A 54655-nucleotide genomic window follows, 5' to 3' on the forward strand; every position below is an offset into this window, starting at 1 on the left:
GATTGAGCCCTTCCGGATCACTGGCTGATACAAATTTGCCATTGATCACCGGATGACCAAGCGGTGCCGGCTTACGGCTGAGACTGCTGAAACTCTTTTCAATCTCTTCAGCCGGATACATGATACCGTTCATAACGATGTTGTCCGGTAGCGTTGCACCGGGCACAATCACCACATCGCGGCCATTACGTTTTTCACGTCGTATCGCGCCGGCGTTAGCCAGCGTGCGGATATTCACCCGAACTGTCTTCATTGTTATTTTTCCTCAGCCGCAGGAGGTTTACGCGGCATCACTGACGCTTCGTCATCATCATCTTCATTGCGGTAACGCTGCTCTTCGGTCAGCGGCTCTTTGCCCAGGACCTCACGCAATTCATCCGGCGTGAATACCAGTTCACCCGTTTCCCGCATTTTCTGATTGGTGTCTGCCATCTTGGACACCCGTTCGATCTTTTCCGTCATTGAGGCTTCTGTCAGATCTGACCAGTCCAGATACCAGTCGCGTTCAGCCAGAATGCCAAATCGCTCAAGCCGATTAATCAGCGCCATAATGTTCGGCCGTACTGTATTAGTGCGACGAGACATATTGGTCTGAGACCATTCATTGGCGTCTTCTGTGCTGGCTCGTTCTCCGGACTGTGACCCGATCAGGATCTTAACCGGCATTGCGATCGAAGCCGCAAATGACTGCAGCGCGATCGAGAAGAAGTGCTCAGGGCTTGGCAGGGTAACACCTAAGCTTTTGGCTTCCATGCCCTGTATCATCAGCAGCTGGTCAAAACCCTTTTGCCAGCCTGCCACCTGCTCATTCATCTTATCGGCTATCTCATCTACCGAGACGCCCATTGCCTTTGCCATTTCATCAATGCGGGCTTCAGGCGAGACTTCCAGCACCGGTGCGGATTTGGCATTCTTCCAAAATCCCTCACCGCCCGACCCGCTGACCTTTTCCAAAGTCATCAGGTCATTATAACCGGCCTCCAGCAGCGACCGGCAATCTAATGTCCCGTCCCGTGACCAGATGATGGCCCGATCCGGATGGAGCATAAATTGCCTTGGCTGGCGGATATCATCACCGACACTGGCCTCATTGAACTGAAACATCTTCGGTTCGCCGTAGGTGTCACTGGTTTGATCTGTGTCCCATTCGGACACAGCCAGCTGGCCTTCCCATGCCGGTATGATTTCAACCAGTCCCGCAAGACCGCCCGGTACGCGGTCAACCGGCATATCGAATGTTTTGCCGTCAGCAAACCGCAGGATCAGACCGGAATATGATCCGACCAGTGAGCGCCGGTCAGTCTCAGCAATACGCGACCATAAACGCAGATCTTCAAAACGCTGCCGGATCTCTCCTTCAGCTTTTGTTTCCTTGGTATGGGCACCTTGCGTACCGTCACGCTGCTGCTCTTGAAGAAACGGAACATCCTGCCATGTTTTCAGAATGGTCTTATCAACTGCAGCTGCTGCAATACCGTTGCGGGTATACATGGCATAGAGCATGTCGAAAGTGACTTTATCCGGATAGCCGAAGTCCCTGTAGTGATTATGTTTGGCCGCCATAAAATATCCGGGAAACATCACATCAAGGCGTCGTGCTCCAGCATTTGCCATAGCTCGGATTACATTCATCGGTGCCTCTTAGTCAGGAACATGCCGGCGGACGGAGCCTTATCACGTGGTGCGAAGGCCATTACAAATGCATCTGCCTTGTTGGGAGAAGGCACATCGCGTTTCTCAAGATCCTTCTTACTCTCAACCTTTGAACGGCCGGAGTTATCAAAGTCCTTGCGCGGAGTTGAAAGCTCATCGATGAGACCATCCAGATGCTCACAATCACTCGAGATCGCGATCAGATCGTCTTCATCAAAGACCTCTCCTTTGGTCACCGCGTTATAGGTATTGCGAAACCTCTTTGAAACGCTCCACCACGCCTGTGCTTTCAGGTTGGCGTAGAAGTCTTTGTTCTTCGGCGATTTAGGGTCATCAGGATCGACCTGTGCATCAGGATTTAAAACTGCCGCGCCGGCATTAAACCGGAAATACCCGATCCTCACCTCATGCTCAGTATTCAGCGCCTGAAAATGCGCACCGGCAAAGGCTCCGACCCCGATGCTGTCATAATCAATTTCGGCATCGAGTTCTCGTGCCAGGGCATGAACGCGACCGGCAGATTTGAGAAGCTCATCCTCTCTAGCCTTCCATTCATCCACCTGCATGGCCAGAAAACCCTGTGCTGCCACCGTCGCACATTTATCATTGCCGCTATCAGCAACGTCAAAACCAATACGCCTGATGCCCTTAGGCTCAATGCCGAGTTTCTTATGAGCATCAACTGCTGCCAGTATCCATGAGCGGCGGATGATAACCGCCTCGTCATCTTCCAATGGCTCACCCAGATAGATATGCCGGAACTCTTCTTCATCCTCTGCCCGCTTAGCCTCAATGACCTTGAGAATGGTCTGAGACAGAAACGAGTTTTCGTTGAAGTTGATATGCCGTTTAATCGTATCCGGCGGTGTGTTTCGCACAAACCGCTTATAGACAAAATCCGTTGTCAGCCGCGGATTGAAGATGATCCAGAACTGAGAGCCTTCCTTACGAAGCGTCGGCTCCAGAATGTCCCACTGCTCCTGCGTGAGATTATGAGCTTCCTCGATCCAGCATATGTCGATGCTTTCCAGCGACTTAATTTCATCGATATGACGCCACAGACCATAGAACATAAACTCCGCACCGGTCACTTTATGCCGGATGGTGTTCTCAGTGATGACGAACTGATTAGTCAGACCAAAGCGGCTGATCTGAATTTTGAGAAGCGTATAGACACTCTCTGCAATCTTATTCTGAAACTGTCGGGCACACAGAACACGGATATTGCACTGTGTGGCCAGATAGACAGCAAACCCAGCGGCATCCCATGATTTAGAACTTGAACGACCACCATAGAGAACACGGTTGCGTGCCGGCGTCAGCCAGAAATCACGAAGTACCGGATTGAGGGTTGGCGTAGAAGTCTGCAAGTGTCTTAACCTCTATCGGCTTACCATCCTTGCCGGTATGTTCTGTCCTGGTCGGAGCATGACTACCCTGCATCTTATTGGCTTCTGCAATGGCAGAGACAGCCACACGCGGGTCGTCTTTGATATTGGCATCGGCTATGTCTGCAAGCATGCGAAGCCTGTCAGCGGCGCTCCATTCGGCTTTTTCGGCTACTCTGCTCTGAGCATCAGATACCGCTTGCTGCACCATAACATTTGATAACAAGCGTGAGCTTTGTTCCTGTGCAGTCTTCTCACTGTAGCCGGCGCGTATCGCTGCCTGTGTGGCGTTGAGATCAATCAGATATTCTGAGACAAAACGCTCTTGCTTTGCAGTAAGTGTCATTCTGTCGGCCTACCAATATCCGGCGCTTCATCGGTCATGAGTTATCCTGTCACGGTATTTTGCAATGTGTATTTTGTTACACATCATAATTGACAACTAACCTTAAGATGTGTATTTATATACTCACCGAAATAACAGTGAGGGAAGATGCTACGAGACAGTAAGAAGATTGTTAAACGCCTTGAAAATGAAGGGTTCGAATTAGTATCGGTGAAAGGCTCTCACCACAAATTCAGAAAAGGGGACATGACCATCATAGTTCCTCACCCCAAGAAAGACCTTCCGATCGGAACGGCCAAGGCAATAGCGAAACAAGCGGGCTGGGAATAACCGGCCCCCTTATATGTGACAATCAACTGTCTAATAATCTCCCTACAAACAGGAGTACCCTATGAAACACTTCTTTGCATTGGTGCATAAAGATTCCGATAGTGCTTATGGTATTCAGTTTCCTGATCTACCAAGCGTCTTTTCTGCGTCCGATGAGGCCGAAGATATCGTAAAGAACGCGATTGAAGCATTACAGCTTTATGCAGAAGACGAAACCTTACCTGAAGCTTCCAGTCATGCTGACATCGTAGCGCGTGATGATGTGCGCTCTGCATTGAATGACGGCGCATATCTCATCTCTGTGCCATACATCGAAGACGACAGCGCCGTTGTCCGCGTGAATGTCACTTTTGAACGTGGAGTTCTTAAAGCAATCGACAATGTAGCCAAAGACCGCGGCTTAACCCGCTCGTCATTTCTGGCTCAAGCCGCACGTCATGAAATTGAGGTAGGCGTTTAATCGCCTGCCTCAAACATATCATCATACGCCCAATGCACCCGCACATAGTTGCGTAAAGTTAAATAATTACAATGATTTTGAGCGACAACTCTATAAAATAATTATACTTATTGATAAAAATTAAATAATATATTTAATTAAATAAAAGAAGAATCAGGAGCTTTAAAATGACAGAAAAAACTTTTTGCAATGTATTAGAAGAAATGCGCGATAATCATATAAATCATATCCGTAAATTATTAGAATTAAAACAATATGGAATTACTATTGGAGCGCCAGCTTTCGAAGATATTATTAACAGAGAGCAATCAGCAATAGATAATTTACAAAAATCTATTAACTGGCTAAAAGAACAAGGCGCTTGCTGAAGATATTTTAATCTACAAAATCAAAAAGGCAGCCTTTAAGCTGCCTTTCTCATTTCTGATTTCTCATTTCTGATTTCTGATTTCTGATTTCTGATTTCTGATTTCTGATTTGGTTTAACACCCTTACCATTAAGCTCTTCAATGAGGATGTTCGTTACTTGCTTGGTATAAAATTTAAGACTAAGCTATACTTTAAAATTCTCTAATATGGCCAGCTATGCGAAGCATTATTTTAACATTTGGTATACTGCTCTTCTCATCCCAGACTTCCATTGCTCAACAGCATCAAACTGAACAGTCGCTCTATCCACCAGGTACAATAAGCAAAGAAGAGTTTTTATTGCAGTTGGCGGTCACAGTTGCTGCACACGAAGGCTGTGAAAATTTCAAAGGCAATTATCAGTATTACAACGGCTATATAAGCGCTACAGGCCTAGAACCATTCAACGAGCCGATTTTTATTAAACTCTTGGCAGAAAGCCGCCAAGAAATCTCAAATAATAAAGAGACGGCCTGCCTTGAGATAAGAGAAACTGATACGCTTACAAAAGAGCTAAACCCAAGCTTAGCTCCTCTATTCAAATCAAAAAACAATTAACTCCCCCTTACAACAGCAGCGACCATTACAAGACCTGCGGATACCGCCCAGATTAAAATGATCATGCCGGTAAAGTGCCAGAATGATTGAAAGGTGAATTCAAGAAAGGGCATGAGTTATCCTTTCGCCAGTGAGCGAAGTGCAAGTTATTGCTATGGAAGCAAGAGTCAGCTTTGTTCAATGAGAGCAAATTAGCGGAGCATGTATTATGTCTGAATCAAACTTCACTGAACAAACAGAAACTTTTAAAGCAAGCAAGAATTTCAAGGTCGAAAAATTCGATAAATGTAAGATTGAAAAATTTGAAATTCCAGCAGGTACTTATACCGGTTATTCACGTCGTTATAGCGTCGTTGATGACAATAATAACGTCAGTATACTCCCGCCTGAGTTCACAATTCATTTCAGTAAAGAAGACTGCAAAAAAATTCCGAGCCTTAATGGAAAAGAGAATATCGAGTTTGATGTAGCAGCTCCTCTTTCAACTGGAGAACTGGAACTAGTTGGATTCATTGAAACATAACTCTCACCCCCCCCCTCTCTGAGGAGATAGAAATGAGCACCCGCGCCGAACCGTGAGGAACGGCGTGGGCAATTAATTATAACGCTTATTTTAAAGATTATTAAAATTCCTTACCCTAAAAAACAAATTATTATTTTTATTTTTCACGAAATACATTAAACTATTTTCAGGGAGTACAGAGTTTACTTTTTCCGCCAAATTACGGACAATATCAATTTCATTTCTTATAATTATATTCAACAAAGCCTCACCAACATCTGTCAATAAAAAGATAGGTAAGCATGGTGTATTTTCATATTTCAAAATGATGTCTTTATCTTCATAATTTGGCTCAATATCTACAGAAAATGCTATTGCGTAATCATATAAGCCAAAAAACCAAACACGCTCCCCAGAATTTAATGTCATATCAACAAAAAATCGGTGCTGATCGTCAGAGACAACAGTGAGTATGCCTGAACTATGTAATAAAATACGTTCATTATATGTAGTATGTCGTATCAGTGACTTAAACAGTACATTTCCCAGTCCGCCCTCAGCTAGCCCTTCAAATAGCTTCGCTGTTCTACTATCAATTTCATCCACCGCTCTTAACACTTTACGATTAAAAGTCCCTGGCTTACGTATTTCGCCAGCAAGAATACGTCCCCAACGCTGCCGCAAATCATCAGTTGACGCGTCTTCAGCATAGTGTTCAAAACGCTCCAAAAACTCCTCGCCAAGCTCTTCTGGAGCCTCAGCTGTTTCACTCACTTCTGGAGAGATATTACGTAGGTCATCGAGGGCATACGCAATCACCCCGTCTTTATTTAATTGTTTTCTGACATCTTTCTTAAATCTAGCTTCCAGAACTCTATTAGCGATAGCATCATCCGTTTTGATTGCCTCAACAAGCTTCTTCGCTGCGGCCTCCATAACTTCTTTTTCAGTATCTAATTCAATTCTGTTCCGCTGAACTCTACGTTCCGCCGGGAAGCTAATAATCTCCACTAAGCTTCCCCCCAGTCTATCAATTGCTGATATCAAGCGGCTTTTAGCTTTGATGCTACCGCCCGTTTCCGTCAAGTCAAAAGAAACGGCAGTTTCTTTATCCAGATGATCTTCTTTTTCCATAATTCATCCCCCGTCTAAACTTAATTAAACGTGGGATGATTCCTAATTATTTTGCAATGTTAAAGACTTTAGACTTTGGCAGCTTAAATAAGCGCCTCGTGTAGCCAGACCAAAACGTATAAATCAAAAAAGGCAGCCTTTAAGCTGCCTCTCAAATCAGAATTCTCCTATGCTATAAACGATGACATTTATTCATGTTCTCGTCAAGTTCATGAATGAGTCACTCTATGTTCATGCGCATATTTCATAATGCTCAACCAATGCGAGCAGACCACGCTTGAGATAACCTATCATATGCGGCATCTGCATTCCCTCGCCCTCATCCAAAACACAGACCTTTTTGGTAACGGATGTCACTGGTTTTCCAGCGAGATCCACCAGTCCCAAAGCCATCTCAATCTTCATAACGCGGTTTGTTGCAACTCGTGCGGCATCAGGTCTGTCTGCATTACCTAATCCACGTACACGGGCGATATCCATTGCCTTGACGCTCGGGAACGGAATACCTGTCAAAGCATAGTATCGCGCATAATCCCCGGCCATACGCATACCGGCCTCGAATTGCGCTCTGGTGATTTCATCCGGATTAAGCAGATGCAGCCGCCCCAGCACAGATCCTGCTTCCTGAGTGCCGGCAACTTTCGCGGACAACCCCATCTTCATACGGTTTGCAACAGCCACAGATTTCACCTCTTTCTCAGTTTCGACAAGCCTTAGGGCTACAGTTGTTTTCCGGCGTGATTTGCGCCCGTTAGCTTCCCGAGCTACTGCCGGCAGTGACGGCCTGCCACGCTTTGCTCTCAGCTTCTCTGCTTTGCTGTATGCTGTCATGCTATATCCCTTACGCCATCCCCAACGCATCCATATAAATCTGGATCATCGCTTCTTCTTCCTGACGCTCATGTGTCTCTTTCTTACGAGCCCTGATGATTGCGCGAACAGCTTTGGTGTCAAAGCCTGAACCTTTCAGCTCCGCGAACACTTCCTTGATGTCCTCACTGATAGTGCTCTTTTCTTCTTCAAGACGTTCAATACGCTCGATGAAAGCACGTAACTGTCCGGCTGCTATCGCTTGTGCGCTGTCGCCTGTAATGTCGTCACTCATCTTACTGCTCCTACCTGATTGAATAAATTGCGATTAAAATTATCAAGCTGCTACACCGATAATCTGCCAGCCCTTGCCATCATCGGGCTTAAGAAGATGCTCAGGGATGCGGCAACCGTCTTGCCATGGCAAAGCGCCAAGCCGCGGGTTCCAGCGTCGATGCAGCCTTGCTTGCTCAAGGAAAAACTCAAGCTTGCGTTCCTGTTCAGCCTGCGGCAGCGCGAAAACATCAAGCTTGGTCACAGTTGCAGGCTTCGCCAATCCCACACCGGCTTTGATCCGGTTATTGTAGGCATCACGGATTGCGCCGACGAAATATGCCCAGGAATTGGCTGGTTTAGACATTCGGGACGCAACAGCGCGGATTGTCGGTAGAATATCCGCTTTCAGATCAACACCATTGTTGATCAGCTCCAAGATAGTTCCGACAACCAGTGAGCCATGCGGCTGGATTTTACCGTCCGCCGCTTCCGTCAGCTTTTTCGTTAAATCCCTGAGGTCAACATTTTGCTTTTGAGAAAGATCAGCAGCAGCCTCGCGCACATGCGCGTTAGAAGCTTTAGCTTCTTTTGGTTCTGATTCTGAATGGTCGAACCGTGGTGATTTTAACTCTTTGATTTTATTAGGACGAGAACGATTTTCAGCCTGTTTATCCTGAAGTTTTCTCAGAGTTTCGAGCTCGATAATTGCACGTTCATTTGTCAGAAACTCGCCATTCACGATTATCTTGCCCATAGATACAAGAGCGCCGCGCAAGGAATTCCACTTCCGAATTGTGCATCCAAGCAGGCCGGATATGTAACGAGCATCGTCAGGGAGGCTGCCTCCCTGCATGTAAATCAGATCAAGCACCAGTCGATAAGCAGCCTTCGTTTCGAAATCCATGCCGATAGTGCCCTCGATAAAATCGCGTGGATATGCCTTGTAATATGGGAGGCCATTCATGCTTCATACCTCGCTGCGTTTCTGACAGCAGAACAAGCGACATCGATAAAAAGATCAACCTGTGTGACCGGTCCGTTGCGCTGCTTTGCAATGTGAAATTCAAGCTTGTTTTTTACTTCTGCAAGCCTGTCCTGGCGGGCGATTTCCTTATCAACGTCATCATGCTTTTCACGCTCGAGGTAATAAGCCTCGCGGTAAAGAAAGATGATTGTATCGGCATCCTGCTCGATAGCGCCGCTATCACGTAATGCAGACAGCTGAGGGCGCTTATCGGCTTGCTGCTCAACGGCACGATTGAGCTGCGAAAGAAGTACAACAGAGATATCGTACTCGCGCGCCATAGATTTGAGCGCACCGGTCATTTCCGCAATTTCATTTGTGCGGTTGCCGGAATAACGATTACTCGCACGGATAAGTCCAAGGTGATCAATCATCAGGCAATCAAGAGCGTGACCGGCCTTTTCAGAGGCTTCCAGCATCACTTCAAGTTTGACGCGGATATCTGAAATAGAAAGCCCCGACTGTTCTTCAATCAGCAGCGGCAAGCCGTCCATTTCTTTCTGAACGCGCTTCAATGCATAGAGGTCTGGCTGCGATAATCGACCTGTGACTAAATCCTGATAAGGAATACGGATATTGTCGTCATAGGCCAGATCCGACACAGCTCTGGCGGCTAGCTTCTCAGCATCCATCTCAAGCGAAATGAAGCCAACACCATGTCCCTGCTTCGCAAGTTTGCAGGCAACGGACATTGCGACGGAAGTTTTTCCCATAGATGGGCGCGCACCAATCAGCGTCAGATCGCGCTTATGAATGCCGCCGGTCACATGATTGATATCCGACAATCCCCACGACAAGCCAGTGATGCCGGTGCCAGTCGCCATGGCGATTTCAGCTGCAATAATAGCATTCGATGCTGCGTGAGATACAGACACCTGCGACTTTCGCTTGGAACCTCGACGTAGATCTGAAACGATATCGTCAAAAATCACGCCAGCTTTGGTAACAAGCTCAGCCGGATTAGAATTAGGGTCACGGGCAGCGGTACTCAGGCTTTCTGCTTGATCAGCCAGAGCCAGTCGTGCGGCTTGTTCAATAACCTGCTTGGCGCTCTTTTCGATATTGGCAGAGCCAAGCACGGATGAAGTAGCCATGCGAGCCAGATAATTCGATATGCCTAGCCCTGTAGACTGCTCATGAGCTTCTCTGACAGGCTCTGGCAGCAGTTTCACGACAATATCCGGGCGAGCGGAATTAAAACGCTCATGAGCCGAAGCGATGGCCTGATAGATATGCTGATGAACGGGCTCAATGAAATGTCTGGCTTCCAGCATAGATGCCACACGGCCAAAGCCGCCCAGCATCAGCGAGCCAAGAACCTCTTGTTCAATTTCAACGACAAAATCTGACTGGTTCAGTGCAAGCGTCATAGTGCACCCAAGTTCTGCTGAATGATGGGGCTTTCATAACAATAGAAAGCTTTCAGGCATCGTTTGGCTTCAACAGCGTCGGAAAATACACCTGTTCGGTCAGCCTTTGCTTTCGCATCGACATAAGCTTGCCAGAGAATAAACTCATCTGTAGTGACTGACATCAGTACGGGTTTCATGCTGCCTCACTTTCGCGCTCACGGCGGCTGGTGATTTCAGTATCAATCAAAGTCACAACCTGACGGCGATGCTGCAAAATCTGCTCTTGTTGAATGAACCACGCCTCACCGCGAGTCTTCTTGCGGCGGTGAAGCAATATGAAATCGCGTAGTGACTGAATTTCACCTTCCGCAATCGTTCTCATCGTGCGCAGGTTAAGAGTTTCCGTCATACGGCACCCGATAAGTTTGAGAGCCGCCAAACAGATCATCGCCAGCAGGCTGCAAAAGACCACTATCAATCAGCCAGCGGCCAACGATAACCGGTACTGTTCGGCAGTCAGGCAATGTAAAATAGACGTACCCGCCGCCCTTTTCGACGGCGCGAATTTCTTGTGAATGTTCACGCACTAGCGTTGCCCCCCCCTCTAGACGAGAAAGAACCGGCTTGGTGAAGCGGGGCATTTTCAATTCCTCTGTCATTCTCTCAACTCCGGGCAAATCCATTCAGCTGCACCTGCAGCCCAAGTTCTAAAACTGACGGCGATCTTGTGCCGCCGGCTGAATGACAGCCATCGCAGCAATACGGGCGGTTTCGGCGCGATATGCGGCTTGTCTTTTTCTCCCATCGAGGATTGCCTTCATTTCTTCGATTTCTCGGTTTTCAATCCTGCTAGCTTCTTTGTTGAAGACAGCCCTCACTCTGCGGCGCGTCCATGCACCGTTGCGCTTACTCAAATCGGAATACGCCCGTTCCAGCATGGACTTGATCGTTTCGCGAACTCCGCGCTGACCAATGATTTCGTCCAGCAGAGAAGCGGCCATATCGACATCAGTCATCGTCGGCTCCTTGGCTGAAAAATCCACGTTCTTGGATGATATTCCCACGTTCATGGGTGGCTCCTTTGCTACGTTTAACCTTGCGACGGACAAACGAAACAGGAGCAACCAGTGCATGGAGCCAGTGGGAAAGATTGCTCTGCGCATTTTGTACAAAAACAGACATGTGCAGATACACCGCCAAAGGACGGGAATTGATGGCCGAGACGATCAAGCGGGGGCAAAGAGCCGCCTCGGCCTCACCGGCGGGGAAAGTGACCGGTGATATGAAACTGATGAATGGGGTCGCGTGGCTCATGCTGCGCGATCCTTTTTCTTCGATTGACGAGATTTGGCTCTTTCAATTCGCATAAACGTGCGAATTTCATTTTCCGTTTCAGGCCAAACCCTGCCGCCTGCGCGAAGTCTTTCAACCAAACGCCCGTTCTTGGACGCTTTAATTCCAAATCGGAAAGCGCCGGTGCTGGTTTCAGATAGAAAGGTTTCGATTTCATCGAGAAGTTTCTTACTCATAATTACGATATACACGCAATCGCGTGCATACACAATACACGCAACTACGTGCACACGCTTTTTCGTGCATATGATAAAAATGACTCATGGAAGAAAACTGGAAAACTCGCCTTTTAAAGGCTGTAGATGAAGATCCGCGTTCCGACCGAGCGATCAGCTTGGCGGTTGGTCTTGGCGTGAATACAGTTAACGAACTGCGTAATACTGATAAATCGCCCAGCATTGATAAAGTTCTTAAACTTGCAGCGGAGCTTGGCTTAAACCTGGGCTATGTACTGTGGGGTGGCGATCAAGACAAATCGCCTATCCGCGGGGATAAAGAGATACTTCAAACTCTGCATCGGATTGAAGGATTGGATCAGCGCGGCGTGGAAGTTGTGTTCTCCGTGATCGACACAGTCATCAATCGTCAGTCTTCCAAACAAGAACAGTCATCCTCTGATGATCAACTTGAGCTCGCCACTCCCCGCCGTGGGCCAAAGCCATAGATTCAGCTAGCTCCTTAGCTTGGAAATCGACCTTCCTCATAGCCGCCAGTAGACCGCCATTGAGCGTAGCTACGCGTAGCAACTCCAGCTTGTCGGCTTCTTTTCCTTTTTGGATGCGAGCAAACTTAATCATTCACCAACTCCGTGGGCAACCTCTCACAATACGCTAACTGCACTTGCAAGAATCTCGTTTCCCGCAAGCGCTTATCATTCCACAAAATTAGAACATATCAAGAACAAATTGACATAAGCGAACAGATTTTTAATGGATGGTTAAGGATACGCTAGATGTGGTGGTGGGGGATTTTGGAACTATAAATGAAGGGATATAGGGTTGTGGATGAACTGATGGGAATCGGATAAATCTGCTTTAACTGCCTACTGATGGTAAATGAGCGATATGGAAAAAGCGATTGATGCTATATTAAGTGCGATAGGCAACAGGCCATGGCTTGTGGCGATATTTGCCATTTCAGTTCTTTTACTCCATTATGGGCCTGCCTATATAACAGCTATATCGAGTGCTATGTCGCAGAGACGCAGAGATAATGTTGAACTACTCGAAAGAGAAGCTGAACTTAAGGCAAGGCTAATAGCCTTAAAAAAACAGGAGAAGGACAATGCTTGAATGGATCGCAGCTCTGCTGATGATAACCGTCAGCTATAGTCTGCTTCGCTTTGGCCTTTGGCTAATTAAATTTTACAAATATCAACACCAGCAATACGTGGATTCAGTCAAACAGTTTAACACTCAGGCAAACTCCCTGCTTGAGAACGAAAAACTAAGTAGTGGCGATATTGATTTTATCGACGATATGGTATCGACGATTAATAGACATGAAACTGCTATGGTTTTCTTACAAATCTTGATTGATAAAAAGAAGAAAAAACCTGAAAATAAGGTGCGCCCAAATAGGATTAGTGATCATCTAACCAAAGAACATCTAGATCTTCATTATCTCTGGTTTACAGCTGTTACGGCTAAGTCGCCATTTTTTGGGTCATTGATACGTGTGGTTATTGCACAGCAAAACATCCCTAAAACAGTAACGGAAGTATCACATAAAGCCAACACCGTACGCAAAGCTAGCAACAACAAGGTGTACGTCCACGCTTAATGATAACCCCGCTTTGGCGGGGTTTCTTCTATGTCATTCAGGTGTTTTTCTTTTACGTTTTCATCGCGTAACTCCAGCCAGAGATACAGCACCACCCCCAAGACTGATGTGCCAAACGCATATGCCGGCGATGTTATATATTTGATGTTTTAAAGTAGTTAATAGGTAGCAACCATTATCATCACGGTTTCAGTCGCATCTCTCAAATTGCCACCCTCACCCAGCCCGCCCTGCGCGGGCTTTTTGCTGCCCTGATTCTAGCATGGCTGGGGTGTAGAGTAATTTAAAATACACGCTATTGCGTTTATTCTATTGTAATGCACGCAGAAGCGTGTATATTGTATCCATCAACAGCGCGAAGAAGCAAACGCCGATCCGCTAACCGATGGAGAGAAACATGCGATACCCGTTTTGCACCGATCTGAGCGATAAAGCTCTCGGCATGACACTGTTTCAGGATTTTGAATGTGAAGTCGATGTGTCCCTGATCTGGGATAACGGCGAGCCGGTTCTTGAAGTGAACGCGGTCTATGTTGACGGCGCAAACCTGTCCAAAGGCGAAAGCGCATCGCAGTTTCTCGTTCACATGATCGCGGACAAAGCTGAGCGCGACGATGATCTCCTAACACGTCTCATTGAAGATGAAGAAGTTCAGTTTCCGAGGGCTGCGTAATGGATGAGGAACTCATGACACTCGTCTGGAACGCCTATTGGGATGAAGGCAACACCAAACTCGCACTCGAGCGAGTTGTCCAAGTCGTGCGTGATTACGACAAGACCGCCATGGCGTCAGTCCAAGCTTCATCCGTTACGAAACTCTCTCAGCGCAGAAAGGCTGCATAATGGAAGGCATTATTCAGGATCTCTGCGCCCTCGTCTCCATCATCATCTTCGTAACAGTCATGGTCATCTATATCGGAGCTTTGACGTGAATGCGGATTATCAATGGTGGAGCAATCTGCTCGACGGCCGGCAAATGCCTATTCACGAAGGAGAACCTCAGTGTGGGTACTTCAAAATCCGTGACCGGCGCGGTCTAAACAAAGATCTGGCGCCAATCAAGCGCCCGTTCATTGCAGCAGCCATCTGGAAAGAGCCTGACGGCGCTTTCAAAGCAGAGATAGCTGGCCAACCAGTCGAGATCGATCAGGCATGGCCGTATGTCGCTAAATATCCAATCACCTATCACGAATATGCCTACTGGCACGCCAATGAAAAATGGCCGGAGAAAGCAGCATGACACAAGTCACAACTATTCCTGCAGCCAAACAATCACTGATTACCTCTATGGCCTCTCAGTACGGGATGGAGCCTAAGGCTTTCGCAGATACCGTTAAAGCCACTTGCATACCGAACACCGCAAGCAATGAAGAGTTTGCAGCGTTTCTGATGGTGGCCAAGGAATACGGGCTCAATCCGATCACCCGCGAGATTTACGCCTTCCCCAAGAAGGGTGGCGGCGTCCAGCCGATCGTTGGCGTGGATGGCTGGTTCAATCTGATCAACTCACACCCGCAATGTGACGGCATCGATTTTGAGGATGAGTTTGACGACAAGCGTAATCTGATCGCCGTCAAATGCTCCATCTACCGCAAAGACCGCAATCGTCCGACAGTCGTAACCGAATATATGGATGAATGTAAGCGACCAACAGAGCCATGGCAAAAGTGGCCAAAGCGTATGCTTCGTCACAAAGCTGCAATTCAATGTGCTCGTTACGCTTTCGGCTTTGCAGGGATCATTGATCCGGATGAAGCTGAGCGTTCGCCAGAAGTCATTACTCACGCAGTGGTTATGGCTCCGCCACCAACGATGTCGACCGATCATGAAGCCCCAACTGTTCCATTCGATAGCACAGCTTTCCTAACCGAGCTCGAAGAAGCACTCTCTGTGGCCGGCGACATTGAAACACTCGAGGATATCTGGTCGTCACACGACCCGCTATCAGTTCTTGAAGGTGATGATCATGCACAGGACGTCGCTCTTAAAATCAAAGAGCGCTGCCTTGCTGCAATCGATACAGGAGCCGCAGCATGAGCAGATGGACACTCATACTCCATAATGACCTGACGGTTCAAAAGGCCATCAACTGGCTACGCAAAGCACCACGAGGCATGCGTATTGAGTTCAAAATGCCAAAGCGCACCACGCCACAAAATGACCGCATGTGGGCAATGCTAACGGATATCGCGGCAGTCATGCGTAAGCGCGGCACAGATTACACAACTGACGAATGGAAAGTCATTTTCATGCATGCTTGTGGCCGTGAAATGCGGCTACTGCCGACGCTCGATGGCCATGGCTTCATTCCATATGGGCAATCATCATCCGATCTCAGCAAGCAAGAAATGACCGATCTGATTGAATTCATGTCGGCATGGGGTGCTGAGAACAGTGTGGTTTTCAATGATGAAAGGAGAGCAGCATGATACAGACAGTTCCCCTTACCGCTCCTTATGAGTTTCGACGCAGCAAAAAGCTGGCACTTGCTCATATCCGCTCAACAACTGACCTGATGAACGCTCCCGAAGTGCTAGCCAATCGTCAAAAACGATTGAATGATCGGATCTCCGATATTCTGGCTGATGAACTGGCTGCAGCTTTGTCAACCCTCAACTTCAATGAGGTTCAGTCATGAGCAAGCGCATGGAGTTCTCTCGTAAGGACAAGGCAAAGATCATCGCCCGTGCAAACGGCAAGTGTGAAAAATGCACTGCCATACTGAAAACCGGTGAAGGCGAAGTCGATCATATTCTGCCTTGCGCTCTTGGTGGCGAAGCAACAGTTGCCAATGGCCGCCTGCTCTGCCGTGTCTGCCATGTTGAAAAGACGTCCGGAGATATCAAGGCCATTCGCAAGTCAGACCGGCAGCGTGACAAGGCCAGCGGCGCAGTACGACCAAAGTCTGCATTAGCAGGCCGGAAACGACCAAAGACGAGATCTACTAAAACATTGCCACCACGTGCGATGTTTGTACCCGCAGGGGATGCAACCGCAGCACAAGGAGGTCGGGAATGAAATCTATCACTTCAAAGAACATCCCACGCCTTGGCCTCAACCGGTCAGAAGTTGCGCTGGCACTAGGTGTCGCTCCGAATACTGTCGATGCTATGGTCAAAGAAGGCGCACTGCCACAACCTCGTGTCTGGCATTCCCGCAAGTTCTGGCGTGTAACCGAGATTGATGCAGCAATGAACGAATGGCCGACCGCAGAGAGACAGGAGACTGATGCGTCGCAATGGCGTGCATCCACCTGAAACCATGACAAAACTCAACCTGCCTTACATCGAGCGCAATGTCTCACGGCATCATAAAGTTCGCTATTATTACCGCTTTGAAGGAAAGCGCATTGCCCGCCTGCCGGACAATCCTGAAAGCCCGGAGTTTACAACTGAGTACTGGCGCATACGAAACGGCATCGAAGACGGAACCGTCAATCAAAAAGCATATAGCGCATCAGACGCACCACGCCTGGGCACATTCCATCACCTGTGCATCAATTATCTGCAGTCGACCTCTTTCAAGACACTGGATAAAACCACACAGGCCAAACGGCGGGCAATCATTGACAGTATGCTGCTGGAAAAGCTCTCGCCGAACAGCCCCCTTATATTTGCCAATATGCCGGCCAGTGAGCTTGATGTGAGCAATATTGAAGTATTGCGCGACCGCAAGAAAGACACGCCTTTCGCTGCTGATGAGCGTTTGAAAATCCTGCGCCAGATATTTGAAGCAGGAATTCCCAAACTGGTTAAACAAAACCACGCAAAGCTAGTGAAATCATTCAGGAAAAAGACCGAGGGGCACGCTACCCTACATTCAGACGACATCGCCAAATACATCACGAAGCACGGTGTAAAATCAAAGGCTGTATTAGCCTTGACCATCCTTATGTACACCGGTGTTCGCGTCTCTGATCTGGCATTCATGGGACCACGCCACAGACGCGGCGATATCATAAGTCTGCGTGTATTCAAAAACCGTAACCGCAATCCAGTTATATTGGATTTACCGGTGCATCCAATTCTCGATACAGTACTGAATATGCACCCTGCAGATACTGAAACCTATGTAACCACTGACCACGGAAAGCCATTCAGCATTAAAGGTCTTGGCAATCGAATCTCGGACTGGTTCACACAAGCAGGGCTACCGCACTTGACTGCACATAGCGTTCGCAAAGGCTTGGCGACGAACATTGCTGAGAATGAAGCAACAGACCTGATGCTTGAGGGAATGTTTGGATGGAAGGACAGCAAAACATCCAAAATCTATACCAGAAGCGCTCAACGCTCGAAGCTGGCAAGACAGGCCGTTGCGAAGATCGATTGGGGAAGTTTAGACAGCGTTCTGCCACACCCAAATTCGGGTGAGGAGTTCCGCGATAAAAACAAGGAAAAATAAATGAGCTATTTCAGCTACTTATACTGCCACAGTGTGGCAGTTGGAGGCCTCGCCCGAAGAGACAACCGCATTATTAAACAGTTTTATAACTTCCCCTCACCTTTCAACAAGGGTTTTGATAATCTTTATTAATTTAACTTCAACTCCCTCACTTTATAAGGCTAGAAAGAGCAATGAAAACATACTAACAGTATGGAGGAACTAGCCACATAAATGGCTTTTTGTGATCATGAGTTCAGATGCAATATTGATTTCAAGAGAATTATTTTGTTAAATTTTAAGGTCACTATTCTGCTGGCAACATATAATGGAGCCAAGTTTTTAGAAGAGCAACTAACTTCGTTTCTTGAACAAACGCAGCATAATATAGATCTGATTGTCAGCGATGATGGCTCAACAGATGAAACGCTTCCAATACTGCAGAAATGGCAAAAAAACTGGCCAAAGGGGAGTTTTAAGATAATTCAGGGGCCAGGAACGGGATATGCTGACAACTTTCGCCACCTAATTTTATCTCTCAATGACAATCAAGGTTATGTAGCTTTTAGCGATCAGGATGATATTTGGCATACTGATAAACTAGCAAAAGCAATGGAACATTTGAGTCAATTGGACGATGATACCCAGGTAATGTACGGCTCTCGATCTAGATTGGTTGATAGGGAGTCGAAACCGATTGGTTACTCTCCTTTATTCAGAAAAAAACCCAGCTTTGAAAACGCATTGGTACAAAGTATCGCTGGTGGCAACACGATAGTGCTTAATGCAGCAGCTTTCAACTTAGTCAGAGAGAGTGCCCAAAGAACACACTTTTTTAGTCACGACTGGTGGTGCTATCAACTGATTTCTGGGGCGGGTGGAACTGTGCTTTATGATCCTGTGCCAAGTATTGATTATCGTCAGCATGGAAATAATGTTTTTGGACGTAATAATGGTATTCACTCGATTAAGCGTAGATTGAGTGCATTGTTAAATGGTGATTTTTCTAATTGGATAGATATAAATCTAGAATCTTTAGAGAAATGCCAAGATTTATTACTTATTCACAACATTAACTTAGTAAATGAATTCAAAATAGCTCGTAAAGATATTTTAATAAACCGACTATTGTTTTTGTTTCGAAATGACATAAAACGTCAAACGCGTGTCCCAAATATTATATTATATGTGACAGCACTAATCGGCAAATTATGAGTGTTTGTACAGGAGATTGAATTGAAGGGAATAATTCTAGCCGGGGGAAGCGGTACTCGGCTCTATCCTCTCACGCTGGCTGTATCAAAGCAGATACTACCGGTTTATGACAAGCCAATGATTTATTATCCGCTTAGTACTTTAATGCTAGCGGGAATAAGAGAGATCTTGATTATCTCCACGCCTAGAGATCTTCCTGTTTTTAAAGAACTTCTCGGTAACGGCTCAGAGTTTGGTATTGAATTATCTTATGCAGAACAAGCCCAACCAAATGGCTTAGCTGAAGCCTTTATTATTGGTCGTGAGTTCATAGGCAATGACTCTGTTGCGATGATACTCGGTGATAATATCTATTATGGCGTAGATTTACCTAAGCTTTGCAAAGATGCTATTCTTCAGGAATCCGGAGCAACAGTCTTTGCCTATCATGTTGACGATCCTGAACGATACGGCGTAGTCGCTTTTGATGGTAAAACTGGTATTGCCCATTCCATTGAAGAAAAACCAGCATCACCAAAATCAAATTGGGCCGTGACGGGTCTATATTTTTACGACAATGATATTGTAAACATTGCAGCAAGCATTAAGCCTTCTGAACGAGGTGAATTAGAAATTACGACAGTAAATAATATTTACATGGAGCAAGGAAAATTACGCGTACAAAGACTGGGCCGCGGTTATGCATGGCTTGACACAGGTACACACGCCAGCCTCCACGAAGCCTCATCGTTCGTACGCACTATCGAGCATCGACAAGGCATGAAGATTGCTTGCCCAGAAGAGATCGGTTTTGAAATGGGCTGGCTGCAATCTGAAAAGGTTTTAGAACGCGCTGCCAAACTCGGCAAAACTGAATATGCAGAATACCTCAAGCGCCGTGTGGTTCAAGGATCTCTTTAATGTTGGAAGTAAATGAATTAGGACTAGGTGTATTCGAAATTATACCTACACGCTTTGGTGATGACCGTGGGTATTTTACGGAGACCTACAACAAACAAAAATTGGAGCCTTATGGCATCTCTATGGAGTTTGTTCAGGACAACCAGTCTTATTCAGTCCGAAAAGGTGTATTAAGAGGTCTGCACTATCAACTTGAGCCGTACGCTCAGGACAAACTTGTACGTGTTCTTAAAGGACGAGTTTATGATGTTGCTGTGGATATCCGACAAGGGTCTAGCACATTCGGGAAGTGGGTCGCACTTGAGCTAACTGCAGAACAAGGCAATCAGATTCTGATACCTAAGGGCTTCGCTCATGGTTTTGTCACTCTAGAGGAACATACCATTGTAGCCTATAAGGTTAGCGACTATTACTCTCAAGAATGCGATCGTAATATTCGTTACGACGATCCAGATTTAGCTATTAAATGGCCAATACTGGATGTGAATTATCAACTCTCAGACAAAGATACAGCGGCGCCATTTTTGCAGTCTGCTCAGGTATTTGAATAATCGGGATTAGCGGAGCTTAATTATAATGAATATTTTAGTTACCGGTGGAGCAGGATTTATTGGCTCAGCTGTTTGCCGCTTATTAGCACAAAACCCCGAAAATAACGTTATAAACGTAGACAAGCTGACTTATGCTGGCAATTTACAATCGCTACGAGATCTTGAGAAAGCGGCAAATTATAAGCATTATTGCGTAGACATTTGTGATGAAAATAAAATACTTTCTATTTTAAAAGATGAGAACATTGATAAAGTCATGCACTTGGCAGCAGAAAGCCATGTTGATAGATCAATTGATGGTCCCGCAGCCTTTGTTGAAACAAATGTTATCGGTACATTTCGCATGTTGAGTGCGGCATTATCTTACTGGCGCGGACTTCCAGCCGAACAACAAGAAACATTTCGCTTCCATCATATTTCTACCGATGAAGTTTTTGGAGACCTTCCATTTGATGAAGGAATTTTTACGGAAGCTACTCCTTACGCTCCTTCATCACCATACTCCGCCTCAAAAGCAGCGTCAGATCATTTTGTACGAGCTTGGCATGAAACCTACGGTTTGCCAGTGGTACTATCCAACTGTTCAAATAACTATGGGCCGTTTCATTTCCCTGAAAAGCTTATTCCATTGGTTATTCTCAATGCTCTACACGAGCGAGAACTACCAATATATGGCGAAGGAAAGAATGTAAGAGATTGGTTATTTGTGGAGGATCATGCTGAGGCTCTAGCACTCGTTATGTCAAGAGGTGCTATTGGCGAAAGCTACAATATCGGTGGTCGTGAAGAGCGCACAAATCTTTCTGTCGTTGAAACCATTTGCGACATACTGGACAATCAAAGACCCAGGACCAATGGAAAAAATTATCGCGAACTAATCCGCTTTGTAACTGATCGACCAGGGCATGACCGACGCTATGCAATAGATGCTAGCAAAATTGAAGCTGATCTTGGCTGGAAGCCCACTGTAACTTTTGAAACTGGATTAGAAAAAACCATTCTATGGTATCTTGAAAATGAATGGTGGTGGCGACCAATCAGAGAAAAAACATATACCGGGGAACGTTTAGGGCAGGCATAAGATCAATATGAAAATCGCGGTAACAGGCAAAAATGGCCAGGTTGTTCAGAGTCTGCTTGCATTAGCAGATGAAGACCATGAAGTTATTGCTCTAGGACGACCAGATCTCGACCTAGCTATTCCTGAGACTATTTTTTCTGCTTTGGCTGCTGTCAAACCAGACTTCATTATATCTGCAGCAGCTTATACTGCTGTCGACAAGGCTGAAGATGAGCCTGAACTCGCATATACTGTAAACGCAAACGGCGCCGGTGCAGTCTCAGCAGCAGCAGCTAAACTTAATATCCCCATCATACACCTATCAACGGACTACGTTTTTGATGGTCGGAAATTTGGATTATATTCTGAAACCGACCAACCTAACCCCACAACAATTTATGGAGCCAGCAAACTCCAGGGTGAATATCTAGTTCAAAAACATAACTCTAAGCATATAATCCTAAGGACGGCTTGGGTGTATAGCCCTTATGGTAATAATTTTTTGAAAACTATATTAAGGTTAGGTCGTGAACGAGATGAAATCAAAGTGGTTTCAGATCAACATGGCAATCCAACTTCAGCAGAAAATATTGCGGCTACGATTTTAAAAGTTTGCCAATCAGTTAGTAAAGGGAACTTTAAAGATTGGGGTATCTATCATTTAGTTGATGATTTAGAAACCACATGGTTTGAGTGGGCAAGTTATATAATAAAAATTGCGAAATACAAAGCAATCATTCACCCAATTAATAGCACTGACTACCCCTCTAAAGCACAACGCCCTCAAAACTCCAGACTCTCCAATAAAAAATTAAAACAAGCATTCTCTTTAGATATTCAGGATTGGAAATCTTCTACGCGCCTTGTAATTGATCAATTAAAAAATACACAAAACTAAAGAACAACACTTCTGCTAAAAAATTTATACATCATTTATCCAAGGCTCAAAAATAAGAACCTTGGATAAATTTTAGGTGGTCCTATCCAAAATAAGCTGATAAAACTTCACCTGGAGCACCATCCATCCTTACCCGTCCATGCTCAAGCCATATTATTCTATTACAGTTTTTTTCCAACAGTTCCCGAGAATGACTTGCAAGCACCAATATTTTAGTAGAATCTACTAAATCAACCATGCGTTTATTGGCACGCTCTTTAAAGTCTTCATCTCCAGTCGACAACCATTCATCCATAATAAGTATTTCGGGTCGTACAGAAGTTGAAGCTGCAAAGGCCAATCTCAACTGCATACCCGTAGAATACGTCCTAAATGGCACATCAAGAAACTCACCTAACCCTGAAAAATCCGATATTAAATCAATTTTACTGGCAATTTCAGCTGGGTTCAAACCCATCATAGCTGAACGGAGACGTATATTTTCACGGCCTGTTGCATCAGGGTCAATTCCAAGATTGATATTAATCAATGAAACACAATCCCCTTCAATTACTGAGCAACCATGAGTAGGCGTATAAATACCGGAAAGTACTCGTAATAATGTCGTTTTCCCCGAACCATTATGTCCGATCAAACCTATACGATCACCATCCTTGAACGTCATGGACACATCATCAAGCCCTCGCACGATGACCAAACGATCTGTACGTCGCTCAATTTTACCTCCTGTAGCTATACTGAGCACACGATTCTTAAGTGATCGACTTGTCGAGTTATAAATAGGAAATTCGACACTTACATTTTGCAGATGAATTAAACTCATAACCTACAACCAATATGCTACGCGCCAACGGTATTTACCAAAAAATGCAATTGCCGCAATCCAACCTATCACCGCCATAACAGCTGCCACACCCCAATTTAAACCTGTTGGGGATGCCCCCAATAGAGGTGACCTTATCAACTCAATTAAATGATAAAAAGGGTTCCAGTTAATAAAATTCTTCGACACGTGAGGAGGTAAAATCTTTATCATCCACATAATTGGAGTAGCATAAAATAAAACCTGTAATATATTAGCTGTGACTTGTGTCATATCCCGAAAACGAGCACAAACAACAGCGAGAACCAGCATCATCCATGCTAAATTAATGCAAAGCAGTAAAAATCCCGGCAGTATCCAAGCAATATTAAAATTTACTCCACCACCTACAATAATTAAAAGCGCAGGAAATATAACAATATTATGTCCAAATATTATTATATTGCGCCATAATGATCGCATAATATGTATAAATAGCGGCATTTTAACTTGCAGTATCATTCCATCAGAAGAACTAAAAGTAACGCATCCTTCGGTTAATGCGGTTGATATAAAAGTCCAAACAATAATACCCGCACATAAGTACGGCAGAAACTCTTGCATATTAGATTGAAAAATCGTACCAAATATAAGCCCCAAGGCGCCAATAAAGACGGCCATATTAAGAGTAAGCCAAAAGGCCCCCACTCGCGATCGTCTATAGCGCTGAGCAACATCCTGCCAGCCAAAGATTAAAGCCAAGCGATATTTTTCAAAAGCCTCACCAATATCCTTAAGTGCGACTTTAAAGCCACTTTTTGGTTGCGCTAATGACGAGATATTCGCGCCATCTTTATCTAATAATCCCAAGCCCATACTCATATCCATATTATTTTTAACATTGTCTTCACAGCTTGCGCCACTTAACAACACTAATACCGCACCCTACAAAGTTTGCGCAAATATTACTCAATTAGCTTTGCTGCTACAAATATTCAAACGCTCAAGCAGCACCCTAATACCTTCCAGGGCATTTACTGCAGTTACCCCATTTACCACGTGACCTTTTTCATATTGCGCAACTCTTTCAGCTGGCGCTCCAATGTCAAAACATACAAGTGGCACCCCCAAAGCCATTAACTCTTCAGCTACATATGAGAAAGTTTCAGGACAGATCGATGGCAACAAACACACATTAATGTCGTTCTCCTCCAAAATTCGAGGTAAATTTTCAGCTTGATAAGGTCCAGTGATATGAAGATTAGGGCGATTAGGAGCTGCCTCCATAATTCCTACGACAGTAATACGCGCATATTTGTCTTGCTTTTCCATAAGACGCACCAGCTCCGCAACAACCCCACCCCCCTTAGCGTAACTTATGCTACCTACAATTGCGATATTGACATATTTATTATTAGTTAAATTTGGCTTTTGAGTAAATTTAATAGGCAACTTATGAGGACGTACAAAAGTATACTCCTTACAATCTGGGTAAACCTGTAAAAGATGTTTCCGACTATTATCAGAAAAACATAAGATCTCATCAGCACTTGCTACTAAACTTCCCCACACAGAATGCCATTCTGCAATCGTATTTTTCTGCGGATTGTACGCATAAGTATTGTTATTAATGTCGATCCAGCTTTTATCAATATTATCTAGACCGAGGTAAACACCAGACGTATTAAGCAATGTATAAGAAGGATTAAGCATGTAGAAATCATGTAGAGCTAGTATCAAACGAGCTTTTGTATCAGACTTCAACTTCATCATAAGACGCACCATACTTAATGGATTCTTATAGCTAATAATATTATTAAAGAAAATTTCCCCTAAACGAACCACCTTGAACAGATCATAAAGAAAATTATACTCTTTAATTTCATAACGCTGACGGTACTCACCGTAGTAAAAATCCAGAGTTAGCTGCTCTTCTGTTGCGCCATATAGTTGAGGTGCCGTCAAAACAAAAACCGGCTCATTACGAGCCAATCGTTCCTCCACCTGTTTTTGGCGATATGTATTAGCCCCACCGCCGATCTCGTGATCAATAATTAACGTAGGGAGCATGTGACCTTTATTACAATAGGCTAACATAATAGCCATATTACGGGCAGGCTCGAGCGGATCCGCCTCAATAAAAGAGCGGACTTCATTTGGATATTTTGGCCACCGCTTAATTAGTTTTTTATAATTTTCTTCTCTTAAAGCTGCTCGAGTTTCGGTCTCGAAAGATCCTCCATGCTTGTGGTAAACAAATAAATTTTGAACAATAATATTACGGTACCCTCTTGAAAGTGCACGCTGGCACCAATCATTTTCCTCCCCATATCCGAGGCTAAACAACTCATCAAACCCACCGACTTCCTGCCATATATCGCCGTTAACTCCCATACAAAATCCAACACCTGTAGGAGCAACAACCTCAGGCAAATCAGTTCTTAACGCTCTGAAACATGAGTCAAGTTCTTGAAAATCGACACCTGATGGAAGTTCGTTATCGATATTCATTTTTGGAAAACTACATATTGTAGCCGCATTCGAAAATGGAGTAGTTGTCGCGACACTGCGGTCACGACGAATAGGCTCCATTAGTCGCTCCAACCAAAATTCCGGCACCTCAACATCTGTGTTAAGAAGAACAAAATCCCCCTCAACGTATTGAGTGGCTTTATTTACAGTCTTTACAAATCCTAAATTTTTTTCATTTCGCAATAAAATCGCATTTTCATTAACTAAAACCAAGGACTGCAATAGCGGCCATACACGAGGATCAGGACTAGCATCATCAACAACAATTAAGCGATAAGGTGAAGCCGTATTCTTAGTTATACTAGAAATCAATGCCTCTAAATATTCATAGCCGTTATATACAGGTACAACCAAATCAACACATCGATAAAGCGGATCATATATATCATGCTTATTTGAAAAAGCTTTCAACACAATCTCAAGATCAATACCACGCTCTACTAAATTCTTATCAATCAAAGAAAATCTATTAATTTGATGCCATAAAAATTTAAAATCACCACGGATAATACATGTTAACGCTCTACGGACGCGCTGTTTACTTGCAGATCTCCAAAGCCTTTTTAATATAGTTACCTTTGAGATAAATTTGCGCTCTGTCTGCACATCAGGCACATTGATGTTACCATCATTTACTTTGAATTTAGCGCACAAATCATCAAACTCCATTTTAATTAAGAGCAATTCACACTGGAAACCGCACCCTATACACTGGATAATTACCAAACATCTTGAGCATCTAAACCAGACATCAAATCACTCTACCGGTAGTATCTAGACGTCACATTTCAACATACCTTTGATACCCGGTAAGAAACAGCATCAAAACTTAGGTATACACAAAAGGTATTTGCCTTTGAGACATCCCTTGCATAACAACTTGATATACATCCTCTTTCATGAAAATCCCACAGCAAGCCGTGCAGAAAAATACATAAACTAAACACAATAATAAACAGCACACACTCCCGGCTACAGGTTAAAAGAGAGCATCACTTTTACACATCAGCGATGCTGCCCCCCCCCTATAATAAGCCAAGAAATGAAATTTTCTCTATAAGCAAGATTTTATTTTAGTATAAAATTAAATTTTAGATTACAAAAATATAACGCAGCAAAATAAAATTCATTTTATGATTATTTAAATTAAATTGATTTCAGCAATGATAATTCTTTTTTTATTTCCTTTACCAAATAAGATAATCCATCTGCACCAATGTATTTGGGCCTCCACGCAAAAGTTTCATAAGCCTTAGTAATATCAAGAACACTTACCTTCACATCATAATTGCGTGAAGGTCGGCGGTTAATATTGGGACGAACACCAGCCTCATGAGATATGGTATCAACAATATCATTTATACTTAAACCGACACCAGACCCAACATTGAAAACATTATCAATACTCGAAATAATATTTGCCTCCATTATTGCGAATAGTGCTGAAGCGACATCATCAACATGCAAATAATCCCGCACAACAGCCCCGTCGCCCATTAAGGTGATTTCATCACCTAGCAAAATCCTTCTCGCGAAAATAGACGCCACCCCTTGAGCTTTACCATTCAAGTTTGTCGAACCAAAAGGATTTGATATACGAGCTATACGAACATCGAAATTAGAGACCGCCTGCAAAGAGCGTGCGCATACCTCGGCAGAAACCTTTCCTACACCGTACATTGAAATTGGGGCCAGAGGATGATCTTCTGGCGTTGGTACAATCTTCGCCTGCCCATACACCGTCCCCCCAGAAGAAGTAAAAACAGTTCTGATGTCTGCTCTAGAGAGAGCACTAAATAATTCGGCAGTTCCAGCTAAGTTAGTACGGAAATCCATACCAGGTGATTGCTGGGCGCTTGAGGGTATAGAAGACCAAGCCAAATGGAAAACTCCATCTGGCTCCAACGATGTAATATTCGAAATTGTTTCTGTTCGATTATTATCAAACTCCACCCATTCGTAACCATCAGTATCATGAACTCGACGTGATGCGATGATTACCTCATGCCCTAATGACTTAAGCAACTTAGATACCGCCAAACCAATGAAGCCACTACCTCCGGTAACAACATACCTCACAACAATTCTCCTACTTACGCTTAAATATCATCGAGTTACACCTGGTATTCTTGTCGTAATCCATTCAAAATTTTGAGATTCTACAATTAATGGCAACAAACGCTCAATAGCGTGCAGCATTGTACCATCATAGGCAAGAGGCTCTGAAGGGAAGCAAGACGCTGAAAATTCACGATTAAATAGCGGCGCTAATGCAACTGGACGAAAGTAAAACATATTCCCAACAGGGAATTCGATTGCATCTGGTAAATGCAATGTCAAATCAACGTCCTTCAACAAGCCTTTTGCCGAAGATAAATTCTCCGTCCAACCAACGATATTGGGATCTTCAGGAAAGCAAAGACCGAGCCGTGGATTTTCTGCAAACAAACCTAAAATTTTATCAATTGATTTAGTATTACTACCAATGCAATTATCGAACAGAAACCTTACCCAATTATCGATACTCTTTCTATCAGAGACTAGTAAAGATTTTTTGGTATGAACATGCCCCACAACATCATACCTTAGTAAATGTTCTGCACATGCGCTCAACATAGGACCAATATCTCGCCCAGAATTAGGCACCCTAATAAAAGCAATTTCCCCTGAGTAAAGCCCCCTCAATTCACGCTCAATAACATTAAAATCCAAAGAAGAGCTTGAGATGAAAATATCCGGCTGACAATCACTCAAGGCAATTTCATTAATTATAAACCTCAACTGATCTTCATAATGAGCATGAATATGTATCGCAACTTTATGATTTGTCGTGATATTTTTCACTTCTAGCTGTTGCAAGTTTACGACATCTCTTTTCCAAGGCCCCTCTGGACGATTGTGGCGCAACCAGTCTACTGTCGAACTCTTGGCGAGTGTCAGATTATTAGCCTCACGATAAATATGTGGAGAAAAACCACTGAATGGACGACGAACTCCTCCATTAACCCCATGCTTAGCTATCCAATCAAGCCTAATTTGATAGCCAACGGAATCCTTAAGATCAGCCATCTGCCCGGGAGCCTGTAGCGTCTCCTGCTCTATTAATCCTGAATCCATCAATTCGACGATTTCAGCAGCCAACGCCCCCTGTCTTTCTCGCAAAACACCATTAAACTTTAAAAGCCTCTCTACATAAAACTTCATCGAGAAAGTCATATTCGATAGCTTTGATAGATCTTCCTGCATAGATTGCACTAATGCCGGCTTCCTTAACAAATTAACAATAATATCCGCCGCTTTATGGACATCTAAATAAGGAGCAATAAGAGTCTGAAGGCTCTCAAAACCCTCCAAATACTCAGCCAGCCCCGTTGCCTTATCAAAACAGACAACAGGAATACCAACTGACACCGCATCAATAGCGACATTTGGTAAAGGATCCAGTCTCGAGCTTAGAAACATCACATTCGCTAACGAATAAAGGCGCTCCAATTCTCTTGAATCTAGCCCTGCAATAAAACTGAAACAATTATTTAAGGAACTTCTTTCAACTTGGTCTTTTAACCATATAGAATACCCATAGTCAGTATCTGGCATATAACCATTACCAACCCAAACAAAATGCACATTGTCGGTACCAATAGATTTGGCTATCTGGTCACACCCCGCGATGAAAAGATCCACCCCTTTTCTGATCTGTACGTGACCACATCCGATTATAATAAATTTCCCATTTTTCCTTTCAGCATCAATGATATCAAGTAAATAACTATCATTATTGCTGTCGCTCTGTTTAGGAACTATAGATTTACCTTGCGGAATAACACTCGCATGATTTAACGAAAAACCAAGCTTTTTCTCTGCATCACTCAATATTGTCTTGGACGAAAAAACAACATGATCAGAATATAGAACAGAGTTAATCAAGATTTCTTTTGGTATATAGGTGGAAAACTCATGTATAAGAGTAATGACTGGAACTGATAATTTTGCGAATGATGTCGCCACTACTTCAGAGACCACACTATTTGATATTACAAAATCAATATTGTATCGAGAAAGAATCTCTTTAACAGCAAAATTAATTGCCAATATCGAATTGTAATTACCGCTACTTAGATTACCAAAATTAAAAAAGACACAGGATTTTTCAGTAAACTCCTCCTTGAGCCGTCCATCGCTTATGCTTATTGAAATAACATTCCAATTACTTGGTATATTATTTATAATGTTCCAAGCAAGTATAGGAGCACCAGTCTCACTGAGCTCATGGGTGATTACAACTACAGTCGGTAGACTAGCATTGTACTCACGCCCCCCCTTGATTAAAATGTGATCAATATTAAAAACACCCACGCGCCCTTCGTTAACGCCATAAGCAACGAAGTGCGAAAACAAGAATGGTAGATGAGCGACATCTGGGTAAACAGATTTGTAAAACAATGGATCAAATAAGGGGGATGGCTTTAACCCCTTCCTCTCACCATGTTTTTTGTAATGCCTAATCGCCTCAAAACGGGATGAAAATTCTCGACCTGCCTGAATAGAGTAATAGTTTCTATCAAAATACATAGAGGACGCTAGCTGCCAAGTTGTCTGACCGCGGAGCACCCTCTTTAACTGACTAATTAATTTAGACTTCATTACTTTTTCAACTATACGATTAAATGGCATTTTGCTGTCTCATTGTAGCTGTAATCCCTTTGCATCAACAAAGATTCCGCCCCTCATACTCTCCGTAGTCGATGTAATGACATAACGCCCCAGCAGGGTAATCATTCACATCTGGATTTACAGCCAGGTATTTAGTTGCGTTAAAGTGCTCACTAGCCGAAAATCCTGCCTTTTCTCCTACCATGAGATAATTCATTGCCAATTCAAGACGGGTCATGCCTGACAATCCGCATTCCAGCGCATAGTAATTATGATCAAATTTATTCGATAACGTAATTCTAAGAGCTGGTTCAGACCGATAAATATCTTCACTTAATCCATTAATATCATCGCGTTGAGTTCTGTAGGTTTTTGATTTAATGAGATTAGGAACTTGTTGTTCAACTTGCGAGAACAGGGCTGAATTGGATGAAATAGGAAAATGATCTGAACAATTCGCGGCTATAGAAATGATATATTTACATTCCTTTTTATCCAACAATCCTTTCATCACACTTCCATTAGATCCATCCGTGTAAAATACTCCATTAGAATTTTCAACATCATGAAGTAGGTCTACTATAATTGAGCAAGCTGTTATTTTTTGCCCAAACATTCTAACATTGTTGAAATTTACCTCTAAGAGATTTTTAAATTCACCAAATGTTAATTCAGATACGTGGAACTCATTTACATAACCCGCTTTATCTGTGTATATTTCTTTATCTGGAGAAGAAATCATCAAAAAACCATTTGGTCGTAAAACACGCTTTATCTCATCAAGCATAGAAACATGATTTGAAACATGCTCTATCGTTTCGAATGAAATAACCGCGTCAACCGAATTATCCTCCATAGGAATTTCATTTGCGGCTCCAACTAAAAAACTAGCAAGGTTACCGTATCGTTTTTGAGCGTGTAATACTGCTTCCTCCGAAATATCCACCCCTGTTACAGTTTTAGCGGTTTCTGAAAGAATCGCAGAACCAAATCCTTCTCCACTAGCGATGTCTAGAACATCCAAACCATTAACAAGATCTCGTGCCCATGCATAACGATGAATATGCTCCAACCTAATTTCACCAGCAATTTCAGGAACATACCTTTCACCTGTAAATGGCAAAGTCTGCATAACCCCTCCCTTATGAACTCTCAAATGAATTTCATTTTAATTTACTACAATACATGAGGGCTAATCATCAAAGCTACGACCTATTTGATTTGAAGCGCGCCCCATTTTAGTCACTGCGAGAATCCGACAATTCGTTTGCGGACATACACGGGATTTTTCTCAAGGGTGCCTTACATGACGAATTCATGAAATGCTATATGACCCAGTACGTACGTGACCATTTAATTTATAGCCACGATCTATTCAGTAATTTCTACTCTGGCCTTTTCAATCCGTGAAAACAAGCTTCCTTGAAAAACTCGTTGCTAACATTATCGCTGAAACTCTCCAAATTTCTACTTTCCGTTTTTTATCTTGTAAAAAATCTGTATCAATAACCAGACAATACCTAAAGTTGATACACTCAACGAGAGTGCCTTTTCGATATGTGGTAACCACAAAGGGCCAATAACAGCACCGGTAGCAATGGCCGTTGTAGCACGTTCAACAACCTGTTCTCTCATTACCAGCACCCCTGCCGTTTTCCAATTTGGTCATTACCTTCCACCCGTTCTGCAGCTGGCCGATCAGCCTTTGTCAGTGCCACCAGTCCAGCCGGAGAAAGATCATTCTTGCGCCAACCCGCGCAGCTGCTCACAGTCTGCGGACTGCACCCCGCGACGGCGAAGAGACTGAACACAGAAATCATAGTCCGATAGATTGCGCGTTTTCGCATCATCCTTCACCCTCTCCCGCTCTACACGGATATCACTCTGCAGCTGCTGAAATGCGCTGCGTTGCCGCTCTTTGTATTTACCCAGCTGAACAGCACCCGTGAGCGCAACAGCACCCACGGCCAGCACAGCGAGAATTATTTGGAGCCGTCCCAGCATCAGAGCGCCTCAAACAGTTTTTCGACTTTGGATTTCACAGACGGCATGGAATAAATCGCGTAGGCCGCGATACCACCCACCACAACCACGGAAGCCAGCTGCACCCGCCAATCCAGCAATCCAAGAGCTGGGAAAACAGCTGCCGTCAGCCATGTCCAAAAACGTTTTGAGTGAGAAACAGGCTTTGCCTTTTCAGGCTCAGGTAGTTGCGTTTCCGCTTGCGGACTTTCAGAAACCGGCACAGGCAAGCCATTGCCTGCAGTTTTTGCTTTACGCAACACCGCCTCAATGGCTTCTGGCTTCACCAGAGCCTTATTGAGAGCATCTCCATCATAATATGACTGGCCGCGCTTTAGCTGGCCGTGCGCTCCTTTCGTCGCGGTAAGTACCGGAAACGAAGCCCATTCCATTGCCAGCTGTTTGGCAAATTCAGCCGCGGAGATTGTACCGGCCATGAACTCTTCATAGCCACGGCGTTTTAACAGGTGATAGCCGAGCCGGTCTTGTAAATCCGGATCAAACATATGCCGCCCGTTCAGGCGCAGCTCACGCGATAAATCCTGCAGAGTCTTGCGCATGAACTGATAACCACCAGAGGCCGATGATTTGAACCGCTTGGTAAAACTGGCCTGCGCATCAACCAGTTCACCGATTGTCATCGAGGTAATTGGTTTCGGCAGTTTATCTTGATTGTGACCATAGATAACATCATAAGACGCGCGATCAGTCCGCCCGACTTCAGTCTTACGAATGAAGTCAAGCAGGATTGCCGCGCCAGCTGGCACGGTTTTATCCATCTGAATTTTCCTGTGAAATTTACTGTTAAAGCAGCATAAAAATTAGAGGTTAGGCCAGCAACTCTGCTGCCCGCTCTACACCAAACAGATTAGTAGCAACCTGCTGCAGGAGAGGCCAAAGCTCATGATCTGAGCGAAATGTATTGGCTGTGAGAAATACCTGACGAGTGCGGATTGGCTGCGCAGCCATTACATCATTCACCTGAATTGCTTCAGCATCTGTCATGCGCTCCCATAGAGTGACAGAAGGAATGACGATTACAGGCTCCGGCAATGGCTCCGGCACGTAAGGTTCGATTACATTTCCTGCCGCCACCCACTCTGCAATCATGGCACGGTCTCGGTTTGCCATATCGTCAGGAACTGTCATTACTTGACCGCCAATGATTGCGAAGATTGAACCTTGCTCTGTGTATTTTGCACTGTTAATCATTTTAAAAATCCGCATCAAGAAGCATGGTAAACATCCACCAGTTACCAGCATTTCTGTCGAGAATAGCGTCAACGCTGAAAGATACAGGTGAAGCCGCAAACCCACCCGCAGCAATTGCGGCATTCCCACCAGCTTCAGTCGATATTAAGTTTGCAACTCCAGAACCATTGTCTAATTTGATGGTCGGATAAGCTCTCATTGATACTGGAAACTGCCAAAAGCCTCCAATGTAAGCGTTATTGTTTGATCCGCCTACACCTCTAACACTACCGAACCTTTGAAAATATCGCCTGCATAATATATCTTCAATAGCATCAGTTCTTTTACATATAACCCACGGGTCAGAAGCTGCAGCATCCCCAGATACAACGCTCACTTTAGTTGCAGTCGCAGGAACCACTACATGAGTATCACCGCCAACAACCGTCGCCACAATAGGTGATACTTTTGTTTGGCCGCCGAATGAACCGCTACCACCACCTGACCATGTGAGCGTATATTTACCAGCAGGCAGAGCCTCGATGATTTGCTCAATCCCGTTTGTGTGTCCCTTCCAGCGGTCAAAACCATACACAGCATTGGCAGGTTTCTTAACACCACCACGATTATTGATGGTAAAATCGGGATTTATGATCCAGTTATAGGAAGCTTTAGAATCCAGCGCTCCCTGAGTTACATCTGAAATCGGCAAATCGGCCATTGGGATTGCAGCGCCGGTTGCGTCAATCAGCTGATCCTCAGTACCGCCCGCCGGTAGTGTATACTTTTCGCCAATTGCAGTCGCATTTTCGGCTATCGCATCAGTCACGCTCTTGATTGACTTCAGCGTGATTGTGCCGTCCGCCCCCATGACGATGAACTGATCATTCGCTTTCGCAATTGCTGCAAGCTCTGTGAGATTTGCAATATTCTCCAAGGCAGCGAGAGCGGCCAGATTGCCTTTGGTATCATCGGGTCCGAATTCTGATTTCGGTACCAGTTTCATAACACCTGGTCCAACAAAGACCGGTACTGCATCTTCTTCACCAACGAGCGCAGCAAATGCTTCAAGATTACCGGTTGTCAGAAGCTCTCTGACCATTCGAACTGCAGCCTGCATGCGGCTACCATCCGGCTGATAGCGAACCCGCAAGGGTTGCCCGTCACCGGCAGCTGCCACAGGGCAATTATCAAATAACCGACCGCTGTTCTGCCCGGTGATTTCAGCAATAATGAGCACATAGCCTGTTGCGGTGATAATCGCATCACCGGCCTGAATGGCTGCGGTCTGCAATGCCGAGCCTGTTGTGGTGAAGTCAGGTGTTCCGGCAACGAGATTAAGCGTGCCGGTCATCCAGTCGGGACGAATAGCCATTAATCTGCCCCTTCCTTACGCTCTGCAATCAGTTCTTTGTTTTCCGCTTCCAGAACTTGAATGCGTTCTTTCATCATTAGATTTTCTGAAGCCAAAATCAGATTACGCTGACGGATAATGCCAAGCTGAAACGCCGTTTCATGCAGTTCAGCCAGCGGGTGAATTTGTATTGGTGGAGTGATATTGGTCTGTGTTGCAGACATGCGTTCTCCTTCCCGCACAAAGCGGGTGATTGCTGTGAGTGAAGTAAGGAAAGTCAACCGCCTATCGAATTCCAATAGACGTAATAGGTGACATAGCGCGTTGTGCCGGTTTTGTTGTAAATCCTCATTGAAGCCATATCGCTTTGAATACGGGCTTCAAATTGCGATAGAAACGCGACAACACCATCGGACGGTTTAAGCATAATCAGTGCTGGCTGCTGATAGGTGCGTCCGAATGGAATGGACACATTGCTATTTGCTGGCACCTGAACCGAGCCTGTTACATATGGGGCAACAGTGCCGATCCCCTCATGCAGCACAAAGTCAAAAAGATCAGTGCTATCAACGTCTTTTCCGGGTTTGGAAATGCGGAATTTAAAGTTGGCACCACGCTGGAATAGTACCCGCCCCGCCATCAGAACTTCTCACGTAGCTTGACTAAAAAGACGGTATAATTGAACCGGCATTCATATTGAGGCACCCAGCCCCTAAAAGTCAGCTTGTTATGAGAGATGCCAACAACAGGCATAAAGTTGACCAAGCCAATATTCCCGCCAAATGATTGCGTAGCCACAATACCGCTCAGATCAGGCGGGAATTGAAATGGCTCAGCAGAGGAAGATTTAAAGCCCATGAATGCCAGCGGAATAAACGGAAGCTCCTGAAACGGGACTTCAATTTGATGCCGCCATAAACCTTGCGATTCATTGAAACCGAATGACGGAACAGAGCCTTGCGCATGGATTTTCAGCATGTCTTGGACAGATGACATCAGCATCTGACCGCCCTGCTGTACGGTTTTTCCCTGCTTGGCTACCCAGATGCCATGCTGATTACCGTTTTTGCCGATAAGGATATTTTCATCCATGTCATATCCCCATCACCAGATAAATAAAGCTCTCCCGATAATAACCAGCAGGGTTGCGAATTCGCGGGATTGTTATGCGACTATTGGTGACGGTTATTTCGCCCGTGCGCCAATAGTCACTTGGCCGATTGATGAGAGGCTGAGCCCCTAGCAATACCATGCCATGATTGCCCCAATACCGAGGATCAGACAGGCTGATTAGCAACACTGTCGGAACATAATCCAATGGCTGAAAGTTGATAATCTGCGGCGCAGACCAATCCGTTTGCTCATCCCAACGGGTCAAATTCTGCGGCGGTGGATCCATTTTATAACTGGATTGATCAATATGCAGACCAACTTCCACAATCGTGCTGGAGAACAACCAATCACTGTCAAAGAGCTTGTCACCCTCGGCCAATGATGGATTGTCCGCGTCAAATCCCTGTTTTGAAACCACCAGATGATTTTTTGTTAAGTGCAGTCTTGTACTCATCAGTCAGACACCTTCAAAAAACCCTCATCAAGATTAATGACGAATTTGCTGTCAGGTGAGCGGATCAGACCTGAAATGATTTCTTTGATTTTTGCCACCATCAGGGTCAGTTCACCATTAATGAACGTCATTGGCGCCATGCTGTTCACACCATTGGTTACAATCCACTGATCCGAGTTCGTCATGATCCGGCTCAACAATTGGCCGTCGTCGCCTGTGAAGGCTTCCAACCACATCGCAGCCTGTGCAGTCTGCCCCATAGCTTCTACGTAACTACTGAAAGCAATCCGAGACAAAGCACTGCCACTTGTCGCTTCACTGGTAATGCGTATCAGCCCATTAGCGGAGAAGTTGCCGACATCAGCAGTGAGCAGGGTAATTGCTTCAGCCTGAGCTTCAACAGTATCGCCAACTGTATTGATACGCGTTGTCAGTTGGCTAACAGCCTGAGCAATATCCTCATCAACTTTTGCCTCTAGCTTTTCGATACGGGAAGCAATTGCACTGCCGGGACCGATGGAAACGGAAACAAGCCTTGTGTAACCTGCCTTTAGATTGCCCGCAGTGACCGCCGCTTCTTCACGTAGCAGTTTGAACATACCGGCATTGCCAGCTTCCTGCTCAGCTGCCAGCGCACCAATACGATCCAACTCCTCCTGAACATACCGATCTGTCTCTCCCAAACCTTTCAGAACATCGCTGATGTCCTTATTGAGCTGTTCAATATTGATAGCGTAAATATCAAGTGGACCGAAACGGATATCCGCAGTGCGCACCTCAATCCAATCAGACCAGACAAAGGGCGTACTGCCATCATAGGATGAATAACGTGCGCGGACTTCATAGAGCATATTCGGCAAAAGAATGCCTGGAGCAATCAATAGCGCCCCGCGCTCTACATCTTCAGTTCGGCCTTTATAGATTTCAGCCAGCGATGATTTGAGACGCACCTCAAACATAACCGTATCAACGCCGGTCACTTCACCATCCCAGACCAATCGAATGCCACACCGGCGATTATTGCCGTTACTGTCCTGTGCAATATCTGGTGTAACAGCAAAATCGAAGATGGGTGTCGGCAGCGGACGCATTGCACCAACTGCCCCGTCAACCGGCGGGCGATAATCCGAGCCGCTTTCCCAATCATAGTCGGACGGATCAACCTCAGTCATATCGGCCAAAACATCAAGATTGGCACGGTCAACCGAGCCATCAATCCGCATCAGCTTATTGACATAACCGTTGCGCTTGGAAGTCCATGCCCATATAACGCCAGGCACAGCATACGCCCAGAATTTCGGTGGAATGACCAGAGTGTGCCGCCGCGCCCGCTGGCCCTCTTCAAGAGCCGACTTCATAAGCCGCTGCACTTGTTCAGCATATGGCACAAAGTTCAGTTCAACTTTAGCCATCAAGCGCCGGTTGCCGTGCAAGGCTTCCAGATCAGTACGGAACAAGGATGGCGCGGACTTCATCACCCAACCGTCAGTGAAGGACGGATAAGTTGCGGAGACACCATTGATCGTATCCGACAGACCGAAGAACGGGGTGAATGTCTGCTCATCGGTCGAGAGAATATCGTCATCGGTGAAATGAATGACCGGCGCATCGGGGCTGCCCAGAAACATCTGATAGAAACCGCCGACTTCCGCGATACGCCCCTGACAGGACGTGTTCAATGCTTCAAGTGCATTTGCGAGAGGCGCATCAATAGTGATCTCGCCACCAGCCCGATAGGTCGGCTCTAAGCCATTTGCCCCATAAATAGGTGCACGGCACTTATTAATGGCCTTGATCCAGTTGTCAGCTGGAAGGCGCGCAGCAGACATGCCCTGCACACCATAGAACCACTGATTATTCCAGCGGAGGCCACGCAGCAGGTTATATTCCTGTACAGCTGGCAGATGATCGCCATCACCACCCCATGTGGACGGATCAGACCACCGATGCGAACCGTTTCCGCCTGCGGTGCTATCTTTTGACAGATCGTAGAATTTGAAGCCATCCAGCTCGAATTTGAAATTCGGAATACCGGAGAACATCTGCTTACTGACACGCGCCGTCACAATGGCATAGGCCACACCACGACCGACACGGTTCACATCCCATTGGCGGTTCTGATTGGAGCAGGTATTGACCAGAAAACTATCAGCTACAGTCTGGGTACCATCATAGAATTTGACCCAAAGATTATCACCATCGTTGCGATATTCTTTTACCTGCCAACCCCACGACATATCCGGCGTATTGTAATCAAGGGTCACTTTCTGACCGTTGACCCAAACCTCCCGCAGGCCAGCGACCGGCAGATCAGACAGTGCAATAACCTGTGTCAGATAAGCGTTTGGTGTATCGCCGTCATGCCCCCATGTGTTGACCCAGACCAGAGAACCGGCTGTTGACGTTCTCCCGATCAGGAAGGATCGCGGCAGGTCACCACCGGCTTGCAGGCTGCCATTGATGGAAAATACCGGTTCCTGCGGTTTGCCTGCAATGGATTGCGCAAGCAGATTGAGGCCGATACCAACGGCGGCTTTAAGCAAAAAGCTGCCGACCGCCCCTGACAAAAAGGTAGAGGCCATCAGGCCGCCTATCGCAGATGCGATACCGGTAAAAATTGCCATGAATAATCTCTTTGAAAACTAAGCTTCAGAGGACTTTGAGAAAGTGTGTTTCGACCGGTGCATAACCACGTCTCTTATAGAGGCGGGAAACATCATTGGTAGCGAGTGAGGCCATGCCAGCAGCCACGCAGCCCTGCTCTCTTGCCCATGCTTCATAGGCATCAAGCATCTTGCTTGCCCATCTCCCTCGAACACTTGGTGTTATCCACCAAACGGTTTCTTTGGCATAACGGCCAAAACCGAACGGATGCTCAAACCACCCTGCCATCAACAGCCCCGCCGGTTTATCACCTAAAACCAGAAGACCAGCCTGCGGACTTGCATAGTGATAATCAAACAAAGCCGAGGCATGGGCTGCACTGAATGGAGAAGTGAAGCCCGCAGCCTCATGACTTTCACGCAGCAAGCGCAAGCAGGAGATTTTGTCAGAAGTGACGGCATGTCGGATCATCAGAAAATCCCCAAAAATTTGCGTCGCTTCTTCTGTGTCGGCACCTTGCCCTTTTCGGAACCCCAGAACACTTCCCATTCTTCAACCGTGGCCGCATCCTTGTAAAAGGTATCGTTCGGGTCGCGCAGGATTTGTGAGGCATGGCTTCGCGTCTCTGTATTGGAGCGGGTAAATTCCTGTGTGTGGCTGGCGCAGGTCATAGTGACTGCACCATCCTCATTCTCAGACGGCGTTTTCAGTTCAATCTTATCGACAAAGCCAACAAACCGGCACTCAGCCGGAGCGACCATCAAACGTGTTTCCGGATTGAACAGGCCACGATAGACTTCTACCCGCGCCTGACGGCAATCATAATCACGGACAATCCGTTCAACTTCCTCATGCACCTGCGACATGCGGATTGTGACATTCTGCACGGAAAGATTGGCGATGAGCGGAATATCGTCAATGGAAACCAGAGAACCTGTTCCATACCAATCACGTGTTTCAGGTATACCATTATCCGGATTGACCACATCTGCCGTGATATTCCCCACGTCAGACCACAGACCTTCCGTTACCGGAGCACCAGTCTGTCGGTCACGTGCAACAAGCCAGAGAAAGTCACGCGCTACCAACATCCGCTGTTCAAGCGCATGCTGGTTTTCTGCTGAAATATATCGCATTGCTGCACCTTCTTCAGGAACACTCTGGATAACTCTGCGTTATCTTAATAGGAGGTATGAACTCATGGATTTAATTTATTGGGATGAAGCCGTCGTTATTAAAATTTCAGACGGCATCACACATTCAATCGGTAATATTGCTGATGCGGAGAATTTTATGCTTTCCGATTGGCAGCGTTTTGATCTGGATAGTATGGGAGAAGCTATAACAGCCTGCCTTAAGTGTTCACATGATCATGGAAGCACGCAAAGTGCGCGGATTGCATTTAAACATGCAGCAGAAGTATCTGGGATTTTGGCATAAGAATTTCACCTTTTCGATAAAACCTCATAAACACAGCTCTAAAGATTGTTCTTGCGCATAAAACGAACATTTTCTGAGCCATTTGACTTCAAATTTTACCCAGATGTCACTTCCTTAAACAATGAGCCATCATATCAATCGTTGCCTTTGATAGATGCATATATGAGCAGATAAAAATTACAAACTGGCCAGGTATCTCCTGATCTCAGAAAATCTGACTCGATCAAAAACATAACAAACGGTCAATCACTGCAAATAAGACACAATTACATATTATATAATAATTATAACAAGTTATATCACATATTTTCTGTATTATATTAAATCTAACATACAAAATTTGAAGATAAATGAGATGGTTAAGTGATCATTTCATGTTCCGACTTTTCTCATTTACATCTTCATTTTAAATACACTGGGAGGAATATCATGAGTAATATTCTAAAAGCAATTGGAGGGAGACAGCCTCCACATGCAATCATAGAACAGCGTCATTTTCATCAAGATGTTGCTACTGAAAAACAAATTTCAATAGCTCATAAAAGTTCAGCCTCGCAATTAAAGGACGCTACTAAGCTCGGCAGCATTCTGAAAAGAATTGGCGGGGGGCTATCTAGGCATCGCCCCTAAACTATCGGTACCAATAAAAACGGAGCATAATGTGAATAATACAAACCAAGAAGATCTTATGCAAAAAACATTTAAGAATACCTCTCCCTCAGCCTCGGAGTCTAAAGCTACTATTACGCACAAAATCGCAATCGCTATAATCGAGACTGAGTATAAAAAACGAGTAGCCAAAACACTCCGGTTAAAAAATGAACGCCTTGCTCACGAAGCAAGTTTGCTAGCCACTCCAAAAAAACTTACTTCTAAGCGTTCAGTTAAAAAAGTTAAAACGAACTAACGAGCCTCCACCGCCTGAAACGAGATTGTGCCACGCCCTGTGCTCAGCTCTGTAGATGTGGTCAGCGACCCCGGCAGAATGATCATCGGCACCGATGGCTTGATTAGTGTAACCACATTGCCAACAGCTGTACCGGGAGCCAGATGCGGGCGTAGTTCGAAGTGCGTGGTTTTACCTGAAGCATTCGCAACTGCACTTTCTAATACCTGATAAAGTTTTGTTCCGATTTGCACATAATCACCGATTGTTATCGAGAACCAAACCGGCATACCTTGAAGAGCGATAGATTTGTTATCTGCCCCAATACCTTCAATACTCGCTGTAGATACATCGCCAATGCCCGTACCATTCGGATAAGCAATCGGAAAACAACGGCTCATAGGTCTGCCACTAAACTGCTGTAAACTGCCGTCCACCGCTTTTAAACGTGCCCGCCAGATATCAAGCTCATTCGGTTGCAATATTACGGATTGAAAAGAAGCCTTCCACAGTGGCGTGCCCATATCCTTGGCAATCGTCGTACCACCTGCTGTCCGGCTATATTCCTGCCTGTACAACAGATCGAACTCCGTTGACCAACCGGGGAAACCAGCAAGAATATCTAATGGGTAGGTAAGAGCCATAACGAATATGGAACCTTTTCAAAACTGTGACGTTGGTTTTCGATATTTGTGACTGTATGGAGGTAAAGGAACGTGGCAATCACCCGCAAAGAAGAAGAACGTGCGCTAAATGCAGATGAGCTTGCATTGGTGGACAAAACACGCCATCCGGCTCTTCAATCCCTCCCCGACGCTGATCTAACCTCAGTTGTTAAACTGCTCCGTGAGCGGCGCGAAAAAGCTAAAACTCAAGCGCACCAAAGACGACGAGAAATCAGGGGCAAAACTGCACCAAAAGGCAGTGCCGCATCAAAGGCAGATGATGGCTCAAAAACTAAACTAAGCGTTCTGGCAATGGCGATGCGCCGAACCAATGCTGAAGTTGAGCGCCGCCGTCAGATGGCCGCCAAACAAGAACTTGTTGAAAATGCGCAGCACGCTCTCGAGCTAAAGAAACATGCTGAAGCCAACAAAATTCCGTTTAATACACGCCACGCCCATGAAGGAATGCGTAATATTCCCAACAAGCAGGTAAAAAGCCTCATCAACCCTATGGAACGTGGCAGACAGAAAAAAGCAGCTAGCGTTAATCAGGCTAAACGCGATCAGAGACAAGCTACTGCATCATAAATCGGGCTCAGGTTTGGCATTGCCAAGCCTGAGCACCCTATCCCAACTTTACAAATTTGCTTTGAGCTTCCCGAACGGTCTGGATCACCCGCGCTTGCATTTCCTGATTGGTCTTCTTCAGGCCAGCTTCCAATCTTGTTACAGCGGCCTGATCTGCCCCACGTGCATCAATTTGATAAACCGGCGCGAAAGAGAATGCACCGCCACCGCCTGCACCGTCATGCGGAATAATGCGGCCATGAGTGCCGGGAGAGAAAAATTCCTCCCCCTTCTCATTGACGCGATAGAGATTGCCGGGTGTTACACTCCCACCCGCTGCGCGCGCGCCGCCGAACATCATTCCAAACAGACCGCCGAGACCAGAAGACTGAGGCGATATCCCAAACAGGTTTGCCAATGGACCCTGCCCCATAAGCAGAGCTTGCGCCATTTGTCGGAGCAGCCCAGCTAATGCTTCTTTTGCGCTGAATGAACCATCAATGATTGTGTCGATCATATTCATGGAGATATCAGCCAGATCAAGAGCTGCATCAGCATTGCGGCGAAGCTGCTCTTCCACGGCCTCGACCGCCTTTTGCTCCTGATAACGCGCTTCAATCAGTGCTGTGATCTGATTACGCTGAGCATCCGTTGCACTGGCACCGGCTTTACGAAGGGCAATTTCCTTATCTCGTGCCTCATCAGTAAGCCCGACAAGCGCCAACTCCTCTTCGAGTGAGGTAATCAGATCATCAATCGCTTTTTTCTCACGTTCAGCATCGGTAATTTTTGCCAAACGCGATCCGCCGGTCTTTTTCTTTTTATCTTCAGGCAGAATATAAGGCGTAACAGGTGGCAGGATACTATCATCAGGCTGATTAGGGAGCTTTTGCTTATCCTTGTGTGCCTTGATTTGAGCGTCAATTTCAGCGAGCTCTTTTTCAATCTGCTCTTTAGGAGGCAAAAATGCGCCGCGATAATCGCCTGTTTTCATATTTAAGGCACGCTGCTTCTCATCCCGCTGTTTCATAAGAGTATCCAGCGATCGGTTCTCAACTGTATTGAACAAGTCAAGAAAGTAGCGAAGTTGCAAAGCCGCAGAAACAATCGCGGCTTTCAAACTCGTTGATACTGTATTCGTGATATCAACGAAGGCTTTATCAACATCGGCAGCAGCCTGCACCACATCATCGGAGAGAACACGGCCAAGCTCCTCGCCCTCTTTAATGGTTTCGGTGAGCTTATCGCGCCCTTGTTCAATCAGGGACACAAACTGCTCACCACCCTGACCACCCATGATCTCATCAAAAATACGGATACCGGCGGCAGTGTCTTTCAGGCGGCGGGTACGATCGATAATCTCCAGCATAAAATCTGCAGGATCTTTGAGCCGCTGCTTGACCTCCTCCGGAGACATACCAAGCTGAGCAAAAGCTTCTGCACCGGAGCCTTTGCCAGTCTGGGCATATTCATTTGCCCGCAGGTTTAACTCACGAAAGGCATCGGCCATCGCATCAACTTCAATGCGGTTGGTTTCAGCGACATATTTCATCTGCTGGAATGACTTAATAGTCATGCCAGCTCGCTTAGCAGCAGTCTCAATATTGCCGATATCGGCAACAATTTGCTTAACGCCCTGAATGGAAAGGCCAATACCAAGACCTGCCAATGCTCCCTTTACCAAAGACATAGAACGGTTAAGACCAGCAGATAGATCAGAGAATTCCCGTTGCGCATTCTTGGCAGTTGCCTTGGTATCACCGCGTACACGGGTCATGGCATCATGGAAGCCACGGGCATTGGCGCCGATAAACGCCATGATGTCATTACGGGACATGAATTCCCCTATCTGATGGATTTGGTAGGTGGATAATGACGGGCAATCTCTGCCGCCCTTGCCGGTGTGATAATGTCTTTTGAGCGTTTACCGGTACGCCCCTCGATAGCCGACTCCAGCTCCGGCCATGTGGATCGCCAAAAGACTTCCGGCGACCACCCTAATACTCCGGTTGCAAAACTAAGCATTTGCTGGATTTGATTAGTAATTACGAGGGGCTCAGTGCGTTTCCCGATGTGGCCTGCTCAAATGCCTTTTCCAACTGATTGAGATGATCGGTCTCACCGCGCAGTTTCTTGCCATCATTGATATGGCCGGAAAGAGCTTTGGTGATAGCTTTGCGGAATGACTGTTCATCCGCGGCACTCAGCTCTGCGATGGCTTTGTGCGCCAGATCACGCGTTACCTTGTCGCCATCCGGATGCTTGGTCAGGACACGTAGGGCTGCCATCACAGTTTTGGGATGAAAGCCGATCAACCGCGTATAGAGCAGATCCATCGTGTCACAACCAGCCACCTCACAAAGCGTTGCCAACCGGCCAAATTCAACAACCAAGACCAGATCCGTATTGCCGATCCGGCAGGCAGCTTCACCACGGAGAGGATTGGGTAAAGCATCCGTCATGGTGATACTGCCGGAGTAAAGCCAACAGTGCCGGTTGCAGACATTCGCCCCTGACACTGCAGCTCATTGGTCTTATCGCCCGAGAATGTCAGCGAAATCAGGAAGTCAGCTTCGAATGTCCCGACCCCGGGCACCACCACCTGATACGGCGTGACAACCTGATTGACTGCATCACCGATCATGGCCTTGGAGGCAGTGTTGCTGACGAAAGCACCGTCAAGCTGCACATTGATACGCTGGATGCCATACATCAGCTGCAACAAAAGCTTGCTGCCTGGATCAGCACAATTGGGCTTGGTGATGTCGATTTCTTCATTGTTGATTTCCAATGAGCGGGATTCTGTCACACACACCGAGACAAAATCATCCGGCGTCATCAGACGCTTGATCACAAGCTCACGACCTAAAGCCATGGACTTATCTCCTGTTTAAATAAATGGAATAAATGGTTTGCGATCAGGCTTGCAAGTTGGGATAGCCTGCATATGTGCGGTAAATCACATCAAACACCATGCGTCCCGCACCAAGACTCTGCGCCGTACCGGCATCGATAAAATGATCTGTGGCAGACAAAATCATATCGATGACCAATCCGCCCAAATCTGATGGAGGCAATGCGCTCTCGACAGCCGCCGCCAAAAGATCAAACTCTGCAGACGGATCTTTGCGACCTTTAAAATGAATGACCACATTGACGGTAAGCCGATGATTGAGCCGCGTCAGTTCTTGGCGAGTGACATCATCATAGACCACACCATCAGGCGTCGTCTGGTCACTGGTGTAGAGCACTGTGAAGGAGGGCAAATCCTCCTCCGGCACTGCCGTTGAGCGCATTGGTGTAACAATGCCCAGATATTGTGCTGCGACCGGCTGGAGCTGCTCTCTGATCTTATCAAGGATCGTTTGTCGAAGATGCACCATGATTATTCATCCTCATGCAGAAGTAGGCGTTTCATCGCTCGCCCGTCATCAACATGACCAGCCACCACAAAAACCCTACCGATATCCTGCGCATCATCACTACGAATGATTGTGATCGTATCAGACTGACGAACACCATCGAGCGCTGTGCCAGAAGCTGCAAAGCTATAGCTCACCCCTTCCAGCCCCATACCTTCGATGTCGAGCAAATCTGTCTCCCGAACTTTTCGCAAAATACCGGTCAACAGGACAGGACTACCCTTGATAGTGACACTGGCTTCGACGTTGCCGAGACTAGAGACAAAAGCATCGGCCATATCGGAGAAAATGGCAGGACGGCTCATTCGCCGCCCGCCTTTTCCAATGCCGCTTCCGCAGCATTCAGGCGCTCTTCCGCTGCTTCAAAAGCCGCGAGCTGCTCATCACCGGCATCCGGCTCTGCAAGCGCTTCCTTGGTATTGTCATAGACAAGCTGAGCCGCTTCAAGTTCCGCATTCAGCGCATCCAGATCAGTAGTCTTTACCGGCGCGGGAGGTTTTGTCACTTCCTGTAGCTTCGGTAGAGATCGATCCTCCGGCACAGTGCCAAACAAAGCGGCGATTTTATCCGCTTCCTCCTGTGGCAGGGTGACTGCGGTACCAGGCGGCACATCTTTACCAGCAATGGTCAGCGTTACCGCATAGGCCTGCCGCACAGTTTTGACTTTCGCCATAGTTTCATTCCTCTCAAATTAAGTGGTTAGCGAACCATGGCAAAGAGCGATGCAGACGCATCACCTGGTACCGGCAGTGGCGCACTCTGTGTCATCAGGAAGGTTGCCGACGGATCTTCGACATTCCACATTTTCGGGAAGCGAGACAACGGCCTCATCTGCGCTGCCACATCCTGAATGGCACCATGCGCCATAAAGCCCTGGAACTGGCTTGGAGCAACCACACCAACGCCGAAACTTGGCCACAGTTCAAGATTGTTTCCCTGATCATCTTCAAACAGCTGGGTATATTGCCAGAAGTTGAACTGCCCGACAGTGCCAAGATAAATCGCCACCATATCCTCAGAACCGGCAGCAACAGGGCCGAATTGCATTTCACCGCCCATCTGGCGGCGGTTATCCAGAATTTCACGAATTTCAGGATCGCTTTGCAGCAATTCTGCTGCCTCTGCCCCAAGGATCACTTCTGTGGCTGCACCGCCCGATGTGGTGGCAACACGTGTCGCCCATGAGCGGATAGATTTGCGGATGGATACGCCCGCCTCGCCCCAGCGATCCGCACCGGTCAGAGCAAGCGTGTGATTTGCTGGCCGATTATAATCAACAATCTGGGTTTCATAGTCCTCACCGCTGACGATGATCTTGCCCGTGCGCAGTGCCTCTGCCGCCATCACTTCTTCACGGCGCGTCACCTCATCATCCTGATCGGCCAGAATGTCGGTGACAGTCTGCAGGTAGCGATCTTCCGCAGACATATTGCCGTTGAGCGGCTCGCCGGGACGGCGGCGGAAGCCTTCGCCCGGGCGCACTGTGTTTTTCGGCTTTACATAGGCAGGCGTAAATGTTGAGGTCTGCCGGCCACGAATGGCGCGTTCTTTGCCCGGCACCAAAGGCGAGACGAACGGCGCCACATTGCGGCGGCGTTTCAGTTTATCAAAGGCGATTTCTTCCGCATCGGACTGAAAACCGTTCGGGAAGAATGTATCGCGGATAAAGGCTGTTGGCCGGTCGCGGGCTTCAATCACCGTCAACAGCGCGGCTGTGCTAAATAAATCCATTTGAGATTTCCTTAAATGAGCGCCGGATCAGGCGAGATTGTGCAGGAAGAGCGGAGCAGAAGCTTTGCGCCATGCGCTTTCGACACTCGCTGCCGTATGGCCTGCCCCGTAGATCAGTTTGGCCGCATCAAAATTACCGGATGCATAGGCATCCGTGATCACATCACCGGCAGTGGTATCGACATCGATAGCCAGCACCATGCTTGGCACTTCAGAACCATCCGAGGATGCAGAGGCTGAGACCAGGAATTTGCCACTGGCCTCACCCAGCACTGTGCCACGTTTGAGAACACCCTGCCCGCCTGCAATAGGCACAACACGGACAGCAACGGGAAAATCACCGACGAGCAAATCGCCGGGAATATAAGTTTCAGTGCGCATAGCGACACTCCTGAAAAAGTTAAGGGAACAGAATTACCGAGCTTAACGCTGCGGTTTACGTGATGCGGAACGCGCTTTGGCATGGGCAACCAGGCGCTCATCAGCACTACCGGCTTTAGGGGCAGCACCACCATTACCAAGCGCCGGTACACGTCCCTGCATACGGCCAGACAGGCTGGAAACTGCACGGGAAGAGCCGGAAGCCGCCAATGTGGCGACGGCCTGTTTGGCCGACATATTGGTATTGAACGCCAAATGAGCTGCCAGTGACGGGTTCTGTTCCGCTTTAGCCGAGCCTAAGATTGCCGACATGCGACTACGCTCAGCCTTGCGGCCACGGGCATAATCGCCGGGCTTTTCTTCATCATCGGCAACTGGCTCCTCTTCCTCTGCATCCGGATCTGGATCGGTTTCAGCGTCGGGATTTTCCGGATCATCCTCAGCCTCATCCGGCTGCAGATCGTCTTCCAGTTCTTCCGGCTTATCCTCTTCGAGGCGTTTGCGTGTATTGCGGCCACCAACAGCCGCGCGGATAGCGCTTGCAAGCGACATCAGCGTGTTCCTTTTTGATAATGTTGAGAGTTTTTAAAGGGGAGAGATCAGGCACTCATCGCGGCAAGAAATGCCTCGAAGACTTGTTTTGGGCGCCCCACCGCATCGGCAAGACCAAGATCAACTGCCGCCTGCCCACGAAACGTATCCGCTTGCGTGGCAAGTGCGGCCTCTACCGAGAGACGTGAACCACGGTAGCGCGCAACCGTCTCAGCAAATAAAGTGCGCATGGCTTCAAGATCATTGACGGCTTCGGAATATTCTTCCTCGCTCATCGTCTCGAACATGCCAGGGCGGGCTTTTTTTTCACCGGCACGTAGAATGGTAACTGCAAGCCCATGATTTTTTGCCCAGCCGGATGCATCGACATGCATGGTGATGACACCAATCGAGCCGGTATAACCGGTGGTAGGGATCACGATCTGGCGACAGGCTGCTGCAAGGAGATATGCGGCAGAACACGCATGATCGGTGAGAATGGCAATCGTCGGTTTTTCCTGTGAAAGTGCATAAAGCTCCTCGGCACAGGCGAAACATCCGTCCACTTCACCACCGAAACTGTCAAACTCAAAGACAACAGCCCTGATATCATCACGGGCAAGACAATCAGCGATCTGGATATTCAACCCCTCATATGAGGTCATGCCGGAGGTTTTCCCCACCCATGAACCCTTATTGACGAGGGACCCTTCCACCTCAATGACTGCAACATTGCCAACCATTTTGGGGCCACTATAGATTTTCTCGCCCGTCCAACCGTCACGCAGTTCCCGCATATTCTCTGACAGCACACCCATTTCCGGTGTGTCTGCCATCGCAACATTCTGCCCCAGCACACGCGGTCCGAAAGCGCGAGCGATAATATTGGCTTTGGCCTCATGCAGCAACAGCGGCGTATCGAACAAACGCGCCGCAATTTCCGGCATTGCAAATGTCATTTACTCTGATCCTAATTGGTTTCTTCCGGGTCATCTTTCGGTGTCTCACTTCCAAAGCGTGACACCACGCCGGAACTGGCCACTTCACCGGAGGTAACACCATGCTTGGCTGCAAACCGTTGTTCACGGGCACGTTGCAGCATGTCTTCCTTCCAATCGCGCCCCTGTTCGGCGGACTCGGATTCCTGCGTTGAAAGGCCAGTAGCCAAACGAATAGCGGCAGCACGCGCTTCTTTCTCGGGATCAACCCAGCCACGCCCCGAGCCGATCCAAGCCGCTCTTGCCCAACCAATCGGATTGGCCTCAAAGGAAACGGCATGTGCTGGTAGTTTGATACGCCCCTGATCGAACACTTCTTCCAGCCATGCCATATAAATCGGCTGCATAAAGCTATGCGCAAAGCTGGTTTTGCGTGCAGTCAGCCCGCGCCAGATTTCCAGAAGTGCCGCACGCGCACTGGAATAATTGACCTTTGACCAGTCCATGGTCAGCTGCTCATAGGTCAGGCCAATGGATGATGCGATATTGCGCAATGCTGCATTGACGAAAACCTCAAACGCAGCGTTCGGATGTTCGGATTTGGTAAAAACCACATCCTCACCCGGATTGAGGAAGTTGAGCTGCGCACCCTTGAGGCGGATCGGATCAGCTTTATACGCTGCCGCCTGAGCTGAAGCCTGCGCATCAAAAAATGCGTTAATCGACTTGCCACTATCACCGGCACTGAAACTATCAGCCAGCTGATCCATATCCAGCGGCGTTTTGATGAAAGCCGCCATTACCGCATTGAGTGATGCTGCCTGCAGCTCATAATCATTGTAATCAGAGACTTGCTTGAGCTGCTGCAACACTGATGCCCAAGGGCTGACACCGCGTGTCATACCGGCACGACTGGCCTCAAAAGCATGAACAGCTGTCGGCCTGCCCCATTCAGTCTCCCGTTCTACCCGATCCCAGATAAACATATCATGCATCGGTCTGGTGATATCGCCGGGATGTGTGCGTCGCACATGATAAGCCAGTGGCGCGCCATAGGCATCAAGCTCAACACCATCACGCAGAAACTCGCTATCAATCGCCCCTTTCGGATTGGAGATCCGCGCCGGATCAATCACATGCACACAGGTACCATAACCATTGGCTCCCATCCGATATGGCAAAACCGCAAAGGCTTCGCCGTCAGAAAATCGGTGTCGTGCTGCCAGACCCAACAGGCCAGCAACAGACTTGGTACGTTCTGCATCAAACCAGTTACCGGGATCGGTCGCCACATCCGACCATAGCCCCTCGATCTGGTCGCCAATCTCATCGGCCTCATCAGCGCTCAAATTCAGAGTTCTGGCATTTGGTTGACTGGATAAGCGCCATCCGGAACCAATCACTGTATCCACGAGACGGGACACACCAGCCGATGCCCAACCGTTATTGCGCACCGCATCATTGACACGATCAATAACAACATCGCGCGACAATGTGAGTGCAGCTTGTCCGGAATATGTACCAGGTCGCCAACCAGCCATAGACGAATGATCCGAACCGGCAGCGCTATAAGCTGCCGCATTCATCGCATAACGTCTGCGGGCTGCAACACGCACCTCCGGTGGCATTGGAGCGCCGTGAGCGTCCAGAATAACCGTTTCGCTCATAGAAACACCACACGGCGCGAGCGGGTACGTGCTGCACTGGCAATCCCCAGCTGAGTCCGTAGCTCACCAATATAAAGCCGCAACCGCCCTTCATCTGCTGTGGTGAAAGTCACACTTTCTCCCTGATAGCTGAGTTGCACTGATGCTTTACCAACCATGAGTTTATGCAGCGCTGCCTCTGCTTCTGTGAGGCGCGCCAATAAAATGCTTCTGTCTGTCATGTTGTTTCCGATCAGCCGCGGCGACTGGCACGCGCCATCGCACGGGCGATTGCCGCTTTTACCAAGGGCGATTGTTTCTGTTCATCTGCAAGTTTGGCTACCGACACCTGAGGCTGGCGTAAAAGCTGGTCTTCAAGATCCAGCTGTGCCGGTGGCTGCTCTTGTGAAAGACGTTCTGCCAATGCGTCCCATTCATCCTCAGTCCAGTAATTGATCCCTAAGCGCAGGGTCGCGGTCAAAGACTGGTTGAGCATATCCAGCGCCTCATTGCGTTTTCCAGCTGGCAAATCCCATTCATAATAAGGATGGCCAGAACGGCCACGGCGCTGAACACGTATCTCGGATGTTGCCTGTTCAAAGAAGTCATCCCCCAAACCATGCACAAAATCGATATAGCCAGTCTGTTCCGGATCTTCCTTGCGGTATGAACGGTAAAGAGCTGCTTTCATCACCGAAGCATTGAAGTTAAAAAAGCGCCGTGAGTATTTGAGTTGCCTACCTTTTTTGTCTTTCTCTTTTTTAACTTGCGCCAGCATTGGAGCGGCTTCGCGATTATCACCACGCACCATAATCACATCCGTGATCGGATGACACCGCGCCCACTCCCAAACATCTTCGGTATAGGCATTACCATCAATCGCCGTCAGATCGACCTTGCGCCGATTACCCCAACAATCCAGCCATTCACGTTTAACCAGTTGCGACAATGCCTGTTGCACTGCAGGCTCGGAGATATGGCCGGAATGCGCTGTAAAACCCGGTAGATTACGACCGGTATTATCGTCAAATATCCCGCGATCTATCACCACGCGGTAACGGTTCTTGCCATAACCAACCAGCAGCCATTCAACACGATCCCCCTGCACGTCTATGCCAATTGTCAGGATCAGTGCCTTTGGTGGGATAATCCCACGCGGCAGGCCAGTTTGCGCTGCCCTATCGCGCAACACTTCCCAGCCAATAGATTCCCCGTCAGTCTCAAAGGGTTGTCCCAGCCAGTCATTGAAGAATACCTGCTCAGCACCGGCCTTCTTACCTTTATCATCGGGACCACCGCGCTGCACATTGAGATAGGCACGCGCCAGCGCCTCCCAACTTTCCAACGGCGAATAGGCAACCCAGATATGAAATGAGCGATGATAGCGTGCTCGTTCCGGATATTTAGCAATCCATTTGGCACCATTCTCTCTCGCTACCATCCATGCGCGATGATGCTCCTTGATTTCGCCGCCACATTTAACGCAGTAAAAACACGCTTTCTCAGGATGCTCCGGATCAATGTGATCACGCATCTGCTCCCATTCGAGCGGTTGCAACTCCAAACAATGCGGACACGGCACATGGTAACGCTCCTGCGTGCCCTGCTCAAAGTTGGAGCTGATACGGCAGCCCGGCGCAATCAGCGGCGTTGAGATTTTCAGGATCTTCGCCGCGATGAATGCTTTTGACCGGCTCTCTGCCTGACTTTCCGGATCACCTGCCTCATTGTTTTGCCATTTCGACAGATCATCCTGCACCTGCTTACGCGGTGAGATCATCGACAAGCCGGAAGGTGAATTGGCGCCCGCTGCCTGAATAGCCCCGCGCCCGTCTGCACGCTCCTTATAGTGGATGGAATTACCACCCTCGCGGCTTTTCTCAGGAAACAGTGCCGTCAAAGACGTAGTTTCGCGGATCAGCGGCATCAGCTTCTGTTTCGACCAACGAGAGGCATTTTCCTCTGTCGGATGCACATACAGAAAATCGCACGGATCCATATCCATAGTGCCGAGCGTGAAGATATTCGCCAGCACCGTGCCGCCGACCTGTGCCGATTTGGCAATAGTCACAATCCGGCACGGGTCTTCCGGTGAAATAGCTTTCAATATCTCCGAGAAGAACGGAAACAGCGTTTCATTATAGGGACCAGGAAACTGTGTGATACGATCAGAAAAGACAATATTCTGTTTTGCCCAAGCTAGATAATCAACCGGTGGCGGTGGCATCGTCTCCTGTGCCAGAATGGAATATGTCAGCCATGCCGGATTGCAAAGCAGTGTCATGTACCAACCATTCAGTCTGGGTGTTGATCCTCACTTTCAAATAAATCAGGATCAATCACGTTTTCCGGCTCTGAAGCCTGTTGCTCTATGAAACCCTGTGCTGCTCGCTCACGTACTTTGCGGAAAGCTTGCTGCAGGTGATGTAGGATGTCGCGTTGTGGTAGTTCAAACTGGCCGGCCAGATGCGTTGCCATATCAGCCAGCCCGCCCTCCATCACACGGTAAGCCATCGCCACTGATCGCGTGATTTCTGATCTGGCTTCATCCGCCAACATGAACCGGCCAGATGCTAATGCTTCTTCGCGTTTGGCACGCGCTGTCTGCATTTTGGCTTGTTCAAGCTTTTCGCGGGCTATCTGGTCAGCAACCAGATCACTTGGTGTCTGAAACACTTCCGGTGGCCGCTTTTCTGCATTCTGCAGTAAAGGTGCATCCGTTTGTTCGACTGCAGCGCGTGGTACCGGTGAAACAGATATTCGCGTGCCTAGACCATTAATGCCTACACGCTGTGAGACATCAAGGCGCCCGCTCAAGTGGCGCTTGGCGCGTTCCACTACAATACGGGCGCTTCGTCCTTCGCCTTGCAAAGCATCCGGTCCAATCTGGCCGGACGCAATATATTGAGATATTCGTCCGGCAGAGACATTGATCAGCTTGGCAAACTCGCCCTTGCTCATCGTCTGATCTGACTGGATGGCCGTCATAACTTTTCCTGAGAATACAGCCGGATATTTAATCCTCTGAGTTTAGTGCCTGACTTTAGTTCTTTAGCCTTCGACTTTAGGCTTTGATTTCACGCTCAGACTGACCAAGACCCGCGGTGCGAAATACCCGCAGGCAAGGTGCGTCAGGAAGGACCCGAAATGTTAGAAATGATCCATATCGACTGACCAACTATCGGTGGCTTCGCTTGCCGACCTCTTCCGCGAAGTATCGGGCGAAACGTTCTTCTGCCACGCGCTTTACTGTCTCATGGAAGTTAACGGTTTGAACATAGGAGCGCATACGAACAAAGAGCAGCATGGGTTTTATTGAGTTATCCATGGGGTTTCGCTG

General features: G+C 46.9%; 74 protein-coding genes (2 of these 74 cut by a window edge). 26 read left to right on the forward strand and 48 right to left on the reverse strand.

The genetic code is table 11. The annotated features are described in order from the left end of the window. The 4 genes from LDL70_RS07455 to LDL70_RS07470 all read right to left on the reverse strand — a co-directional run. A protein-coding gene (locus tag LDL70_RS07455) for a hypothetical protein (protein ID WP_225688164.1) crosses the window boundary here: on the reverse strand, positions 1–253 show its 5' end (the start). Its footprint begins 860 nt before the window's first position; 253 of the gene's 1113 nt are visible here — the first part of the coding sequence; it begins with the start codon at positions 251–253; its stop codon lies beyond the left edge, outside the window. Positions 254–255: 2 nt separating this feature from the next. Further along, complete coding sequence (locus tag LDL70_RS07460) at positions 256–1563, reverse strand: anti-CBASS protein Acb1 family protein (protein ID WP_225688166.1); 1308 nt, start codon at positions 1561–1563, stop codon at positions 256–258. 65 nt (positions 1564–1628) lie between these two features. After that, a complete protein-coding gene (locus LDL70_RS07465; RefSeq protein ID WP_225688168.1) occupies positions 1629–3023 on the reverse strand; it encodes a PBSX family phage terminase large subunit in 1395 nt (464 codons plus the stop codon). Then, the gene (locus LDL70_RS07470; protein WP_225688170.1) at positions 2983–3387 is read right to left on the reverse strand and encodes a terminase small subunit; all 405 of its coding nucleotides are present in this window, start codon (positions 3385–3387) and stop codon (positions 2983–2985) included. Before LDL70_RS07470 ends, LDL70_RS07465 begins: the two co-directional genes overlap by 41 nt. Positions 3388–3534: 147 nt before the next feature. Here LDL70_RS07470 and LDL70_RS07475 point away from each other — a divergent pair, with 147 nt between their 5' ends. The 5 genes from LDL70_RS07475 to LDL70_RS07495 all read left to right on the forward strand — a co-directional run bounded on the left by LDL70_RS07475 (position 3535) and on the right by LDL70_RS07495 (position 5666). Further along, the gene (locus tag LDL70_RS07475) at positions 3535–3717 is read left to right on the forward strand and encodes a type II toxin-antitoxin system HicA family toxin (protein WP_225688172.1); all 183 of its coding nucleotides are present in this window, start codon (positions 3535–3537) and stop codon (positions 3715–3717) included. A gap of 61 nt (positions 3718–3778) precedes the next feature. Further along, positions 3779–4177: a type II toxin-antitoxin system HicB family antitoxin gene (locus LDL70_RS07480; RefSeq protein WP_225688174.1), complete on the forward strand. Its 399-nt coding sequence runs from the start codon at positions 3779–3781 to the stop codon at positions 4175–4177. Positions 4178–4344: 167 nt separating this feature from the next. Further along, entirely contained in the window at positions 4345–4545 is a 201-nt protein-coding gene (locus LDL70_RS07485; RefSeq protein ID WP_225688176.1) for a hypothetical protein, read from the forward strand. Positions 4546–4762: 217 nt separating this feature from the next. After that, positions 4763–5143 carry a hypothetical protein gene (locus LDL70_RS07490; protein WP_225688178.1) on the forward strand — a complete coding sequence of 127 codons (381 nt, stop codon included), beginning with the start codon at positions 4763–4765 and terminating at the stop codon, positions 5141–5143. Between the two features lie 208 nt (positions 5144–5351). After that, complete coding sequence (locus LDL70_RS07495) at positions 5352–5666, forward strand: hypothetical protein (RefSeq protein WP_225688180.1); 315 nt, start codon at positions 5352–5354, stop codon at positions 5664–5666. A gap of 90 nt (positions 5667–5756) precedes the next feature. Here LDL70_RS07495 and LDL70_RS07500 read toward each other — a convergent pair whose 3' ends face one another. From LDL70_RS07500 to LDL70_RS07550, 11 genes are all read right to left on the reverse strand, one after another. Continuing rightward, on the reverse strand, positions 5757–6779 hold the full coding sequence (locus LDL70_RS07500; protein ID WP_225688182.1) for a DUF2806 domain-containing protein: 1023 nt from the start codon (positions 6777–6779) through the stop codon (positions 5757–5759). A gap of 231 nt (positions 6780–7010) precedes the next feature. Further along, positions 7011–7610: a hypothetical protein gene (locus tag LDL70_RS07505; RefSeq protein ID WP_225688184.1), complete on the reverse strand. Its 600-nt coding sequence runs from the start codon at positions 7608–7610 to the stop codon at positions 7011–7013. A gap of 10 nt (positions 7611–7620) precedes the next feature. Further along, the gene (locus LDL70_RS07510) at positions 7621–7884 is read right to left on the reverse strand and encodes a DUF2312 domain-containing protein (RefSeq protein WP_225688186.1); all 264 of its coding nucleotides are present in this window, start codon (positions 7882–7884) and stop codon (positions 7621–7623) included. A 42-nt stretch (positions 7885–7926) separates the two neighbouring features. Beyond that, entirely contained in the window at positions 7927–8829 is a 903-nt protein-coding gene (locus tag LDL70_RS07515) for a DUF1376 domain-containing protein (RefSeq protein WP_225688188.1), read from the reverse strand. After that, positions 8826–10259: a DnaB-like helicase C-terminal domain-containing protein gene (locus LDL70_RS07520; RefSeq protein WP_225688190.1), complete on the reverse strand. Its 1434-nt coding sequence runs from the start codon at positions 10257–10259 to the stop codon at positions 8826–8828. Before LDL70_RS07520 ends, LDL70_RS07515 begins: the two co-directional genes overlap by 4 nt. Further along, the gene (locus LDL70_RS07525; RefSeq protein ID WP_225688192.1) at positions 10256–10438 is read right to left on the reverse strand and encodes a hypothetical protein; all 183 of its coding nucleotides are present in this window, start codon (positions 10436–10438) and stop codon (positions 10256–10258) included. The genes LDL70_RS07520 and LDL70_RS07525 overlap by 4 nt, the downstream gene beginning before the upstream one ends. Then, on the reverse strand, positions 10435–10650 hold the full coding sequence (locus LDL70_RS07530) for a hypothetical protein (protein ID WP_225688194.1): 216 nt from the start codon (positions 10648–10650) through the stop codon (positions 10435–10437). The genes LDL70_RS07525 and LDL70_RS07530 overlap by 4 nt, the downstream gene beginning before the upstream one ends. Next, positions 10634–10900 (reverse strand): hypothetical protein, encoded by a 267-nt coding sequence (locus tag LDL70_RS07535; RefSeq protein ID WP_225688196.1) that lies wholly within the window; start codon positions 10898–10900, stop codon positions 10634–10636. Before LDL70_RS07535 ends, LDL70_RS07530 begins: the two co-directional genes overlap by 17 nt. Before the next feature lie 48 nt (positions 10901–10948). Further along, positions 10949–11257, reverse strand: coding sequence for a hypothetical protein (locus tag LDL70_RS07540; RefSeq protein ID WP_225688198.1), 309 nt, complete (start codon positions 11255–11257; stop codon positions 10949–10951). Continuing rightward, the gene (locus tag LDL70_RS07545; RefSeq protein ID WP_225688200.1) at positions 11250–11555 is read right to left on the reverse strand and encodes a hypothetical protein; all 306 of its coding nucleotides are present in this window, start codon (positions 11553–11555) and stop codon (positions 11250–11252) included. The genes LDL70_RS07540 and LDL70_RS07545 overlap by 8 nt, the downstream gene beginning before the upstream one ends. Further along, the gene (locus LDL70_RS07550; RefSeq protein WP_225688202.1) at positions 11552–11770 is read right to left on the reverse strand and encodes a hypothetical protein; all 219 of its coding nucleotides are present in this window, start codon (positions 11768–11770) and stop codon (positions 11552–11554) included. The genes LDL70_RS07545 and LDL70_RS07550 overlap by 4 nt, the downstream gene beginning before the upstream one ends. Before the next feature lie 86 nt (positions 11771–11856). Between LDL70_RS07550 and LDL70_RS07555 the strand changes: the two genes are divergently transcribed. From LDL70_RS07555 to rfbD, 17 genes are all read left to right on the forward strand, one after another. Then, positions 11857–12258: a hypothetical protein gene (locus LDL70_RS07555; protein WP_225688204.1), complete on the forward strand. Its 402-nt coding sequence runs from the start codon at positions 11857–11859 to the stop codon at positions 12256–12258. 391 nt (positions 12259–12649) lie between these two features. Next, a complete protein-coding gene (locus tag LDL70_RS07560) occupies positions 12650–12886 on the forward strand; it encodes a hypothetical protein (protein WP_225688206.1) in 237 nt (78 codons plus the stop codon). Continuing rightward, positions 12879–13376 carry a hypothetical protein gene (locus LDL70_RS07565; protein WP_225688208.1) on the forward strand — a complete coding sequence of 166 codons (498 nt, stop codon included), beginning with the start codon at positions 12879–12881 and terminating at the stop codon, positions 13374–13376. Before LDL70_RS07560 ends, LDL70_RS07565 begins: the two co-directional genes overlap by 8 nt. Before the next feature lie 397 nt (positions 13377–13773). Beyond that, a complete protein-coding gene (locus tag LDL70_RS07570) occupies positions 13774–14049 on the forward strand; it encodes a hypothetical protein (protein WP_225688210.1) in 276 nt (91 codons plus the stop codon). Next, positions 14049–14219 carry a hypothetical protein gene (locus tag LDL70_RS07575; protein WP_220159781.1) on the forward strand — a complete coding sequence of 57 codons (171 nt, stop codon included), beginning with the start codon at positions 14049–14051 and terminating at the stop codon, positions 14217–14219. Before LDL70_RS07570 ends, LDL70_RS07575 begins: the two co-directional genes overlap by 1 nt. An 85-nt stretch (positions 14220–14304) precedes the next feature. Further along, the gene (locus tag LDL70_RS07580; protein ID WP_225688212.1) at positions 14305–14616 is read left to right on the forward strand and encodes a hypothetical protein; all 312 of its coding nucleotides are present in this window, start codon (positions 14305–14307) and stop codon (positions 14614–14616) included. Then, positions 14613–15413 carry a RecT family recombinase gene (locus LDL70_RS07585; protein ID WP_225688214.1) on the forward strand — a complete coding sequence of 267 codons (801 nt, stop codon included), beginning with the start codon at positions 14613–14615 and terminating at the stop codon, positions 15411–15413. The genes LDL70_RS07580 and LDL70_RS07585 overlap by 4 nt, the downstream gene beginning before the upstream one ends. Continuing rightward, positions 15410–15805 (forward strand): recombination protein NinB, encoded by a 396-nt coding sequence (locus tag LDL70_RS07590; protein WP_225688216.1) that lies wholly within the window; start codon positions 15410–15412, stop codon positions 15803–15805. Before LDL70_RS07585 ends, LDL70_RS07590 begins: the two co-directional genes overlap by 4 nt. Continuing rightward, entirely contained in the window at positions 15802–16014 is a 213-nt protein-coding gene (locus LDL70_RS07595; RefSeq protein ID WP_225688217.1) for a hypothetical protein, read from the forward strand. Before LDL70_RS07590 ends, LDL70_RS07595 begins: the two co-directional genes overlap by 4 nt. After that, a complete protein-coding gene (locus LDL70_RS07600) occupies positions 16011–16394 on the forward strand; it encodes an HNH endonuclease (protein WP_225688218.1) in 384 nt (127 codons plus the stop codon). Before LDL70_RS07595 ends, LDL70_RS07600 begins: the two co-directional genes overlap by 4 nt. After that, positions 16391–16633, forward strand: a complete 243-nt coding sequence (locus LDL70_RS07605) for an AlpA family transcriptional regulator (protein ID WP_225688219.1) — start codon at positions 16391–16393, stop codon at positions 16631–16633. Before LDL70_RS07600 ends, LDL70_RS07605 begins: the two co-directional genes overlap by 4 nt. Then, a complete protein-coding gene (locus LDL70_RS07610; RefSeq protein ID WP_225688220.1) occupies positions 16605–17780 on the forward strand; it encodes a tyrosine-type recombinase/integrase in 1176 nt (391 codons plus the stop codon). Before LDL70_RS07605 ends, LDL70_RS07610 begins: the two co-directional genes overlap by 29 nt. A 213-nt stretch (positions 17781–17993) precedes the next feature. After that, entirely contained in the window at positions 17994–18974 is a 981-nt protein-coding gene (locus tag LDL70_RS07615) for a glycosyltransferase family 2 protein (protein ID WP_225688221.1), read from the forward strand. Positions 18975–18995: 21 nt separating this feature from the next. Next, positions 18996–19874 carry a glucose-1-phosphate thymidylyltransferase RfbA gene (rfbA, locus tag LDL70_RS07620; protein WP_225688222.1) on the forward strand — a complete coding sequence of 293 codons (879 nt, stop codon included), beginning with the start codon at positions 18996–18998 and terminating at the stop codon, positions 19872–19874. After that, a complete protein-coding gene (rfbC, locus tag LDL70_RS07625) occupies positions 19874–20425 on the forward strand; it encodes a dTDP-4-dehydrorhamnose 3,5-epimerase (RefSeq protein ID WP_225688223.1) in 552 nt (183 codons plus the stop codon). Before rfbA ends, rfbC begins: the two co-directional genes overlap by 1 nt. Positions 20426–20450: 25 nt before the next feature. Beyond that, a complete protein-coding gene (gene rfbB, locus LDL70_RS07630) occupies positions 20451–21506 on the forward strand; it encodes a dTDP-glucose 4,6-dehydratase (protein ID WP_225688224.1) in 1056 nt (351 codons plus the stop codon). Between the two features lie 7 nt (positions 21507–21513). Then, on the forward strand, positions 21514–22383 hold the full coding sequence (gene rfbD, locus LDL70_RS07635) for a dTDP-4-dehydrorhamnose reductase (protein WP_225688225.1): 870 nt from the start codon (positions 21514–21516) through the stop codon (positions 22381–22383). A gap of 82 nt (positions 22384–22465) precedes the next feature. On the opposite strand, the gene LDL70_RS07640 is transcribed toward rfbD, so the two are convergent. The 16 genes from LDL70_RS07640 to LDL70_RS07715 form a co-directional block, all read right to left on the reverse strand. After that, on the reverse strand, positions 22466–23206 hold the full coding sequence (locus LDL70_RS07640) for an ABC transporter ATP-binding protein (protein WP_225688226.1): 741 nt from the start codon (positions 23204–23206) through the stop codon (positions 22466–22468). Between the two features lie 3 nt (positions 23207–23209). After that, positions 23210–24115: an ABC transporter permease gene (locus tag LDL70_RS07645; RefSeq protein ID WP_225688227.1), complete on the reverse strand. Its 906-nt coding sequence runs from the start codon at positions 24113–24115 to the stop codon at positions 23210–23212. A gap of 39 nt (positions 24116–24154) precedes the next feature. Further along, complete coding sequence (locus LDL70_RS07650; protein ID WP_225688228.1) at positions 24155–26386, reverse strand: glycosyltransferase; 2232 nt, start codon at positions 26384–26386, stop codon at positions 24155–24157. Positions 26387–26863: 477 nt separating this feature from the next. After that, a complete protein-coding gene (locus LDL70_RS07655; protein WP_225688229.1) occupies positions 26864–27796 on the reverse strand; it encodes an NAD-dependent epimerase/dehydratase family protein in 933 nt (310 codons plus the stop codon). 27 nt (positions 27797–27823) lie between these two features. Further along, a complete protein-coding gene (locus LDL70_RS07660) occupies positions 27824–30391 on the reverse strand; it encodes a rhamnan synthesis F family protein (protein WP_225688230.1) in 2568 nt (855 codons plus the stop codon). Between the two features lie 34 nt (positions 30392–30425). Continuing rightward, positions 30426–31502 (reverse strand): bifunctional 2-polyprenyl-6-hydroxyphenol methylase/3-demethylubiquinol 3-O-methyltransferase UbiG, encoded by a 1077-nt coding sequence (locus tag LDL70_RS07665; RefSeq protein ID WP_225688231.1) that lies wholly within the window; start codon positions 31500–31502, stop codon positions 30426–30428. 871 nt (positions 31503–32373) lie between these two features. Further along, positions 32374–33171: a hypothetical protein gene (locus LDL70_RS07670; protein WP_225688232.1), complete on the reverse strand. Its 798-nt coding sequence runs from the start codon at positions 33169–33171 to the stop codon at positions 32374–32376. A 49-nt stretch (positions 33172–33220) separates the two neighbouring features. Further along, the gene (locus LDL70_RS07675; RefSeq protein ID WP_225688240.1) at positions 33221–33541 is read right to left on the reverse strand and encodes a hypothetical protein; all 321 of its coding nucleotides are present in this window, start codon (positions 33539–33541) and stop codon (positions 33221–33223) included. Between the two features lie 64 nt (positions 33542–33605). Further along, positions 33606–34958, reverse strand: coding sequence for a hypothetical protein (locus tag LDL70_RS07680; RefSeq protein WP_225688248.1), 1353 nt, complete (start codon positions 34956–34958; stop codon positions 33606–33608). Beyond that, positions 34958–35161: a hypothetical protein gene (locus tag LDL70_RS07685; protein ID WP_022711847.1), complete on the reverse strand. Its 204-nt coding sequence runs from the start codon at positions 35159–35161 to the stop codon at positions 34958–34960. The genes LDL70_RS07680 and LDL70_RS07685 overlap by 1 nt, the downstream gene beginning before the upstream one ends. A 53-nt stretch (positions 35162–35214) precedes the next feature. Further along, entirely contained in the window at positions 35215–35577 is a 363-nt protein-coding gene (locus LDL70_RS07690; protein WP_225688249.1) for a hypothetical protein, read from the reverse strand. Next, positions 35577–36029 (reverse strand): hypothetical protein, encoded by a 453-nt coding sequence (locus LDL70_RS07695; RefSeq protein ID WP_122094221.1) that lies wholly within the window; start codon positions 36027–36029, stop codon positions 35577–35579. The genes LDL70_RS07690 and LDL70_RS07695 overlap by 1 nt, the downstream gene beginning before the upstream one ends. A gap of 1 nt (position 36030) precedes the next feature. Continuing rightward, positions 36031–36504 carry a hypothetical protein gene (locus LDL70_RS07700; protein ID WP_213597995.1) on the reverse strand — a complete coding sequence of 158 codons (474 nt, stop codon included), beginning with the start codon at positions 36502–36504 and terminating at the stop codon, positions 36031–36033. Beyond that, positions 36504–39128 (reverse strand): phage tail protein, encoded by a 2625-nt coding sequence (locus LDL70_RS07705; RefSeq protein ID WP_225688250.1) that lies wholly within the window; start codon positions 39126–39128, stop codon positions 36504–36506. The genes LDL70_RS07700 and LDL70_RS07705 overlap by 1 nt, the downstream gene beginning before the upstream one ends. A 25-nt stretch (positions 39129–39153) precedes the next feature. Then, on the reverse strand, positions 39154–39579 hold the full coding sequence (locus LDL70_RS07710; RefSeq protein WP_139316360.1) for a GNAT family N-acetyltransferase: 426 nt from the start codon (positions 39577–39579) through the stop codon (positions 39154–39156). Continuing rightward, entirely contained in the window at positions 39579–40244 is a 666-nt protein-coding gene (locus LDL70_RS07715) for a hypothetical protein (RefSeq protein WP_225688251.1), read from the reverse strand. Before LDL70_RS07715 ends, LDL70_RS07710 begins: the two co-directional genes overlap by 1 nt. Before the next feature lie 64 nt (positions 40245–40308). On the opposite strand from LDL70_RS07715, the gene LDL70_RS07720 reads away from it, so the two are divergent. The 3 genes from LDL70_RS07720 to LDL70_RS07730 all read left to right on the forward strand — a co-directional run bounded on the left by LDL70_RS07720 (position 40309) and on the right by LDL70_RS07730 (position 41455). Next, a complete protein-coding gene (locus tag LDL70_RS07720) occupies positions 40309–40548 on the forward strand; it encodes a DUF982 domain-containing protein (RefSeq protein ID WP_225688252.1) in 240 nt (79 codons plus the stop codon). Positions 40549–40977: 429 nt separating this feature from the next. Then, the gene (locus LDL70_RS07725; protein ID WP_156831459.1) at positions 40978–41178 is read left to right on the forward strand and encodes a hypothetical protein; all 201 of its coding nucleotides are present in this window, start codon (positions 40978–40980) and stop codon (positions 41176–41178) included. A 31-nt stretch (positions 41179–41209) separates the two neighbouring features. Continuing rightward, positions 41210–41455, forward strand: coding sequence for a hypothetical protein (locus tag LDL70_RS07730; protein WP_139316358.1), 246 nt, complete (start codon positions 41210–41212; stop codon positions 41453–41455). Here LDL70_RS07730 and LDL70_RS07735 read toward each other — a convergent pair. Continuing rightward, positions 41452–42078: a hypothetical protein gene (locus LDL70_RS07735; RefSeq protein WP_022711856.1), complete on the reverse strand. Its 627-nt coding sequence runs from the start codon at positions 42076–42078 to the stop codon at positions 41452–41454. The two genes, LDL70_RS07730 and LDL70_RS07735, sit on opposite strands and share 4 nt — an antisense overlap. Positions 42079–42150: 72 nt before the next feature. Here LDL70_RS07735 and LDL70_RS07740 point away from each other — a divergent pair, with 72 nt between their 5' ends. Further along, complete coding sequence (locus LDL70_RS07740) at positions 42151–42687, forward strand: hypothetical protein (RefSeq protein ID WP_075655068.1); 537 nt, start codon at positions 42151–42153, stop codon at positions 42685–42687. A gap of 37 nt (positions 42688–42724) precedes the next feature. On the opposite strand, the gene LDL70_RS07745 is transcribed toward LDL70_RS07740, so the two are convergent. The 16 genes from LDL70_RS07745 to LDL70_RS07820 all read right to left on the reverse strand — a co-directional run. Beyond that, positions 42725–44503 (reverse strand): hypothetical protein, encoded by a 1779-nt coding sequence (locus tag LDL70_RS07745; RefSeq protein WP_213598003.1) that lies wholly within the window; start codon positions 44501–44503, stop codon positions 42725–42727. A gap of 8 nt (positions 44504–44511) precedes the next feature. After that, on the reverse strand, positions 44512–44691 hold the full coding sequence (locus LDL70_RS18050; protein ID WP_075655064.1) for a phage tail assembly chaperone: 180 nt from the start codon (positions 44689–44691) through the stop codon (positions 44512–44514). Positions 44692–44711: 20 nt separating this feature from the next. Then, the gene (locus LDL70_RS07755; RefSeq protein ID WP_022711859.1) at positions 44712–45128 is read right to left on the reverse strand and encodes a hypothetical protein; all 417 of its coding nucleotides are present in this window, start codon (positions 45126–45128) and stop codon (positions 44712–44714) included. Further along, the gene (locus LDL70_RS07760) at positions 45125–45541 is read right to left on the reverse strand and encodes a phage tail tube protein (protein WP_022711860.1); all 417 of its coding nucleotides are present in this window, start codon (positions 45539–45541) and stop codon (positions 45125–45127) included. Before LDL70_RS07760 ends, LDL70_RS07755 begins: the two co-directional genes overlap by 4 nt. 43 nt (positions 45542–45584) lie before the next feature. After that, on the reverse strand, positions 45585–46049 hold the full coding sequence (locus LDL70_RS07765; protein WP_022711861.1) for a hypothetical protein: 465 nt from the start codon (positions 46047–46049) through the stop codon (positions 45585–45587). A 2-nt stretch (positions 46050–46051) separates the two neighbouring features. Beyond that, a complete protein-coding gene (locus LDL70_RS07770) occupies positions 46052–46393 on the reverse strand; it encodes a hypothetical protein (protein ID WP_225684778.1) in 342 nt (113 codons plus the stop codon). Then, complete coding sequence (locus LDL70_RS07775) at positions 46390–46761, reverse strand: hypothetical protein (RefSeq protein WP_022711863.1); 372 nt, start codon at positions 46759–46761, stop codon at positions 46390–46392. The genes LDL70_RS07770 and LDL70_RS07775 overlap by 4 nt, the downstream gene beginning before the upstream one ends. A 26-nt stretch (positions 46762–46787) precedes the next feature. After that, entirely contained in the window at positions 46788–47819 is a 1032-nt protein-coding gene (locus tag LDL70_RS07780; protein WP_075655058.1) for a major capsid protein, read from the reverse strand. Between the two features lie 27 nt (positions 47820–47846). Continuing rightward, positions 47847–48200, reverse strand: a complete 354-nt coding sequence (locus LDL70_RS07785; RefSeq protein WP_022711865.1) for a head decoration protein — start codon at positions 48198–48200, stop codon at positions 47847–47849. A 42-nt stretch (positions 48201–48242) separates the two neighbouring features. Further along, positions 48243–48752 (reverse strand): hypothetical protein, encoded by a 510-nt coding sequence (locus LDL70_RS07790; protein ID WP_083646928.1) that lies wholly within the window; start codon positions 48750–48752, stop codon positions 48243–48245. Positions 48753–48799: 47 nt separating this feature from the next. Next, complete coding sequence (locus LDL70_RS07795; RefSeq protein WP_225684779.1) at positions 48800–49690, reverse strand: S49 family peptidase; 891 nt, start codon at positions 49688–49690, stop codon at positions 48800–48802. Positions 49691–49701: 11 nt separating this feature from the next. Beyond that, positions 49702–51336 carry a phage portal protein gene (locus LDL70_RS07800; protein ID WP_225684780.1) on the reverse strand — a complete coding sequence of 545 codons (1635 nt, stop codon included), beginning with the start codon at positions 51334–51336 and terminating at the stop codon, positions 49702–49704. After that, a complete protein-coding gene (gene gpW, locus LDL70_RS07805; protein ID WP_022711869.1) occupies positions 51333–51557 on the reverse strand; it encodes a gpW family head-tail joining protein in 225 nt (74 codons plus the stop codon). The genes LDL70_RS07800 and gpW overlap by 4 nt, the downstream gene beginning before the upstream one ends. 11 nt (positions 51558–51568) lie before the next feature. After that, on the reverse strand, positions 51569–53599 hold the full coding sequence (locus LDL70_RS07810; RefSeq protein WP_225684781.1) for a phage terminase large subunit family protein: 2031 nt from the start codon (positions 53597–53599) through the stop codon (positions 51569–51571). A gap of 11 nt (positions 53600–53610) precedes the next feature. Continuing rightward, positions 53611–54303 (reverse strand): hypothetical protein, encoded by a 693-nt coding sequence (locus tag LDL70_RS07815; protein WP_022711871.1) that lies wholly within the window; start codon positions 54301–54303, stop codon positions 53611–53613. A 190-nt stretch (positions 54304–54493) separates the two neighbouring features. After that, positions 54494–54655: the final stretch of a hypothetical protein gene (locus LDL70_RS07820; RefSeq protein ID WP_156831460.1), read on the reverse strand. It continues 627 nt past the right edge of the window; the window shows 162 of its 789 coding nt (coding positions 628–789); the start codon falls outside the window, past its right edge; it ends in the stop codon at positions 54494–54496.

Source organism: Pseudochrobactrum sp. XF203, assembly GCF_020341615.1.
GTDB classification, from domain to species: Bacteria; Pseudomonadota; Alphaproteobacteria; order Rhizobiales; family Rhizobiaceae; genus Pseudochrobactrum; species Pseudochrobactrum saccharolyticum.

Coding starts and splice junctions, on each gene's coding strand:
- LDL70_RS07460 (WP_225688166.1), bottom strand. CDS start 1,563: ATGGCGGCCAAACATAATCACTACAGGGACTTCGGCTATCCGGATAAA.
- LDL70_RS07470 (WP_225688170.1), bottom strand. CDS start 3,387: ATGACACTTACTGCAAAGCAAGAGCGTTTTGTCTCAGAATATCTGATT.
- LDL70_RS07475 (WP_225688172.1), top strand. CDS start 3,535: ATGCTACGAGACAGTAAGAAGATTGTTAAACGCCTTGAAAATGAAGGG.
- LDL70_RS07480 (WP_225688174.1), top strand. CDS start 3,779: ATGAAACACTTCTTTGCATTGGTGCATAAAGATTCCGATAGTGCTTAT.
- LDL70_RS07485 (WP_225688176.1), top strand. CDS start 4,345: ATGACAGAAAAAACTTTTTGCAATGTATTAGAAGAAATGCGCGATAAT.
- LDL70_RS07490 (WP_225688178.1), top strand. CDS start 4,763: ATGCGAAGCATTATTTTAACATTTGGTATACTGCTCTTCTCATCCCAG.
- LDL70_RS07495 (WP_225688180.1), top strand. CDS start 5,352: ATGTCTGAATCAAACTTCACTGAACAAACAGAAACTTTTAAAGCAAGC.
- LDL70_RS07500 (WP_225688182.1), bottom strand. CDS start 6,779: ATGGAAAAAGAAGATCATCTGGATAAAGAAACTGCCGTTTCTTTTGAC.
- LDL70_RS07505 (WP_225688184.1), bottom strand. CDS start 7,610: ATGACAGCATACAGCAAAGCAGAGAAGCTGAGAGCAAAGCGTGGCAGG.
- LDL70_RS07510 (WP_225688186.1), bottom strand. CDS start 7,884: ATGAGTGACGACATTACAGGCGACAGCGCACAAGCGATAGCAGCCGGA.
- LDL70_RS07515 (WP_225688188.1), bottom strand. CDS start 8,829: ATGAATGGCCTCCCATATTACAAGGCATATCCACGCGATTTTATCGAG.
- LDL70_RS07520 (WP_225688190.1), bottom strand. CDS start 10,259: ATGACGCTTGCACTGAACCAGTCAGATTTTGTCGTTGAAATTGAACAA.
- LDL70_RS07525 (WP_225688192.1), bottom strand. CDS start 10,438: ATGAAACCCGTACTGATGTCAGTCACTACAGATGAGTTTATTCTCTGG.
- LDL70_RS07530 (WP_225688194.1), bottom strand. CDS start 10,650: ATGACGGAAACTCTTAACCTGCGCACGATGAGAACGATTGCGGAAGGT.
- LDL70_RS07535 (WP_225688196.1), bottom strand. CDS start 10,900: ATGACAGAGGAATTGAAAATGCCCCGCTTCACCAAGCCGGTTCTTTCT.
- LDL70_RS07540 (WP_225688198.1), bottom strand. CDS start 11,257: ATGACTGATGTCGATATGGCCGCTTCTCTGCTGGACGAAATCATTGGT.
- LDL70_RS07545 (WP_225688200.1), bottom strand. CDS start 11,555: ATGAGCCACGCGACCCCATTCATCAGTTTCATATCACCGGTCACTTTC.
- LDL70_RS07550 (WP_225688202.1), bottom strand. CDS start 11,770: ATGAGTAAGAAACTTCTCGATGAAATCGAAACCTTTCTATCTGAAACC.
- LDL70_RS07555 (WP_225688204.1), top strand. CDS start 11,857: ATGGAAGAAAACTGGAAAACTCGCCTTTTAAAGGCTGTAGATGAAGAT.
- LDL70_RS07560 (WP_225688206.1), top strand. CDS start 12,650: ATGAGCGATATGGAAAAAGCGATTGATGCTATATTAAGTGCGATAGGC.
- LDL70_RS07565 (WP_225688208.1), top strand. CDS start 12,879: ATGCTTGAATGGATCGCAGCTCTGCTGATGATAACCGTCAGCTATAGT.
- LDL70_RS07570 (WP_225688210.1), top strand. CDS start 13,774: ATGCGATACCCGTTTTGCACCGATCTGAGCGATAAAGCTCTCGGCATG.
- LDL70_RS07575 (WP_220159781.1), top strand. CDS start 14,049: ATGGATGAGGAACTCATGACACTCGTCTGGAACGCCTATTGGGATGAA.
- LDL70_RS07585 (WP_225688214.1), top strand. CDS start 14,613: ATGACACAAGTCACAACTATTCCTGCAGCCAAACAATCACTGATTACC.
- LDL70_RS07590 (WP_225688216.1), top strand. CDS start 15,410: ATGAGCAGATGGACACTCATACTCCATAATGACCTGACGGTTCAAAAG.
- LDL70_RS07595 (WP_225688217.1), top strand. CDS start 15,802: ATGATACAGACAGTTCCCCTTACCGCTCCTTATGAGTTTCGACGCAGC.
- LDL70_RS07600 (WP_225688218.1), top strand. CDS start 16,011: ATGAGCAAGCGCATGGAGTTCTCTCGTAAGGACAAGGCAAAGATCATC.
- LDL70_RS07605 (WP_225688219.1), top strand. CDS start 16,391: ATGAAATCTATCACTTCAAAGAACATCCCACGCCTTGGCCTCAACCGG.
- LDL70_RS07610 (WP_225688220.1), top strand. CDS start 16,605: ATGCGTCGCAATGGCGTGCATCCACCTGAAACCATGACAAAACTCAAC.
- LDL70_RS07615 (WP_225688221.1), top strand. CDS start 17,994: ATGGCTTTTTGTGATCATGAGTTCAGATGCAATATTGATTTCAAGAGA.
- rfbC (WP_225688223.1), top strand. CDS start 19,874: ATGTTGGAAGTAAATGAATTAGGACTAGGTGTATTCGAAATTATACCT.
- rfbB (WP_225688224.1), top strand. CDS start 20,451: ATGAATATTTTAGTTACCGGTGGAGCAGGATTTATTGGCTCAGCTGTT.
- rfbD (WP_225688225.1), top strand. CDS start 21,514: ATGAAAATCGCGGTAACAGGCAAAAATGGCCAGGTTGTTCAGAGTCTG.
- LDL70_RS07640 (WP_225688226.1), bottom strand. CDS start 23,206: ATGAGTTTAATTCATCTGCAAAATGTAAGTGTCGAATTTCCTATTTAT.
- LDL70_RS07650 (WP_225688228.1), bottom strand. CDS start 26,386: ATGGAGTTTGATGATTTGTGCGCTAAATTCAAAGTAAATGATGGTAAC.
- LDL70_RS07660 (WP_225688230.1), bottom strand. CDS start 30,391: ATGCCATTTAATCGTATAGTTGAAAAAGTAATGAAGTCTAAATTAATT.
- LDL70_RS07665 (WP_225688231.1), bottom strand. CDS start 31,502: ATGCAGACTTTGCCATTTACAGGTGAAAGGTATGTTCCTGAAATTGCT.
- LDL70_RS07670 (WP_225688232.1), bottom strand. CDS start 33,171: ATGGATAAAACCGTGCCAGCTGGCGCGGCAATCCTGCTTGACTTCATT.
- LDL70_RS07675 (WP_225688240.1), bottom strand. CDS start 33,541: ATGACAGTTCCTGACGATATGGCAAACCGAGACCGTGCCATGATTGCA.
- LDL70_RS07680 (WP_225688248.1), bottom strand. CDS start 34,958: ATGGCTATTCGTCCCGACTGGATGACCGGCACGCTTAATCTCGTTGCC.
- LDL70_RS07685 (WP_022711847.1), bottom strand. CDS start 35,161: ATGTCTGCAACACAGACCAATATCACTCCACCAATACAAATTCACCCG.
- LDL70_RS07690 (WP_225688249.1), bottom strand. CDS start 35,577: ATGGCGGGGCGGGTACTATTCCAGCGTGGTGCCAACTTTAAATTCCGC.
- LDL70_RS07695 (WP_122094221.1), bottom strand. CDS start 36,029: ATGGATGAAAATATCCTTATCGGCAAAAACGGTAATCAGCATGGCATC.
- LDL70_RS07700 (WP_213597995.1), bottom strand. CDS start 36,504: ATGAGTACAAGACTGCACTTAACAAAAAATCATCTGGTGGTTTCAAAA.
- LDL70_RS07705 (WP_225688250.1), bottom strand. CDS start 39,128: ATGGCAATTTTTACCGGTATCGCATCTGCGATAGGCGGCCTGATGGCC.
- LDL70_RS07710 (WP_139316360.1), bottom strand. CDS start 39,579: ATGATCCGACATGCCGTCACTTCTGACAAAATCTCCTGCTTGCGCTTG.
- LDL70_RS07715 (WP_225688251.1), bottom strand. CDS start 40,244: ATGCGATATATTTCAGCAGAAAACCAGCATGCGCTTGAACAGCGGATG.
- LDL70_RS07720 (WP_225688252.1), top strand. CDS start 40,309: ATGGATTTAATTTATTGGGATGAAGCCGTCGTTATTAAAATTTCAGAC.
- LDL70_RS07725 (WP_156831459.1), top strand. CDS start 40,978: ATGAGTAATATTCTAAAAGCAATTGGAGGGAGACAGCCTCCACATGCA.
- LDL70_RS07735 (WP_022711856.1), bottom strand. CDS start 42,078: ATGGCTCTTACCTACCCATTAGATATTCTTGCTGGTTTCCCCGGTTGG.
- LDL70_RS07745 (WP_213598003.1), bottom strand. CDS start 44,503: ATGTCCCGTAATGACATCATGGCGTTTATCGGCGCCAATGCCCGTGGC.
- LDL70_RS18050 (WP_075655064.1), bottom strand. CDS start 44,691: ATGCTTAGTTTTGCAACCGGAGTATTAGGGTGGTCGCCGGAAGTCTTT.
- LDL70_RS07755 (WP_022711859.1), bottom strand. CDS start 45,128: ATGACGGATGCTTTACCCAATCCTCTCCGTGGTGAAGCTGCCTGCCGG.
- LDL70_RS07760 (WP_022711860.1), bottom strand. CDS start 45,541: ATGGCTTTAGGTCGTGAGCTTGTGATCAAGCGTCTGATGACGCCGGAT.
- LDL70_RS07765 (WP_022711861.1), bottom strand. CDS start 46,049: ATGGTGCATCTTCGACAAACGATCCTTGATAAGATCAGAGAGCAGCTC.
- LDL70_RS07770 (WP_225684778.1), bottom strand. CDS start 46,393: ATGAGCCGTCCTGCCATTTTCTCCGATATGGCCGATGCTTTTGTCTCT.
- LDL70_RS07775 (WP_022711863.1), bottom strand. CDS start 46,761: ATGGCGAAAGTCAAAACTGTGCGGCAGGCCTATGCGGTAACGCTGACC.
- LDL70_RS07780 (WP_075655058.1), bottom strand. CDS start 47,819: ATGGATTTATTTAGCACAGCCGCGCTGTTGACGGTGATTGAAGCCCGC.
- LDL70_RS07785 (WP_022711865.1), bottom strand. CDS start 48,200: ATGCGCACTGAAACTTATATTCCCGGCGATTTGCTCGTCGGTGATTTT.
- LDL70_RS07790 (WP_083646928.1), bottom strand. CDS start 48,752: ATGTCGCTTGCAAGCGCTATCCGCGCGGCTGTTGGTGGCCGCAATACA.
- LDL70_RS07795 (WP_225684779.1), bottom strand. CDS start 49,690: ATGACATTTGCAATGCCGGAAATTGCGGCGCGTTTGTTCGATACGCCG.
- LDL70_RS07800 (WP_225684780.1), bottom strand. CDS start 51,336: ATGAGCGAAACGGTTATTCTGGACGCTCACGGCGCTCCAATGCCACCG.
- gpW (WP_022711869.1), bottom strand. CDS start 51,557: ATGACAGACAGAAGCATTTTATTGGCGCGCCTCACAGAAGCAGAGGCA.
- LDL70_RS07810 (WP_225684781.1), bottom strand. CDS start 53,599: ATGACACTGCTTTGCAATCCGGCATGGCTGACATATTCCATTCTGGCA.
- LDL70_RS07815 (WP_022711871.1), bottom strand. CDS start 54,303: ATGACGGCCATCCAGTCAGATCAGACGATGAGCAAGGGCGAGTTTGCC.